We start from the raw sequence: 57047 nt of genomic DNA, 5'->3' as shown, positions 1-57047 counted from the left end.
GTCCTGCCGGTCCGGGGTCTGCCACACCTGCCAGACCCCGGCGCTTTCCGGCACTGTCCGGTACGGGCCGGAGCCGCTGGAGCCCGCCGCACCCGGCACGGTGCTCGTCTGCTGCGCACGGCCCGAGACGGATCTGGTGCTGGACCTCTGATCCTCGGTTCGAGCATCGCGGGCCGGTCACTCCAGCAGCGCCCGGACCTCGACGCCACCGCGCCAGGTGGCCGGGTTGCGCTTGGCGATCTCCAGCGCGTGCTCGGGATCCCGGGCCTGCAGGATGTAGAACCCGGCGATGACCTCCTTCGCCTCGGTGAACGGGCCGTCGATGACGCGGGTGCCGCGTACCGCCATCGCCCCCGTACTCGGCTGCAGTGCGAAGCCCTGCACGACCTTCCCGCCGAGGCGCTCGGCCTCCTCCGCGTGCCGCATGTGCGCCTCCTGTTCCTCCGGAGGCATGTCCGCCACGTCGCCCGGGGCCGGCGTGTAGATGAGAATCGCGTACTGGGGCATGGTTGTTCCCTTCGAGTTGTTCGGTTGGATCTGCGTGGTAGTCAGCCGGCCAGGACTGCCGGCTCGGGCTCCTCGATTCGCGCGGACTCCTCAGTCTGCGCGGGGGACTGGCCCATCGCCGGTACCCGCCGGAGTGTCGCGGCCAGCAGCACCGCGATGCCGGCCAGCAGCGCGGCGCTGATCAGGGCGATGGTGTGCAGTCCGTGGACGAACGCCTGCTGTGCCGCGGCGCGCACCGCCGCGCCGAGCTGGCCGGGCAGGCCGTCCGCCGCTCGCATCGCGTCGAGCAGGGTGTCCCGGGCCGAGGCGGGCGCTCCGGCGGGCAGGCCGGCGGCGGCATCGGAGCGGTACACCGCGGCCATCACGCTGCCGAGTGCCGCGATGCCCAGTGCGTACCCGAATTCATTGCCGGTCTGCGCGAGCGCCGCCGCCGAACCGGCCCGCTCCGGCGGAGCCGAGCCCACGATCAGGTTGGTACCCAGAGTCACCAGCGGCCCGGTTCCGAGGGAGTTCACCGCGAAGCCGACGATCAGCAGCGCGGCTCCCGACGTACCCACCTGGGTCATCAACAGCAGACCGGCGATCGAGAGAAGCAGGCTGGCCGGCAGCAGCACGCCCGGACGGATCCGGCGGCCGAGCACCGGCGCGACCTGGAAGCTGATCATCGCCCCACACATGCCCGGCACCAACGCCAGACCGGATCGCAGCGGCGACAGGCCATCGACGGACTGGAAGGTCTGCGCGATGAAGACCATGGTGCCGCCCCCGAGCATCGAGTAGCCGAGCATGCTGCCCAGCAGGCTGGCGAACGCCCGGTCGGCGAACAGCCGCAGGTCCAGAAGTGGATCGGCCAGCCGGCGCTGGCGGCGCACGAACACCGCGCCGACCGCCAGCCCGACCACGACCAGGCCGACCGGCCTGGCGTGCCAGCCGTTCTGGGCCAACTCCTTCAGGCCGCCGATCACCGGCAGGATCGCGGCCAGCGACAGCGCGACGCTTGGCACGTCCAGCCGGCCGGCCGTGGCGTTGCGGTACTCCGGCAGCAGTACCGGACCGAGCACCAGGAGCAGGATCATCGCCGGTACCCCCAGCAGGAACACCGAGCCCCACCAGAAGCGGTCCAGCAACGCGCCGCCGACCACCGGGCCGATCACCGCGCCGACGGTGAAGCAGCCGGCCCAGATGCCGATCGCCCTGGCCCGCTGTCCGGGGTCACGGAACATGTTGGTGATCAGCGCCAGGATGGACGGTGTCAGCGCGGCGCCGGCCACGCCCAGGACGGCCCGGATGCCGATCAGCATCGTCGGGCTGTTCGCGTACGCGGCCAGGATCGACGCCGTACCGAACACGGCCGCACCGGCGAGCACCAGCCGCCGCCGGCCGATCCGGTCGCCGACGGTACCCATTGTGATCATGAAACCGGCCACCATGAACCCGTAGATGTCCATGATCCACAGTTGCTGGGTGTTGTCGGCGTGGAGACCCGCGGCGAGCCGGGGCAGGGCCAGCACCATCACGAACGTGTCCAGCGACACGAGCAGGGTGGGCAGCGCCAGTACGGCCAGCCCGATCCACTCCCGCTTCCCGGCCCGCGGCGGCGCGCCTGTACTGCTGCTCATGATCTCCGTACCTCCGTACCGTCAAGAACGCTCCTCACCGGTACGTCGTGCGGCGGCCCCCGGAATCGACACGGTGCCCAAGATTCTTTTCGGCGCCCTCAGAGCCTGCTGGCAGGCTCTTACCGGAGCCAGCGCTCAGTAGCGCACGCCGCTCTGCAACAACGGCGGGTAGACGGCCGACGCCTCGCCGTCGACCGTGGCGCCGCCGAACTGCAGCATCGCCCGCAGCGCACCGTGCATCGGTGCCGGATAGTTCAAGATCGGCTCGGACACCTCGTCCAAACGGCGGACCTGTTCCGGGGTCAGCGCCACCTCCAGGCTGGCGAGATTGTTCTCCAGGTGCTCGACGCGCCTGGCGCCGAGGATCGGCACGACGGTGCCCTCGCGAGCGCGCAGCCAGGCCAACGACACCGCCGCTGGGGTCGTCCCGAGTTCATCGGCGACCGCGGTCACGGCGTCGATGACCACGAACTCGTCGCCGGTGGGGTGGCCCACAAACGACGTACGGGCGGAGTCCGTGACCTGCGTACCGCGCCGGTACTTGCCGGACAGGAACCCGTTCTTCAGCGGGCTCCACGGCACCAGCGCCATGCCCTGGTCGCGGGCGAGCGGCGCGAGCTCACCCTCGACGGTGCGCGCCAGAAGCGAGTACTCGACCTGCAGCGCGACCAGCGGGGTCCAACCCTTCAACAGCGCCATCGTCTGCGCCTGAGCGGTGACCCAGGCCGGCGTGTTGGAGAAGCCGAGGTAGCGGATCTTGCCGGCGCGTACCAGGTCATCGAGCGCGCGCATGGTCTCCTCGATCGGGGTGGACCGGTCCCAGTTGTGCAACCAGTACAGATCGAGGTAGTCGGTCCCCAGGCGGCGCAGCGTCTCGTCGAGCTGCGCGATGATCGACGTACGGCCCGCGCCGCCGCCGTTCGGATCGCCCGGAAACAGGTTGGTGAAGAACTTCGACGCGAGTACCACGTGCTCGCGCCGCCCCGGACGGGCGGCGAAGAAGTCACCGAGGATCTTCTCCGAGTGGCCGTTGGTGTAGAAGTTGGCGGTATCGACGAAGTTCCCGCCGAGGTCCAGGTAGGTCGCCAAGATCTTCTCGGACTCCTCCACGCTGCAGCCTGCGCCCCCGGGGTCTTCTCCGAAGGTCATCGCGCCGAGCGCGAACGGGCTGACCCGCAACCCCGATCGGCCGAGGGTGAGGTAGTGATCAAGTGGCATGAACGTGCTCCCATCACTGAGGATCCGGTCATACCCATCGAACGTCGATCCCCTGGTCAGCGGTAGACCGATCCTCGCTGACTCTTGCCCAATCCTCTCGACTTCGCCGCGATCGGGTTGCCGAGGCGCGCCCCGGGATGCTTCCGTGAGGTGTGCCCTTCAGCTCCGGCCTCCTGAGCGAGATCCGCGACCGCATCGCCGCCCATGCCCGACCCGACCTGCGGACCCCGATCGACGGGTTGCTGCTGTCGAAGGTGGAGACCGACGCACCGCACTACTCGCTGACCGAACCGCTGCTGGTCGTCATGGCGCAGGGCGGGAAGCGCCTGCTGCTCGGCGACCAGGTGCATGAGTACTGGGCGGGGCACTACCTCGCGGTCACCACCGACCTGCCCGTCACCGGCCACTTCGTCGACGCGCGCCCACACGCCCCGGCGTTGGGCATGGGACTGGTGCTGCGCCCGTCCGCCATTGCCGCGCTGGCGCTTCGGGCCCCGGCCCAGCCGTGGTCCCGCGGCACGACCGACCCGACCGCGATCGCCACCGGCGAGGCCGACCCCGACCTGCTCGACGCCGCGGCTCGCATGCTCCGGCTCCTCGACCGCCCCACGGACGCACCCGTGCTCGCGCCGCTGATCGAGCAGGAGATCCTCTGGCGGATGATCACCGGTCCGGATGGCGTGATGATCCGCCAGATCGGGCTGGCCGACAGCGGCCTGTCTCACGTGAGCCGGGCGATCCGGTGGATCCGCGACAACTACGCCGAGCCGATGCGGATCTCCGATCTCGCCCGGACGGCCGGGATGAGCCCGTCCGCGTTCCACCGGCACTTCCGCGCCGTGACGGCCATGAGCCCGCTGCAGTTCCAGAAGCGCATCCGCCTCCAAGAGGCTCGGTCGTTGCTGGTCGCCGCGCCCGGCGATGTCGCGAGGGTCGGGCACCTCGTCGGGTACGAGAGCCCGACGCAGTTCAACCGCGAGTACCGCCGCCTGTTCGGCGCCCCGCCCGGCCGGGACGCGGAACGGATGCGCGCCGGCGCCGACCCGGGCACCGTCCGGCAACTGCCCTGACCCGGATGCGGTCGGTCGGCTCGTCGACTCAGTGCCCCGTCAGGCGGTGAACCTCCTCAAGGACGTGGTCGACGTATGGGCGTACCCGCGCCCGCAGCTCGTCGCTCCAGTTCTCCTCCGCGTAGGAGCAGTTCAGGTACAGGTGCCTGGCGTACTCGAGAGCCGGACGGCACTCCGGCGGCAGCCGGGCCAGCGCCCAGTCCGCGGCGGCGTCCTTCGACCGGATGTCGCCGGTGGCGACCGTGACCCAGATCCGGGCGAAGGTCAGCAGGACATTGCGGGTGTCACTGTCGAGTTCGTTCAGCAGTTCGGCGATGCCCTCCACGCTCGCCCGAACCACATCGCTGTGCGGGACGGGATCGAGCACCCGAGCCGGTGGTGGCCCGCTGAGGGGGTGGTCGCCGGTGAGCGCCACCGCGATCAGGACGGCCAGATCCGGCATCGGTTGGGGTGGCGCGGCGCCGTGCGTCGCAAGCTCGTCGCGCAGCCACTCGCCGTACAGGTAATCCCCGGTCGGCGGAAACCGCCAAGGGCGAACCTCGGGCTGGACCACGACGGTGAGTTCGACGCCCCGGGCGCCGGCCGGATCACCGGAGACCTTGAGCAGTTCCCGGGTGAGCAACAGCCGCTGCCGGTCGTCCATGCGCCGGTGGGTGACGACGAGGAAGTCCAGGTCGCTGGCCGGCTTGAGGCCGCCGAGCACCGAGGATCCATGCAGGTACGTGCCGATGACCGCATCGCCGAGGACGTCGTCGACGAGCCGTACGACGGTCTGGGTCTGATCCATGGCCCCACGGTCGGCCATCGGCGAAGAAAGCGCAGCCGATATTCGGCGCGGCTAGTCCCCACCCGGCAGCGGCTGGATCGCGTGGCCCATCCGGGCGTGCAGCGTCCGGAACTGCTCGACGAGTTCGGCCGGCTCGTGCACGGTGAAGTCGAAGCCGAGCAGGGCCACGTGCAGGGCGAGTCCGTCCAGCGAGTTGGAGCCGGCGCGCAGCGTGCACTTGTCGTCATCGACGGCCTCGACCACCCCCGCCTCGGGCGTGACGCGTTGGGCGACCTGCGCCGCTGGGGCGTACACGGTGAACCGCGCCTGGTAGCGGTACCGGCCGACGCCGACCGACCAGGACGCGTATGCGCCGATGTCGTCCGACGGCGGTACCCGCGGCGTGAACCGCGGTCCGGCCGGAGTCCACGGCCGCAGCCGGTCCACCCGGAACGTACGCCAGTCCGCCCGGTCGAGGTCGTAGGCCACCAGGTACCAGCGGCGCCCGGCGTGTACCAGCCGGTGCGGCTCCACCGTCCGCATGCTGTCGGTACCGTCGTGGCTGCGATAGTCGATCCGCAACCGCTGATGATCGCGGCAGGCGGCGGCGATCGTGGTCAGCAGGTCCGCCGATACCTCCGCGCCGGGCTGGTGCTGCGCCACCGTGACAGCGCCCAGCGTCGCGACCCGGTGCCGCAGCCGCGAAGGCAGGATCTGCTCCAGTTTCGCCAGGGCACGCAGCGACGTGTCCTCGATGCCCGCCACCGTGCCGCTCGCCGCGGTGCGCAATCCCACCGCGACCGCGACCGCCTCGTCGTCATCGAGCAGCAGCGGCGGCATGACTGCGCCGGCACCCAGCCGGTACCGGCCGGTGTTACCCGTCGTCGCGTGCACGGGGTAGCCCAGCTCTCGCAGCCGTTCGACGTCCCGGCGCACGGTACGCACCGTGACGCCCAACTTGTCCGCCAGCCGCGGACCGGGCCACTCCCGGTGCTGCTGCAGCAACGACAGCAGCCGGAGCAATCGAGCGGACGTTTCCAGCATGCTCCCATTGTGCCCGGCAACCAGGACCGAACCTGACCTCGTTGGCTGACAGGCTTGCTCCCGAAGGCAGTCAGACGAAGGAGTTCTTCCATGGGCACCGAAATGGACAACCAGATGGGCAAAGAGATAGGCACCGAGATCAGGCCGTTCCGCGTCGACATCCCGCAGGAGGCTCTGGACGACCTGCGGCGGCGGCTGGCCGATGTGCGCTGGCCCAGCCAGGTCCCGGATGTCGGTTGGAGCCGCGGCGTGCCCGTGCCGCACCTGAAGGACCTGGTCGAGTACTGGACGACGAAGTACGACTGGCGCGGGTTCGAGGAGCGGATCAACCAGTACCCGCAGTTCACCACGCGGATCGACGGGCAGGACATCCACTTCCTGCACGTCCGTTCGCCTCACGAAGGCGCGTTCCCGCTGCTCCTCGCGCACGGCTGGCCGGGGTCGGTCGCCGAGTTCCTGGAGGTGATCGAGCCGCTGACCCACCCAGATGACCCCGCCGACGCCTATCACCTGGTGATCCCGTCGCACCCCAACTTCGGGTTCACCGGTCCGGCCGCGGCCGGCTGGGACGCCCGCCGCATCGCCACCGCGTATGCGGAGCTGATGGCCCGGCTCGGCTACCAGCGGTACGGGGCGCAGGGCGGCGACTTCGGCGCGTTCGTGGCCCCCGACCTCGGCCGGGTCGACCCGGAACACGTCGCCGGCGTACACGTCAACGCGGCGACCGTCGGTTTCATCCCGCTCGGCGGAGTGCCGGAGGACGCGGTACTCACCGACGCCGAGAAAGTCCGGCTGGAGCGGATGAACCGGTTCCTGGGCGACGGTGACGGCTACTTCAAGATCCAGGCGACGCGTCCGCACACGCTCGGATTCGGCCTCGCCGACTCCCCGGTCGCGCAACTCGCCTGGATCGGCGAGAAGTTCCACGACTGGGCCTACCCGGCCGGCTCGGTCGGACCCGACCAGGTCCTCACCCACGCGATGATCTACTGGCTGACCAACACCGGCGCGTCGTCAGCCCAGATGTACTACGAGTCCATGCACACCACGAACTGGCCGACCCCGTCGCGCGTACCCACCGGGGTGGCGAACTTCGCCGAGGACATCGCCATCCGCCAGTTCGCCGAACCGCTCAACAACATCACCCACTGGGCGGAGTACGAGCAAGGCGGCCACTTCGCCGCGCTCGAAGTCCCCGACCTGTTCGTGGCCGAACTCAAGACGTTCTTCCGTACCGTTCGCTGACCGTTGACCGACCGCCCGGTTTCCGACCGGGCGGTCGGTCTTCCCCGTTCGGGTCGGGTCAGCCCTCCGCATCCCCGAAACGTCAGCCGAGCTCACGAAATTCGGCCATGCTCGGACTCGTCAGCCACCCCTCACGCTGTCCAAGCCCGTGGAGGGGACATGGCATCGACCCGAGCACGTCGGACCTGGGTCTCGGTAGCGGTCGGCGGCCTGATCGCCATGGCCGCGATCGCACCGGACGTGGCCGCCGCTCCGTCGCTTCCCCGTACGACCCTGGCGCTTCCCCGTACGACCCTGGCCAGCGGCACCGTTCCGGTCAAGCCTGAAGAGCCGCGTCCTCCGCTGCTTCCGGCCGACTTCCAGGCGACGGGCCGGTACATCGTCCGCGACCTCGGCATCGACGTCCCGTTCACCTGGCAGGGGCGGAACGGCGACAGTCAGATGACCGCCGGAGGACCGGAGTACCCGATCTGGTTCACCAACCTGATCTTCCACAACACGCTCTACACGCTGACCTACAAGTGGCCGAACATCCCGCTTTTCCCGCCGCGCCGGTGCGACTCGCTGGGTTTCTTCAACCGCCAGATATTGAACGACAAGCTGAAGACCTCACGGTTCGTCGGACCGGAGATCCTGCAGGGAAACAAGGACCGGTACGTCAATCACTGGCGGGTCGGAGTCGTGGTGGGCTCCACCCGGCCGGGCGAGTTCCCCCGGCTCCCGATCGGCCAGGCCGACGTGTACGTCGACCAGCGGGATCCGAGCCAGTGGGTACAGGTGCTGCACTTCGGTCTCCAGAACCTGTTCGATCCGGAGCTGGACGAGTGGTTCACGCTGGCCACGTTCGACCGCCGCCCCGGCCAGGTCACGCTTCCCGACAGGTGTCCGCCTCCCACGTCCTGAGCCGCGTGCCGTCGCAGGCCCGGGCTCCCGGACGATCCCCGGTGATCCTCCCGGCTATCCGCCGTCTCCACCGGCCGGCGTGTCGCGCCGGCCCCGGGCGCGGCTACCTTCCGCCGCCGGCATCGCAATCGAACGAGAGGTGCGCCGACAGGCAGCGCAGGAAGTCCGGTGCGTCGAAGGCCGCGCCGGCGGAGACCACACCGATCCCCTTGCTCTGCCCCGTGAGTAGGCGGTGCACCGCCTCCACGGCGAGCGGAGCGCTGATGGCGTAGATGTCCTGACCGCCCGCCGTGGCACGCCTTCGCACGCCATCGGCTGTCACGACGACATCGACGAGGAACGTCTGCGACGACCGCCCGCGAGCGTCGACCGCCGTGGGTGCGGGTGTGTCCGGAGCCGACAGGTCCCTGGTCGCCTCGACCGTCAGCTGAGTCCGCACCTCGGGGATCGACAGGTGACTGGGGATGGTCACGACATCCGCCATCGAGAACTCTCCGACAACGGTCCGCGCGCCCACCGGCGCGGGGAAGTGCCACTGAAAAGTCGGCAGCTCCTCGTCGTGGTACTCCAGGCGCCCGCCGGTGTAGCGAACCCGCCGCCCGTTGCGGCGTTGCCGGGAGACCGTGCCCGCGGCGCGGGTACTGGCCGTGGGGTGCCAGCTGCTCAGCGCGTACGCGACGTGTGCCTCATCGGCCGCCACCCAGTCCCCCATCGCCGCCGTGGCGAGCAGGTCTCCGAGACCACCGAAGAAGGCCATCGCCGGGACGACAACCGTACGCGCGGCACGGGCGCGGTCGGCAAAACCCGCGAACGTGTCCACATTGGCCTCGATCTCCGCCGCCACGTCCACGTACGGAATCCCCGCGCGCAGCGCCGCCTCCACCACCGGGGCGGCTGTGGCGGCGAACGGCCCGGCGCAGTTGATGACGGCCGCCGCGCCGGCCACTGCCCGGTCGAGCGAAGCCGGATCGTCGACCGACGCCGGCCGGACGCCAAGCCCCGTGCCGGCCGCCATCTCCCACAGCTTCTCCGGGTCGCGGCCTGAGAGAATCGGGACGTACCCGCGATCCCGGAGTTCCGCCACTACAAACCGTCCGGTGTGCCCGTACGCGCCGAACACAGCCACCGTGTCACCCATTTCAGCTCTCCCACCCGTGCGACTGGTCTGGCTCGGCGCCTGGCGCCACGACCCGGACCAGTCGTCGAACCATTCACAGCTGACATCGTCGCGACCCCGGCCGCCCCCCGCGAGTGTCTGGAACGCCACGGTGCATACAATTTCGGACATGGGTACCGTCGCGCTCGCCGTCACCGACGGCATGCTGCACTTCGAACTGGCCGTGGCGTGCGAGGTCTTCGGCAACCCGCCACCCGGCCTGGCCGACAGGTGGTACGACGTCTCGCTCTGCGGCTCGGACGCGGTCGCTGTCGGCCGGTTCCGGCTGGAACCCGACACCGGCCTGGACCGGCTCGCCCGCGCCGACACAGTGATCGTGCCCGCGTGCGCGGACGTCGACGAAGACCCGCCCACCGACCTCGTCGACGCGGTACGGGCGGCCCACGACGCCGGCGCCCGGGTGGCCTCGCTCTGCACGGGAGCGTTCGTGCTGGCCGCCGCCGGACTGCTGGACGGGCTGCGTGCCACCACACACTGGGCGCACACCGACGTCCTGGCCGCTCAGTACCCGCGGGTCAAGGTCGACCCGGACGTGCTGTACGTCGACAACGGCCGGGTGCTCACCTCCGCCGGCAAGGCCGCCGCGATGGACCTTTGCCTGCATCTGGTACGCCTCGACCACGGCTCAGCCATCGCCAACGCGGTCGCACGCCGCCTGGTCGTGCCGCCGCACCGATCGGGCGGCCAGGCCCAGTTCGTCACCACCCCGATGCCCGCCCCTCACAACCACCCGCTCGCCGAGCTGATCCCTTGGGCGATCGACCGGCTGGACCAGCCCCTGACCGTCGAAGAACTGGCCCGCCAGGCCAAAATGAGCTCCCGCAACCTCGGCCGTCACTTCAGATCGGTGACCGGTACGACCCCGCTGCAGTGGCTGCTGACCCAACGAATCCGCCGCGCTCAGGAACTCTTGGAGACCACCGACGACAACGTCGACACCATCGCTTCGGCCACCGGCATGGGCACCGCCACAACGCTGCGCCGGCACTTCCACCGCACCGTGGGCGTACCCCCGGACACCTACCGCCGCACCTTCCGCAGCACGCGCGGCAACTAGCCTCCGTCTTTCGTCAGGGACTCGAAACCCACCCAAAACTTGTCGTGGCGTTCAGCTTGTCGCGATGCCCAGCGAATCGTGGGCCAGGGCCAGTAGCGTGAGCCGCTCGGTGGTAGGGGTTCCAGGCCGCGGCGAGAAGACGGCAAGGATGTGCGAGCGTTCCTCGCCGACGAGGTACTGGCAGTCGAATTCCAGCAGTCCTACTTCGGGATGCCGGACCCGTTTGAGGCGCCGGCGCAGCACGGCGACGTCGTGCAGCTTCCAGAGCGCGGCGAATTCGGGACTCTCGGCCAGTAGGCGTGAGACCAGCGACTGCGCGGGAGCATCACCGCGGCGTGTCACTGCGGCACGCAGATCGGCGACCAGCGCACGGGACTCTGCGGCGTAGTCCTCGACAGGGTAGCCGCCCCGTGCGGAGGGCTCGCGGAACCAGCGGTAGATGAAACTTGCCTCCGGCCCGGTGCCACCGGCGTGAGGACCGAAGACGGCGCGCGCCAAGTTGTTCTGTACGAGGATCTCGCCGAGATCGGTCATGACCTGAGCCGGGATGTCGGTCAGCGCGTCGAGGACACTGAGCAATGCCGCGTCGACATGCCGATCGTCTGTGTGGCGTTCGGGAATACGGTGACCAGTGAGCCGGTAGAGGTGGTCACGTTCGTCTCGGCTCAGCCGTAACGCCCGAGTCAGCGAACGGAGAACGGGCTCGGATGGCACGGCGGTCGCCCTCTGCTGCTCGAGCCGGGTGTAGTAGTCGGTCGAGATTCCGGCCAGAGCGGCGACTTCTTCGCGTCGTAGGCCGGGGGTCCGTCGCCGGCCGGCCGCCGGGAGGCCGACCTCGCCGGGGCTCAACGCGTGCCGGCGAATCTTCAGGAACTCTGCCAGCAGGGGGGCATTCACATCTGCAGTGTGCGCGCCCGCATGCCCGTTTGGCAGAGTTAAGCTCACTCTGCCAAGGCCGTCGGGAAGACCGCAGGCTGGATCACGACCGATCCGACTGATCTTGGGAGCACCACCATGTCCACCTGGTTCCTCACCGGCGCGTCCCGCGGGCTCGGCGCCTACTGGGCCGAAGCCATCCTGGAACGCGGCGACAACCTCGCCGCCACGGCGCGCGACGCCGCGACGCTGAACCCGCTGACCGACCGCTATGGCGAACGGGTGCTCGCGCTCGAACTGGACGTCACCGACCGGGCTGCCGTCGATGCCGCGGTCAATCGGGTCGAGCAGCGCTTCGGCGGCATTGACCTGCTGGTCAACAACGCCGGGCACATGCTTGTCGGGGCGGTGGAGGAAGTCAGCGCCGATCAGGCCCGTGCGCAAATGGACGTCAACTACTTCGGCGCGCTGTGGACCACCCGAGCCGTGCTGCCCGGCATGCGTCGGCGTCGCCGTGGCCGGATCATGCAGGTTTCCTCGCTTGGGGGCCTGGTTGCCTATCCGGCGTTGGGCATCTACCAGGCGTCGAAATGGGCACTCGAAGCGATGAGCCAGGCGCTGGCCGCTGAGGTCGCCGCCTATGACATCCACGTCACCCTGATCGAACCGATCATCTTCCCTACCGGCCTGGCCGCCGCCTCACCACAGGCCACGCCAAACCCCGCATACGCACATGCCCGTGAAGCCCTCTACGCAGGCTCGGCCAGCTCCGGGTTCACCCCCGGAGACCCCGCCGCCACCGCGCAAGCGATCCTCGCACTCGCCGATACCCCGAATCCGCCCCTGCGAGTGCTGTTCGGCACCAACGGACTCGACGCGCTGCGAACCGAGTACGCCGGCCGCCTCGCCGGACTTGAGAAGTGGGACCACCTCTCCCGCCTCGCCCAAGGCGACCCAGCTAAGAAGTGACCTGACCGGCGGGACGCCGCCGCTGACCCGCCAACTCCGGCGGGTCAGCGAGGCTAGGTTCAGGAACTGCGTTCGAGTTCGGCCGGAACGTCGTCCGCCGGTTGTTCATTCATCAATCCGGGCGAAGGCGAGCCCTCGATCGCGTTTCCCTTGGTGTCGCGGGGGACCTTTCGCAGGTACATCGGAAGGATGGCGAGCCCGGCCACCAACAACACGATTGCCGGTATCAAGAAGAGGCGCCACAAGCCGTCGTTGAATATTCCGAGGGCACCGAACCCGGCACCAACGCCGATGAAGACCGCCGAGCCGACGAGGCCGTCTCTGTCCCGCCTGCCAACGATCTCCGATCGGACCAGGCTGGCGAGACGCCGCTCGATGTCGTCGGCGAACAGTTGCCGGCTGGGGCTGGTCTCCGGTATGAGCCGCAGGAGTTCGAGGTCTCGTCGAAGCTGTTCCGCCCGCTGGGACCGCCTCCGGCCGATCCGGACGGCCGGGACGGTAGCGGCAACAAGTCCGAGGATGGCAATGACGAGCTGGCTCGTCGTCTCGGTGGTCATGGCGTTGAACTTAAGCGATGAGTGCCTGCGTCGAAGCCCCTCGGCGGACGACTCAGAGTCATCGCCGAGTTCGAGCAGCCGATCACTCCTGTGCGACCGCTTGCCGGCCGTGCAGCGAAGCCCGGTCGGCCGCTGCCCGGCCGGACGCCCAGCCCTCCCGGTTGTTGATCGCGGCGGCCTGGTGCGTCAGTTCGGGGAACTGCTTCTCAAAGGCATCGCGTACCGCGTCGTCGCGCGCGGCGAGCACAGGCAGCAGTTGGGCGGCCCCCACCGACGCGGTCATCTCCCGGTCGACCTCCTCGGTCGCGGTATCCAGCCGTTCCCCGATCCGCGAGGCGTACGCGGTCAGGAATGACTGCCGGAACGAGCGGGTGGTGTTGCGCCCATACCTGTCCGCGCTCGGCTTGGCCTGCGTCATCGCCCTCGTCGCCTGCACGAGCAACGAGGTGAACAGCAATTCGGTCGAATCCAGATCGGCCGGGAAGCCGACGATGGTGGTGAAGCCGAACCGCTTCGTCCACACCGCCCGGCAGCTGTTGGCCTCCGCGACGACCTGCAGCAGCAGCGACTTCGGCGCCTCGTACGGATTGTCGACGCCCACCCTGCGGGTACGCGGCTGGTCGCGTTCGCCCGTCGTAGCGGCGAGCAGGGCGTGATCGATGCGATGACGGGCCATCAACTCCTGCGCCTTCGCCGTGAACGCGTCGGCCTCCTCCGGAAACTCGGTGGACTCCGCCTTGGCCAGCAACGCCCGGACCCGATGGAGCATCCGCTGATCGAGGTCGGCGGGCGGCGTCGCCCCAGCCGGTACGGCAGCGCCCGGCATCGGGCCGACCTTCTCGATCGGCGGCAACGTCGCGAGACGGTGAAGCACCTCGATCACGGTGGCGATCGCCCCGGCGCGGTCGAGCCCCTGCCGATCGCCCCAGACACTCACGTAGTGGTCGTCGTGCTCCCACCACACCTGCGCGTCGAGGGCAGCCAACTGCGACTGCCACCGCTGATCGACGGTCGCACTGGAATAGCTGCGCATCTGCGCCGCGATGGCATCGACCAAGAGCCGACCGTGACGCGTTGCGTACTCGCGGCGAGCCACCCGTACCAGTTCAGCCGGCTGCCAACCGTCCCGCCAAGCGTGCTCGACCTCGCGGAGCAGGCGAGTCAACAAGGTCCGGTTGACGACTTGGATGCCGGTAGCACCGCCGGGACCGGCGGCCAGCAGGGCACAGCACTGGTCGAGCTCGGCCAGATCTGCGCGGTGCTGGGCGCGGACCGCCTGGTCGATGATCTGTTCCGCGAGCTGACGCTGCGACGGAATGTTGGGTGCCTCGAACAGGCCCAACGGGTCCTCGGGACTGTGTGTCCCGGCAGCCCTTCGACGCTGACTCGCCGCGGCGGCCTTCCGCTTGACCTTGTGCCGTTCACGGCTGTTCTTGCCCATGCGTTCCCCCGCCCGACCCGACGCCACCGGAGCACAGACGTTACCAACCGGACCGCCGGGCAGCAGCCCACAACGACGGTGGCCGGCCTTCGGTTGCTGTACCTCGCTGCTGCGCTGTTCCGGCCTAGCCACTCGCGGACCGTTTGGTCTGCCTCCTATGCTGACCTTGTGTTCGAGCGCATAGGTCGTTTCGCGGTCGCTGTGTTGATTCTGCAGGCATTGGTTGCGCTGGCCTTGCTCATCGTGCCGCTGTTCCTTCACGACAGTTGGAGCGTCCGCGTGCCGATGGAACTCGTTGGGGTTCTCGCGGCCGGCGTCTGGTGGCGGAATGTGCAAACTTTCAGACGCGCCAACCACCGTTAGCCAGCCGGCCGGCTACTGGCAATCATCAGAGCCCGGCAATGTCGGCGCAACTTGGTGCCTCTCTGGCAGCAGTACGACGGTGTCACCCACGTCCCGAGACTGACTGGAGACGAGATGACCGATGCGAGACAGTGGATCCACGGGCTTGGTCCCGAACTGGCCGTGCAGGCACGACTCCTCGATCGGCTGCTTACCGCCGTAGAAGCCGATGCCCGATGGGAGTGGCTGGAGTTGGGTTGCTCTGTTGCCGAGGGGCGCGGAGACGAACTCTCCGACCTCGACGTCGGGCTGGGCCACATCGGTGACGATTCGCCACCCATCGATGACGTCACCAACATGCTTCGCGGGTTCGGCGACGTCGTCGACCTGTCGGCCCAACCCTGGGACGGCGTCCACCGTTGGTGGGTCCAGTACGCCGACGGTGGACAGATCGACCTCGTCGTCTTGCCTGCGGCCATTCGGTCCGGAAAGGCACCACGCAGTGTCGCTCTCCTTGACCGGCGCGGTCGGCTGGCGACGACTTTCACCCCGAGAAAATGGGCCGCCGCACCAGATGATCCTCATCGCTGGCTATTGGACGGCTGGGAGGCACTGAGCAACGTAGCCAAGTATCTGCGACGCGCCTCCCTACTTGAGGGGATCGAGCAGATACACCGAGGCCGCACACGCGTGCTACAGCTATGGGCCGTCGGCGAGGGAGTCCCCTATCCTGAGTTCGGGCTCACCAGCCTGCTCGATGATGCTGACGCGCAGCTGCCGCCCGATATCGAGGCGACCTACCCGTCCCCGGATCCCGCTGGAGTGCTGAGCGCCGCGCTGGCGACGGCGACGCTGCTGTACCGGGCCGGTCATCACGCTCAGCCGGAACTCGACACCCCGCTGCGCCACTTCGTCACCACACGACTGCAAACCCTCAACGCCTAGCCCGGCTGACCGGCTCGGCGGACTGGCGCGGATTCGCCTTGGGTCGTCGGCGTCCCGAAATAGGGCATTGGTGGGGCGGACGGGACTCGAACCCGTGACCGATGGATTATGAGTCCACTGCTCTAACCTGCTGAGCTACCGCCCCGGCACCGCCAGCTTACCCAGCGGCCTCGAAAGATCCTTGAACCACCGGCGCGTGCCACGCGGAACAGCGGCTCACGCCGGCCCCTTACCCACCGGCCGCACGCCGCCGACCGGTTGCCGGCCAGAACGACGGCCGGGCGACCCGAAAACGGCGAAGCCCACCACTGTGGGCGGGCGACGACCTGGCTCCCCCGTTTGGACTCGAACCAAAAACCTACCGGTTAACAGCCGGTTGCTCTGCCAATTGAGCTACGGGGGACCGCATGCGTCGCTCCGGTGATCACAGCCTCCCGGGGCGACGCCGACTAGAGTACAGGATCCTCGGCCCTTTCACGCCACCGGGTTTTCCCGCCAGGTCGGGCCGCCTGGACTCCGCCGGGCCCGGCGCCGCCGCCCCAGCTCACAAGGGCTGCCGGCGACCACCGAAGATCCGCCACGCCGGCACGAGGCGACCACCGAAGACCCGCCATGCCGGCGAGAGATGATCTGTAGGCAGGGGAAATCGACATACTCCCACCGGTTTCGCCAGTGAGGCGGCAGGATACATAGAGGTAGAGGACAACACGGCATCGACAGGACGTACGGGCATGATCACGTCGTACGTTGAGTCCGATTGGAGGGATCCGCCATGCGCGGAAAGGTGATGTTCCTCGGCGGTCTCGCCGCGGGCTTCGTCCTTGGCAGCCGGGCCGGCCGCCAGGCATATGACGAGCTGGTCCGCACTGCCCGCAAGGTGAAGGACAGCCCCAGCGTTCAAGAGGCCGCGGGTGTGGTCCAGGCGCAGGCGAGCAAGCTGTACGAGCAGGGCAAAGGCACGGTAACCGACAAGATCAGCAGTACTCGTTTTGGCGACAAGCTCCTGCACCCCAACGGCCACACGATGACCGTCAACGGCGCGCACGCGTCGAGTTCGACCGGCGCCAACCCGACCGGCCCGCTGACCTGATCAGCGGCGCGGCGAGCTGACGCGTTTGATCCCGGGTCGGCCCCAGTGGGGACCGGCCCGGCAAACGCGTCCGCACCGGACGACCCCGCCAAGGCCACGCCCGCGGCGCGACGAGGGCGAGCCGAGCCACCCGGACGAGGCCCTCCCGGGACGGACCGGCCCAATAGAGGCGCGCTACGCCGCTCCTCGGATCCGGATGTCGCGGAAGCCGTCCTCGCCGGACGCTGCCCCGCTCCCCCGCCACTCCCCCGCCGGCCCGAGCCAGACCCGGCCCGCCGGGACACCGCCGTCGACCCGGTGGGTCGGCACGCCGTTCAGGTACACGTCGACCCGGTCCTCGGTGATCGCGATCTCGGTGGTGTTCCACTCGCCGGCGGCGTTGAGCGGTCCGGCCTCGTCCAACCTGATCTCGTGCCCGCCGGATCGCGCCGCGTCCACCGGGTCCACGCTGCCCGGTACGCCGATGCGCGCCGTGAGGCCGGCTCCGGCGTCCCGCCAGCCGAACTTGACCGAGCAGCGCTGGTACGCGTCGGGGCTGTACCAGTCGGCCACGTCCCCGGCCGACAGCGTCAGGTACCCGTGCTCCGGCCGGTCGTCGGCGTACGCCGTGCCGGCCGCGTACCGCAGCCCGCCGAGCAGCACGGCACGGAACGCCGGTTCGACATAGGACTCGACGGTGTGCCCGGCGCCGGTGTAGAAGGCTCGACCGCCCTCGTACCGGTGGCACCAGGTGATCGGGTGATCCTCCCCCATCGTGCCGCCCGAGTATGACGACTCGTCGAGCGTGATCAGCACGTGCGCATCGGAGCGCGGATTGCTGCGGTAGTTGTACAGCTCGTCGACGCGCTCCCAGCGGCGGGGCAGGTGGGCCGTCGCCGGGTGGGACCGGTTTTCCACGTCGAAGCCGGCGGGCTGCACCTCCGGGTGCTTGTCGAAGTATGCGCCGACCAGGCCGCCGTAGTAGGGCCAGTCGTACTCGGTGCCGGCCGCGAGGTGTACGCCGAGGTACCCGCCGCCGTCCGCGACATATCCGCGCAGCGCCGACCTGCCGGCGTCGTCGAACAGCGTGCCGCTGCTGTTCATGAAGACCATGGCTGCATACCGCGCGAGGTTGTCCGGGGTGAACACGGCGGCGTCCTCGGTCGCGTCGACGGCGAACCCGTCGGCCTCCCCCAGTTCGCGCATGGCGACGACGCCGGCCGGGATGCTCTCGTGCCGGTACCCGGTGGTGGCGGAGAAGATCAGCAGTCGACTCATTTGAGCAGCAACCGTCCCATCCGGCGGCCGGCGACGGCCAGCCCGAGGATGCCCATCACCACCAGGTAGGCGGCGTGACCGATGAGGACCGGATGCGGCGAGCCGGTGGTCAGCCCGCGGATCAACTCGACCGCGTGATAGAGCGGGGTCGCTTCGATGAGCAGCCGCACCGCCTCGGGGTATGAACTCACCGGAGCGAAGGTACCGGAGAACAGGAACAGCGCGAACTGCAGCGTGCCCAGCACGTCGAAGTCCTGCCAACTGGTCAGGAACGTGCTCAGCGCCATGCCCAACCCGCCGAACGAGAGGCCGACCAGCAGGCTGGCCGGGAACGCGAGGAGCGCCCAGCCGGCCGAGGTCAGCCCCATCACCACCATGATCACGAGGAACGCGGCGGAGTACAGGGAACCGCGAATCATGGCCCACGTCAGCTCGCCGAGCGCCACCTCCATCGGCCGTACCGGGGTGGCCAGCACCCCGTCGTACAGCTTCATGAACTTCATCTTCCCGAAGAAGTTGAAGGTGGTCTCGGCCAGTGCGCCGCTCATGGCGGACGAGGCGAGCATGGACGGTGCGACGAATACGGCGTAGTCGACCAGCCGGCCGTCGGGCAGGGCCATCTTGTTGACCAGGCCGCCGACGCCGACACCGATGGACAGCAGGTACAGCAGCGGCTCGAAGAAGCCGGAGATGACCACCAGCCAGTACGCCGAGCGCAGCGCGCTGATGTTGCGGCGGGTGACCGCACCGGATCGCTTGACCGAACCGTCGAGCCGGCCGAGAACGCCCGGGCCGAACGAGGTCGCGAGAGCCATGACGGACCTCCTTCAGATCACGAGCCGGCGCCGGAAGGCGCGCAGCGCCAGCCAGAACCCGGCCCCGGCCCAGGCGGCGAGGTAGGCCAGGTGCCCGACGGCGGTGAGGACGGAGACCCCGAAGCCGGGCAGGGTGGCGGCCCGGCACAGCACGACCGCGTGCCACAGCGGCGAGATGTACGCCAACCAGCGCAGCACCTCGGGCAGCCGATCGATCGGGAAGAACACCCCGGCGAACAACGACATCGGGATGACCACGAACCGCATCAGCATCGGGAAGTAGCCGTCCTGGTCGACCCGCGCGGCGAACGCGAAGATCGGGGCGGCGACGGCGATGCCGAGCAGCCCCGCCACCGGTAGCACGGCGATCGCCCACCACGAGTGCACCGCGTGGAACGCCGAGGTCACGGCGAGGAACACCACCGTCGTCGTGAGCAGCCGCAGGAGCAGGAACAGCAGGTCGCCGCCGAGGATGTCGACCACGCGCAGCGGCGTGGCCACCATCGCGTGGTAGGTGCGGATCCACTCGAACTTGCTGAACACCGGGAACGACGACTCGCCGAAGGCCACCTGCAGCGCGGTGGAGGCGAGCATGCCCGGGACGATGAAGTCCAGGTAGTGCACCGGTCCCAGCTGTCCGCCTCGGTCGACGAACGAGCCGACGGACAGCCCGAAGCCGAGGACGAACAGCGTCGGCAGCACGAACGAGGAGAGCACCGAGGCCCGCCAGGTGCGCCGGTATGCCATGAGGTCGGTTTCCAGCACCGACAGGACGGCAGCCATCTAGTCCACCAGGGTCCGGCCGGTCAGGTGCAGGAACACGTCTTCCAGGGTGCTGCGCCGCACCAGCGTGCCGGAAGGGGTCAGTCCGCGCCCGGTGACCGCCTCGGCGGCCTCGTCGCCATCGAACGCGTAGAGCAGGATGCGATCGGGCAGCACCTCGATCCGCTCACCGAGCCCGGCGAGCTTGCCGGCCATGTCCTCCAGGGACGCCGCGCCGAACCGCAGCTCGACGACCTCCCGGGTGGAGTATCGCTCGATCAGCGCCCGCGGCGAGTCCTCCGCGACGATCTTCCCGCCGTCCATCACCACGAGCCGGTCGCACAGCTGCTCGGCCTCGTCCATGTAGTGGGTGGTGAGCACGAGCGTCACGCCCTGCTGCTTGAGCCGGAACAGCCGCTCCCAGACCAGGTGTCGGGCCTGCGGGTCGAGGCCGGTCGTCGGCTCGTCGAGCAGCACGATGTCCGGGTCGTTGACCAGCGCGCGGGCGATGGTCAGCCGTCGCTTCATCCCGCCGGACAGCGGTTCGACCTTGCTGTCGGCGCGCTCAGTGAGCTGGACGAACTCCAGCAGCTCGTCGGCCTTGGCCTTGGCGACGCGCCGCGGGATCCCGAAGAACCGGGCATAGCTGACCAGGTTTTCCTTCACAGACAGCTCGGGATCGAGCGAGTCCTGCTGCGGGCACACGCCCAGCCGTGCCCGGATCCCGGTGCCCTGCCGGCGCGGGTCCATGCCGAGGATGCGCAGCACGCCCCCGGTCGGCTGGGACACGCAGCCGATCATGCGCATGGTCGAACTCTTGCCGGCGCCGTTGGGCCCCAGGAAGCCGAACGACTCCCCGCGCGCGACATCGACGTCGATGCCGTTGACGGCGGTGAAGTCGCCGAAGCGCTTCACCAGCCCGCGGGCGTGGATCATCGGTGCGTCGGGCGCCTGGGCGCCGCCGGTCGCGCCGACGGGGCCTGTCACCTGGTCGGGAGCCGGTCGGGGACGTCTGAAGGGACTCACGTCGCGACCCTAGCCGGCGGGTACGACACTCCCCCATCGGTTTATGGACCTACCGCGTGTTTCATTAGTCCCTGTGGGATTCATGATCCACCGCCCTCCTCGGGCGTCCCTCCCACCGACATCCGGGCTGGGTGTGATGGTCGGGTTCTTCCGTCACGGGGGCTGGTTTCACTCACACGTAGGTGTGGGCCAGAGCCGTCCCCTCGGAAAGCGTTGATAACCGGGCCCCGTGCGTCGAGGTCCCGGGTCCGAGCGTGGTGCTGCTCGGCCCAGACAGCGAGGTTAACTGCCGCGTTGCGATCCCGGTCGGCCCGATACCCGCAGGCCCCGCACTCAAAGACACGCGCGGACAACGGCACCACTGCCGCGACCGTGTGGCACCGGGAGCAGGTCTTCGTGGACGGAAACCACCGATCCACCGCAATCTGTTGCCCGCCTCGCCACGACTGCTTGTAGGCGATGATCCGGCCCAGTTCACCCCAGGCGGCATCACCGATCGCTCCAGCAAGACGGTGATTGGCCATCATCCCGGTGATGTTCAAGGTCTCCAACGCCAGCCGATCGTGAGTCTGGACCAACTCGTTGGCAACCTCATGCAGCAACGCCTGCCGGACGTTCCGGATCCGGGCGTGGACCCGGCCGAGCCGGGCCACCGCTGTGGCCCGGTTCGCCGAGCCCTTCTTCTTGCGGCTGACCTGTCGGGACAGTCGCCGTAGCCGACCTTGGGCGGCCCGCAACGGCCTGGGCGGGTCGTCCTGACGGAACACCTGCTGTCCGGTGGCCCTCGCGGCGACCACGTACGCGGCAAGACCCCGGTCCACCCCCACCCAACCGGTCGGATCTCCGTCCGGGCGTGGCGGGTGCTGCCGGGCCGGGTGCAGGTCAGCCGCTTTCACCGTGACCGCGACCGTCCACCGCCCGGCCCGCCACGACACCGTTGCGGAGGCGATAGTGGCCCGCCCGGTGCGCAGCATCCGCCGCAGTTTGCGGGTGTCTTCCCGCACCTTCAACGTGCCGATGCGGGGCAGGGTCACCGACCGGGCAGCATCCTCACCGACCCGGATGCAGCCACGGCCACCGCTGGTCTTCTGCCGGATACGAAACGACCGCCGATCCCGACTCTTGTGCTTGAAACGGGGAAACCCCACCCGCCGCCCGGCACGCTGACCCCGACGGGAGGCACTGTACGCGTCCAGAGCCCGATCCAGGTCGACCGCGGCCTCCTCGAACACCTGAGCGCTGACCTCGGTCCGCCAGGCCAGACCGGTGGCCACCACCGCCACCTCACCAGATGCATCAGCGATCAGCAGCCGCCCGGCCGCCGCGGACACCTTCCACGCGTTGAACGTGTTAATCAGGTCGAACCGGGACCACGGCACCTCGACCGAAGAATCCACCGCCCGGGCCGTCAGAGCATCCTTCACCAGGCGAAGACACTGATTGTAGGCAAACCGTGACGCACCCGCATGCCGCGCCAACACCACCACCTGACTCGGCAACGGATCAACCGTGAACCGAAACGCGGTATGCCTGCCCACAGCCGCGCAGTATCCACGCAGCCACCGACAATTTCGAAAACACGGCCTAGCTAGGTCCTCCGACCGATGACTATGGAGTCACCTCGACGCTCGCCCGGGCCTGCGCCACCAGCTGCGCGGTGACCTCCCGGACGACCGGGTCGTCGTGGTCGACGCCGGGGTCGTAGCGGACCGTCCAGCGCAGCCCGTTCACCCCCGGTACCCGGCGGGCCGCCACCCGTACCCCGCCGCCGCCCGGCAGCGGATGGTGGGTGCTCGGGCCGACCGAGCGGGTGACCCGGGCCCGGACCTCCCCGGGCAGCTCACGCGGCTCGGCCAGCGGAAACCCGATGGTCGGCAGGTCCTCGACCACGTCGTACCCGTCGCCGTGATCGGCGACCCGGGCCGCGATGATCTCCAGCTTCTCGCCGGTCCAGGTGGCCTTGTGGATCTCGTTCCAGCCCAGCCTCGCGGGCGGCTCCGTGTCGGCTCCCGCCGTGCCGTTTCCCCTGGGCGGCCACAACCCACGGTTGGTGGCCACCAGGGCCCCATCGCCGCCGACCTCGGCCCAGGCCAGTATCCGCTCGTCCCGTTCCAGCGACGGACGGTACCGGTCGGGTAGCCGCTTCCGGCGCCCGAACAATGCCATGATCTTTTACCCCCCGGCGGCCTGCTCGCGCAGGGCCCGCGCATGCTGCTCCAGCGGTACCAGCTCCCCGAACAGCCGTAGGTGCTCATCGACGTGGGTCACCGGGTTGAGCCGCTGGAGCTTGGACTTCAACTCCATGATCCGCCTGGTCACGGCGGGCAGTTGCAGCCGGGCCAGGGTCACCGCCACATACCGCGGATCCGGCTCGCCGGACAGGTGCAGCGGAGTCACCGCCAGCTCGCCGACCAGCGCCTTGGCGGCGAGGTCGAGGCAGGTGTCGCGGACCTGCTCGACCCAGCCGGCGCCGCCGACCGCGGCCGACGCGCCGCCCGCCTCGGCGATCGCGTCCCGCACCGCGGCGTGCACCGGATGCTGATATGCCTCGGTCGGGATCGAGTCGAACATCGGGCCGGCGAGCACCGGCGCCTGGAGCGCCAGCTTGAGCGCCTCCCGCTCGACCGTGCCTTGTGGACTGTCCGCGGTGGCCTCGACGGCGGCCCTGGTCGGGGCCGTGGCGGTGCCGGCCCGGCCGGCGGCCGTGTTCACCGCCCGGAGCACCGGCTCCACGTCCATGCCCAGGTCGCCGGCGAGCTTGCGGGCGTACTCCGGCCGCTTCTCCCGGTCCTTGATCTTCGCGACCAGTGGCGCGGCCCGGCGCATGGCGTCGACCCGGCCCTCGACCGTGTCGAGGTCGAAGCGCGACAGCATGGAGCGCAGCGCGAAGTCCACCAGCGGCTCGCGGCGGGCCACCAGGTCGCGGACCGCCACGTCCCCCTTGGCCAGCCGCAGCTCGCAGGGGTCCATGTTGTCCGGGCCGACCGCGATGAACGTGCGCCCGACGAACCGCTGGTCGTCCTCGAACGCGCGCAGCGCCGCCTTCTGGCCGGCGGCGTCGCCGTCGAACGTGAAGATGATCTCACCGGCCACGCCGTCGGTGTCCATCAGCAACCGCCGCAGCACGCCGATGTGGTCGCTGCCGAACGCGGTGCCGCAGGTGGCCACGGCGGTCGGCACCTGCGCGAGGTGGCAGGCCATCACGTCGGTGTACCCCTCGACGACCACCACCCGGCCCTGCTTGGCGATCTCCCGCTTGGCGCGGTCGATGCCGTAGAGCACGTGGGACTTCTTGTAGAGCGGCGACTCCGGGGTGTTCAGGTATTTGGGCCCGTCGTCGTCATCGAACAGCTTGCGGGCCCCGAAGCCGATCACGTCGCCGGCCAGGTCGCGGATCGGCCACATCAGCCGGCGGCGGAACCGGTCGATCAGCGAGCCGGACCGGGCCGGCTTGGCCAGCCCGCCGGTGGTCAGCTCGGCCGTGCTGAACCCCCGCGCGCGCAGGTGCTTGACCAGGGCGTCCCAGGCGTCCGGGGCGAAGCCGCAGCCGTATGTCTGCGCGGTGTCCCGGTCGAACCCCCGCTGGGCCAGGAACTCCCGGGCCGCTCGCGCGCCGGGGGTGGCCAACTGCTCCGCGTAGAACTCGGCCGCGGCCCGGTGCGCCTCGACCAGGCGCTGGCGCTGACCCTGCTGGCGTACCGGGGCGGGGCCGGCCTCGACGTAGCGCAGCTGGATGCCGGCCCGGTTGGCCAGCCGCTCGATCGCCTCGACGAACGCCAGGTGCTCGGTCTCCATGACGAAGCGGATCGCGTCCCCGCCGGCGCCGCAGCCGTGGCAGAAGTAGACGTTGCGCGCCGAGGACACGGTGAACGACGGCGTCTTCTCGTCGTGGAACGGGCACAGGCCCTTGAGGTTGCCACCGCCCGCCGGCTTCAGCGTGACCTGCTCGGAGATCACGTCCACGATCGACGTGCGGTCACGGACCAGCGCGATATCCTCGTCGCGGATCTTGCCTGCCATCCGGTCGGGTCACCTCCGGCATATATCCTGCCCTGCCGCGGCTGGCTCCGACGAGCGGGCCGGCTGACGCGCCGGGCCGGGGCGCCGACGGACACGCCGGGGATGCCGGCCGGATCGCGTGCCGGGCGTGCGGGGTAAGCGGGAGGATCGAGGCATGGCGAAGGTACGCGACGAGCGGCTGGCCTGGCTCGCGGTACGCGACCGGCTCAACCGGCGCAGCCGCCGCCGGTCGGTGCTCGGCCGGCTCTTCGGCAACCTGACGCCCACCGGCACCGGGTTCGGCACCGACCTGTCCCGCGGCTCGGTGAAGTCGCGGATGATGCGGTACTCGTTCGCGGTCGACGACGTCGCCCAGCGGCTGACGCCCGAGGAGCGGCAGGCGCTGCGGGCGACCGGCCAGGTGCCGGACTGGTTCCTCGGTGCCGTGGAGAAGCGCTTCCGCGAGCTGCGCTGGCGCCGCAGGGGCGGCATCTTCGGCTGACGGCTCAGGTCAGCGCCTCGACCACGCGTTCGGCGAGTGCCTGGTGCCTGCGGTACGCGCTCGGGTACGCCGACCGCTGTACCGCCTGGGCCGCGGCCGCGACGCTGATGGACTGCCAGTTCCGTACCCGTACCAGTCGGTCGAAGAACAGCCCGGCCGACGCGGCCGGATCCATCAGCCGGGCCACCTGGCCCCACCCCTGGCTGGTCCGCTGCTGGAACAAGCCCACCGAATCATGGTCGGATCCGACAGCCTGATGGGGCAGGGCGAGCGACGCCGGCAGCCGACGGTTCGCCAGGTTGCGCAGGCTGCTCTCCTGCAGAGCGGTCGCGATGCCGATCACCATGGCGCGGTGCGGCAGCCCGCGCCGCTGGGCGACGGCCACGATGACGACGGCGTTGCCGGTCTGCACCTGGCTCAGGCCGGGAACCGACGGAGGCCGGGCCGGAGCCGACGGGGCGGGCGTGGGCGACGGGGTGGGGGTCTGGACCGGCGGGGTGTCGCGCGCCAGGTCCCGGGAGACCTCGTTGCCGGGGGCGCGCCACAGGTCGGCCGTACCGAGGGTTGCCGCGCCCGCCGGTGCCGCGCCGGCCTCGGAGGGCAGGCCCGGGTCGTACAGCACGATCCCGGAGGCCGCGATGGCCAGCACGCAGGCCGCCGAGGTCAGGAGGCTCCGGTATCGGCGGCGCCGTACCGGCCGACCGGAGACTGGTTCGAGGGGTAAGTGGGGGTCCGAACTGGATTGTTCGGACTCGTCGTCTTCGCTCCATATAGTCACGGTTCGTTAAACGCCTGAGATTGCCGTGCCGCCGCGACACGCCTCGCAAATCGCGCGACACGCCGGACGTACCGGCCCGATCTCACTCTCCCGGGGGAACCCTTGACGCAGGGTGCGGCCCGTCGACAGGCGCTACCCATGCGGGTGACCGGCGCTTAGAGTCGACCGGTGCGCCTGCCTCGCGTGACCGCCGTGCTCGCCGCCGGGCTCCTGCTCGGCACCGCCCTGACCGGCTGCGGCTCGGCCTCCGGCACCGCCGACTGGCGCGCCGCCGCGGCCATGCCGTCGGCTACCGCCAGCCCAGCCGCCAGCCCGACGCCCAGCCGGTCGGCCTCGCCCAGCCCGTCCGTTACCAAGCCCAGCACCGTCGCGCTGTTGAAGGCCGGCAACCCGAACGGCCACGCGGCGGTACCGGCGGAGGCGAAGGCGGTCGACACCACCCACCCGACCCGGGTGGTCGGCAACGGCACCCCGGCGAGCTGCACCTCAGCCGCCGTCGTCGCGGCGGTCGCGGCCGGCGGGATCATCACCTTCTCCTGCGGGCAGGCGCCGGTGACCATCACGATGAAGGCCACCGCGAAGGTGCGCAACACCACCTCCCGGGTGGTACTCGACGGCGGCGGGCTGGTGACCCTCAGCGGTGGAGGGGCACGCCGCATCCTCTACATGGACACCTGCGACGAGGCTCAGGTCTGGACCACCAGCCACTGCCAGAACCAGTCCAGCCCGCAGCTGACCGTGCAGAACCTGACGTTCGCCGACGGGAACTCCACCGGCGACCGGGCCGAAGGCGGTGGCGGCGGCGCCATCCTGGTGCGCGGCGGCCGGTTCAAGGTGGTCAACTCCAAGTTCGTCCGCAACCGGTGTGACCGCACCGGCCCCGACCTCGGCGGCGCCGCGATCCGGGTGCTCGACCAGTACCAGGGCCTGCCGGTGTACGTGGTCAACAGCACCTTCGGGGGTGCCTCCGGGCAAGGCGGCACGTGCTCCAACGGCGGCGCGCTGAGCAGCATCGGGGTGTCCTGGACGGTGCTCAACAGCCTCATGACCTACAACACCGCGGTCGGCAACGGCGCGAACCCGGCGAAGAGCGGCACCCCGGGCGGCGGCAGCGGCGGTGCCATCTACAACGACGGCAACACGTACACGCTGAAGATCGCTGGCTCGATCATCGAGAACAACCACGCGAACGAGGGTGGCGGCGCGGTCTTCTACGTCAGCAACGACCGCACCGGGACGATGAGCATCGACTCCTCGACACTGCGCGGCAACCGCAGTGACGGATTCGAGACCAGCGGCCTGCCTGGCATCTTCTTTCTTGGCGCGCACAAGCCAACGGTCACCGGTTCCACGCTCAGCCACTGATTCGGAGATGCAGAATGCACATCGAGATCACGGTCGACATCGAGGCCGATCCGGCGACGGTGTGGGAGGAGCTGATCGACGTCGAGCGCTGGCCGGAGTGGACCGCGTCGATGCGCGAGGTGAAGCGGCTGGACACCGGCCCGATGGCGCTGGGCAGCCGCGCCCGGATCCGGCAGCCGAAGATGCCGGTACTCGTCTGGGAGGTCACCGGATTCGAGGAGGGCCGCGAGTTCACCTGGTCCTCGCACTCGGCCGGGGTGAGCACGGCCGGCATCCACCGGGTGTCGGCCAACCCGGACGGGACCTCGACGGTGTTCCTCGCCGTCGACCAGACGGGTGTCCTCGCACCGCTGGTCGGCCTGTTCACCGGTGCGCAGACCCGCCGGTACCTCGGGCTGGAGGCACACGGGCTCAAGCACCGCAGCGAGGGCGCCTGACCGCGCCGCGTCGTCAAGCGTGCTTGAGGGTCGCGCGACGCTGCGCCGCACGCGCCTCCTGCAGCGACCACGACAGGGCGTAGTCGGCCACCTCTTCCCAGCCCTCCTGGCCGAGCGTGTAGTGGCAGCGGTACGGGTACTGCTTGACGTCCGTGATCGCGGTGCCCTTGCGGTAGTGGTTGGCGTTGTCCAGGACCAGCGACGGCGGGCTGACCCGGTCCTGCCCGCCGACGATGAACAGCAGCGGCGCGCGGTTGTTGTTGCCGAAGTCCACCTTCGTGGCCGCGTGCGGCGCGAAGTTGGCCAGCCCGGCCTCGAACACGACGTGGCCCGCGGCCGGTATGTAGTACCGGTCGTAAACCGCCCTCGATTCCTCTTCCGTCAGGCAGTTCGTGAACGACTCGTGGAACTGCTCGTGAGTCAGCGGCACCGCCTTGCGGGAGTTGGCCGGGTTCTTCAGGACCGGCAGCACTGACTTGATCGTCGAGCTCGACATGCGCGCGATGCCCTTGACCGCGGCGGAGCCAATGGTGACCCCGGCGGCGCCCAGGCCACAGTCGAGGAGTACCTGGACGAAGGCTCCGCCGAACGAGTGACCCATGATGATCGGCGGGCTGGGCATCTGCCGGATGATGGCCCGGTAGTACTCGATGATCTGGTCGATCTCCAGGCGTTCGAGCGGCGTCGAGTCCTGGCGCAGGGACTCGACCTCACCCTCCAGCCCGGGCCAGGCCGGCGCCAGTACCTCGAACCCGGCGGCCCGGTACCGATCGATCCAGTGCTCCCAGGAACGCGGGGTCATCCACAGTCCGTGAATCAGCACGATCGTGCCGGGATCCGCCCCGGTGTCCTGGTTGCCGGCCATCGCGCCTCCCGGTCGGACCGCTCGTTGCGTACCCGATCAGTCTGACGGTTTCCGCGCGGCGCTTCGCCCGATTGGCGGTGTTCAGCCGGCCCGGGCCGCCGAGATGCGCCGGGCGTGTCCGTCTCCGCGAGAATCCGGCTCCGGCTGCGCTCCCCCGGCTCGGGGTCGCTGGAGGGCGTCCGCCACCTGGCCGAACGCCTCGGCGAGGTGATCGACCTGCGCCGGGGTGAGCTGATCGAACAGGTGCTCGCGCACCGCGGTGACATGGCCCGGAGCCGCCGCCGCGAGCTTGGCCAACCCGGCAGGTGTCAGCTCGGCGTGGGTACCGCGACGGTCGTCCTCGCACTCGACCCGGCGCACCCAGCCGAGCTGCTCCAGCCTGGTCACCGCCCGGGTCACGCCGCTGCGGGTGGACATCGTCGCGTCCGCCAGGTCCCGCATCCGCAGCCGTCGCCCGGGCGCCTCGGACAGCTTCACCAGCAGTTCGTAGTCGGTGAAGGAGACCTCCGCGTCGGTCTGGAGCTGCTGGTCGAAGGCGCGGATCATCAGCCTCGTCGCATCCAGGTAGGCCCGCCAGGCCCGCTGCTCCTCGGCGTCCAGCCAACGGGTGTCAGTCACGATGCCGAGCCTACCGGGCCGCCGGGAATAGTTGACTGAGCAACGACCTTTGGTAGAGTGACTTTAGTTGACGCCGCAAATATTGGGAGCTGAGACACGATGCCCGCCGTGACCGTCGAGAACCCGCTGGCCCTGCCGCTGGTCCGCCGCACCGACCCGACCACCGAGCACGATCGTCCGGTCGTCTCGGTCACCACCGCGCCCTCGGGTTACGAGGGCGAGGGCTTCCCGGTCCGCCGTGCCTTCGCCGGGGTGGACCTGCGCGCCCTGGACCCGTTCATCCACATGGACCAGATGGGTGAGGTGGAGTACGCCCCGGGTGAGCCCAAGGGCACCCCGTGGCACCCGCACCGCGGCTTCGAGACTGTGACCTACATGATCGATGGTGAGTTCCAGCACTCCGACTCCAACGGTGGCGGTGGTCTGATCACCAACGGCGACACCCAGTGGATGACCGCCGGCGGCGGAATCCTTCACATCGAGGTACCGCCGGAGCACCTGATCGCCTCGGGCGGCCTGTTCCACGGCTTCCAGCTCTGGGTCAACCTGCCCAAGGCGCAGAAGTTCGTCGCGCCGCGCTACCAGGACATCCGGGCGGGCAACGTTGCGCTGCTCGCGTCCCCGGACGGCGGCGCCCTGCTGCGGGTCATCGCCGGCGAGGTCGACGGGCACACCGGGCCGGGCTCGACGTACACGCCGATCACGCTGGTGCACGCGACGCTGAGCCCGGGTGCCTCGGTGACCCTGCCGTGGCGCAAGGACTTCAACGCCCTGGCGTACGTGATGAACGGCGACGGTACCGTCGGCGCCGAGCGCCGGCCGGTCCACCTCGGCCAGCTCGCGGTGTACGGCGCCGGTGACGCGATCACCATCACCGCCAACGCCGCGCAGGAGTCCCGCAGCCCGAACCTGGACGTGCTCATCCTCGGCGGCCGGCCGATCCGCGAGCCGGTGGCCGCCTACGGCCCGTTCGTGATGAACACCCGCGCCGAGCTGATGCAGGCGTTCGAGGACTACCAGGCCGGCCGGCTGGGCTCCATCCCGGCCGCGCACCTGGGCGTCGACGCCAGCACTCCCGACGCCGAGTAACCGCACACCGCTCCGGCCCCGTCCGCTGAACCCGGACCGGGCCGGAGCGCGTTCATACGGGGAAGAGGGCAGTCCGGACGGCGGCGAGGGGAGCCGGCGATGAATGAGCTGACCGTACGGGAGACGAACGGCATCCTGCGCCAGCCGTGGATCGACCCGCGGCGCACCAGTGCCGGACTCGGCTGGGACCAGCTCTACGTGTCGACTCAGCGGGAGCAGCCGTACCAGGCCGGGTTCGACGCCGCACCCACCCACCTGGTGATCCTGCATCTCAACGGGCCGGTTGCGGTGCGCCGCGGTCATCTCGGCCTGACCGAGTCCCGTACCGTGCCGCCCGGTGCGTTCTTCATGCACCCGGCGGGCAAGGATCTCGACGTCGAGCTGGGCGGCGAGCTGGACACCGTGCACGTCTACCTCACCGACGCGGCCCTGCAGGACGCACACGACGAGGACGCGCCGGTGCGGCTCGCCGAGGAGCTGGGCACCGTCGACCCGCTGCTGGAACAGATCGTGCTCTCGCTCGACGGGGTACTGAAGCACTGGGAGCCGTCCGCCCGCACGTACGTCGACCACCTCGGCGCGCTGCTGGCCGCGCAACTGGCCCGCCGTCACGCCGGGACGGGCCGGCCGGTGCCCGAGCCGAAGCGCCCGGGGCTCGGCAGCCGGCAGTACGCGGCGGTCTGCGAGCTGATGCGCGAGCGGCTGTCCGAACCCGTACCGCTGACCGACATGGCCGCCGTCGCGGGCCTGTCGGTCAGCCAGTTCTCCCGCCAGTTCAAGGCGAGGACCGGTCTGGCCCCGCACCGGTTCCTCATCCGGCTGCGGGTCGACGCCGCGCTGCGGCTGCTGCGCGAGGGCGCCATGCCGATCGCGGAGGTCGCCACGTGCTGCGGGTTCTCGCATCAGGAGCACCTGACCCGGGTGTTCTCGGCCCATCTGGAGACCACCCCGGCTGCGGTCCGGCGTTCCGGGCTGACCGCCGCTTAAGCTCACGCAACGCCGGTCGCGCGCACCGCCCGCGACACCCGCGGCGGACGCGCTTTTCATGCAGGCAGCACAGCAGATAAATGCAGGAAACGCCGGTTGGGCCCGGTGGAGACTGGGTACGGCAGCCACCCGGCCGGTACGAGAGGTGGTTCCTTATGCGGTCGTTCGTGTACTCCTCCCATCCGTCGAGGGTGCTGTTCGGCGCGGGTACCGTGCGTCAGCTGCCCTACGAGGTGGATCGGCTGGGCGGCAGCCGGGTACTTGTGCTGGGCCGGGGCGATACCGGCGAGGCGGTCTGGAAGCGCCTGGGCGCGTTGGGTGTCGCACAGTTCCCGGACGCCGCCATGCACACCCCGGTCGAGGTGACCGAGCGGGCCCTGGCCATGCTGGCCGAGTACGGCATCGACTGCCTGGTGTCCGTCGGCGGCGGCACGAGCACCGGACTGGGCAAGGCGATCGCGATCCGGACCGGGCTGCCGCACCTCGCGGTACCCACGACGTACGCGGGCTCGGAGGTCACGCCGGTACTCGGCGAGACCATAGGCGGCGAGAAGACCACCCGGACGGCGCCCGGCATCCTGCCGGAGACCGTCGTCTACGACGTCGAGCTGACCCTCGGGCTCCCGGTGCCGGTATCGGTGGCCAGCGGCGTCAACGCGATGGCTCACGCGGTCGAGGCGCTCTACTCCCCCGACGCGAACCCGGTCATCGACGGCTTCGCGCTCCAGGCCATCGCCGCGATGGCCGGCGCGCTCCCGCGCATCGCCGAGGATCCGTCCGATGTGGACGCACGGGAGGAGGCGCTGCGAGCCGGCTGGCTCGCCGGCACCTGCCTGGCCGGCGTCGGCATGGGCCTGCATCACAAGCTGTGCCACGTCCTGGGCGGTACGTTCAACCTCCCGCACGCGCAGACGCACACCGCCATACTTCCGCACGCCATGGCGTACAACGCCCCGGCCGCCCCGGACGCGATGCGGTCCATCGCCGAGGCGTTGGGGACCGGCGACGCGCCGACCGGCGTGTACGACCTCATCGCCGCCCTGGACGGGCCGACGTCACTCGGCGCGCTGGGCATGCCCGAGGCCGAACTGCCCCGCGCCGCCCTGCTCGCCCTCACCAGCGCCACCAGGTCCCCGTACCCGAACCCGCGGGAGATCACCCTCTCCGGGGTGGAGGGACTGCTGCGCGACGCGTGGTCGGGCCGGCGCCCGGAGCGGCCCGCGGACGCGGGGCCCGACCTCGGCCGGCTCACCCGGCAGGTGGTCGACAGCTTCGCCGGCTCTCCGAACCCGCGGGTCGGCGCGCTGCTCGCCGACCTGGTGCGGCACCTGCACGACTTCGTCCGGAGCAACGACGTCACCGAGGAAGAATGGCTCTATGCCATCGATTTCCTGACCCGTACCGGCCAGATCTCGAGCCCCAAGCGGCAGGAGTTCGTGCTGCTGTCCGACACCCTCGGGGTGTCCAGCGTGGTGGACGCGCTGACCAACTCGCGCACCCCGCAGACAACGCCGTCGGCGGTGCTCGGCCCGTTCTACGTGTCCGGCCCGCCGAAAGCCGAACCCGGCGCGGACATCTCCGCCGGGCTGCCCGGTACTCCGCTGTGGGTCGACGTGCGGGTGGAGGATCCCAGCGGCAAGCCGGTGGCCGGCGCGGTCGTGGACGTCTGGCAGTCCAATGAGGACGGTTTCTACGACGTGCAGCTGCCCGAGTTGACCGGGCCGGCGCTGCGCGCCCGGTTCGAGGCCGACGCCGAGGGCCGGATCCGGTTCTGGTCGATCCTTCCCTCGGAGTACCCGATCCCCGGCGACGGGCCGGTCGGCCAGCTGCTGGACGCGGTGGGCCGCCACCCGTACCGTGCCCCGCACCTGCACTTCATGATCATGGCCTACGGTTACCGCCGCCTGGTCACCCAGCTGTTCGTGTCCGGCGGCGCGTACCTGGACTCGGACACCGTCTTCGGGGTCAAGGACGACCTGATCGTCGACTTCGCACCGGGCCGGGGGCCCGCGCCCGCGGGTCGCGAGGTGGACGGACCGTGGCACCGGCTGGAGTACACGTTCCGCATCGCACCCGCCTGAGAGGTTGGAGGAGCACGGATGTCCGACGTCGTCGAGACCGACGTTCTCGTGGTCGGCAGCGGACCGGCGGGTGGAGCCGCCGCGCTGCTGCTGAGCACGTACGGGGTCGCCAACATCCTGGTGACCAAGTACGGCCGGCTCGCCGACACGCCCCGGGCACACATCACCAACCAGCGCACCATGGAGGTGCTGCGCGACGCGGGCGTCGAGGACCAGGTCGTCGCGCAGGCCACCCCGCAGCACCTGATGGGCGACACGGTGTTCTGCACCAGCCTGGCCGGCGAGGAACTGGGTCGGTTGCACACCTGGTACACGCATCCGGCCCGGCTGGCCGACCACACGCTGGCGTCCCCGTCGCGCATCTGCGACATGCCGCAGCATCTGATGGAACCGGTACTGGTGAACAACGCCGTGGCCCGGGGCACCACGCTGCGGTTCGACACCGAGTACCTGTCGCTGGAGCAGGACGCCGACGGAGTGACCGCGACCGTCCTGGACCGGGTGCGCGGCGACCGATACGAGATCCGGGCCAAATACCTGATCGGCGCAGACGGTGGGCGCAGCAAGGTGGCGGCCGACATCGGACTGCCGATGGTCGGCCAGATGGGTGTCGCCGGCAGCGTCAACATCCTGTTCGACGCGGACCTGGACGACCTGGTGGCGCACCGGCCGAGCATCCTGTACTGGGTGCTGCAGACCGGATCGGACGTCGGCGGCATCGGCATGGGCCTGGTGCGCTGCGTGCGGCCGTGGCACGAGTGGCTGATCGTCTGGGGGTACGACATCACCGGCGAGCCGCCGGAGCTGACCGAACAGTACGCGCGCGAGGTCGTGTACCGGCTGCTCGGCGACGACTCGATCCCGGTGAAGATCCGGTCGTCCTCGCTCTGGACGGTCAACCACCTGTATGCCGAGCGCTACCACCGGGGTCGGGTGTTCTGCGCGGGCGACGCGGTCCACCGCCACCCGCCGTCGAACGGGCTCGGCTCGAACACGTCCATCCAGGACGCGTACAACCTGGCCTGGAAGCTGAAGCTGGTGCTCGACGGCGCAGCCGACCCGTCGCTGCTGGACACGTACTCGGCCGAGCGGGCGCCGGTCGGCAGGCAGATCGTGGATCGGGCCAACCAGAGCATCGGTGAGACCGGCCGCATCTTCGACGCGCTGGGCCTATTGTCCACAGAGGACCCGGACGAGATGCTGAAGAACATCGAGTCACGCAAGTCGGCCACACCGGAGGGGGAACGCCGGCGGCAGTTGCTGCGGGAGGCGATCGCCTTCAAGGACTACGAGTTCAACACGCACGGCGTGGAGCTGAACCAGCGGTACCGGTCGGCGGCCATGGTGCCGGACGGCAGCGAACCGGCGTTCCCGCGCGACGAGCAGCTGTACCATCACGCGACCACCTGGCCCGGCGCGAAGCTCCCGCACGCGTGGCTCGGCCGGGACCGGCAGCGTCTGTCCACTTTGGACCTCGGCGGCCACGGCCGGTTCACGGTGCTGACCGGCGTCGGCGGCGAGGCGTGGATCGACGCCGCCGCCGAGGCCGCGGCGGCGCTCGGCGTCACCGTCCGGGGATGTGTCATCGGCCCCGGGGCGCAGTACGAGGACCTGTACGGCGACTGGGCCCGGCTGCGTGAGGTGGGCGACACCGGGTGCGTCCTGGTCCGGCCGGACAACCACGTCTGTTTCCGGCACCCGGCGGCCGGCCCGGACGCCGCCGGCCTGCTGACCGGCGCCCTGAGGCAGGTACTCGGCCGGGTTATCTAGCCCACATTGTCACCGCGGTCACTTCGCCCGCCGGCAGGGGCGGGTCAGTCTCGGACCGGGCAGGTCGAGACGGAAGGGGCGCGTGGGCATGGCGACGACGCGGGAAGCGGCCGCGACGGCGGTACGCCCGGCCGGGACGCCGGGGCGGTCCCGCTGGCTCGCCGCGGGCGTGGCGGTCTGCACCGTCGGCTGGGGCGCCAACCAGTTCGCGCCGATGGTCCTGCTCTACCGGGCGAGGCTGGGCCTGTCCGCCGCGGTCGTCGAGGGCACCTTCGGCATGTACGCGATCGGCCTGATGCCCGGGCTGCTGGTTGCCGGTCGGGTCTCGGACCGGGTCGGCCGGCGGCCGGTCGTCATGTTCTCCGTCGCGCTGTCGATGGTCGCCGGGATCGTGCTGGCGTTCGGCGCGCACGGGGTCGGTTGGCTGTTCGCCGGCCGGGTGGTCATGGGGGTGGCCAGCGGCTGCGCGTTCAGCGCGGGCAGTGCGTGGATCAAGGAGCTGTCCGCGCCGCCGTACGAGGCCGCGGTCGCCGGCGCGGGTGCCCGGCGGGCCAGCGTCGCGATGACCGTCGGCTTCGGCGCCGGGCCGCTGGTCGCCGGGGCCCTCGCCCAGTGGGCGCCGTGGCCGACCACGCTGCCGTACGCGCCGCAGTTGGCGTTGGCCGCCTACGCGGTCGTCCTGGTGGCCCGGCTGCCGGAGACCGTGACGCGGAGCCCTTCCGCGAGCCGTGTCGGGTTGGGCGTCCACGGGCTCGGTGAGCGCCGGTTCCGCTGGGTGGTTCTTCCGCTGGCGCCGTGGGTGTTCGGCGCGGCGGCCATCTCGATGGTGTTCGTACCCGGCCTGGTCATCGACCGGGTGCACGGGATCGCGGTCTTCTTCGGCGCGCTGGCCGCCGTGTGCACCGCCATGGCCGGGGTACTGGTTCAGCCGCTAGCCCGGCGCCTCGACCGGCGGGACGGGCCGCACCTGCTGGTGGCCGGCATGTCCCTGGTGACCGTGGGGCTGGTCATCGAGGCCGGCGTGGCGGCCGCCGGCCAGCCGATCCTGGCGCTGCCGGCCGCCGCGGTGCTCGGCTGCGGGTACGGGTGTTGCATGGTGTACGGCCTGGCCGAGGTGCAGCGGATGTCCCGGCCCGAGGAGTTGGCCACGCTGACCGCGGTGTTCCAGGCCGCCACCTACATCGGCTTCGGCGCACCGACTCTGCTGTCGGTCCTGGAGTCCTACTCCTCCCCCACCGTGCTTCTGCTGGCGGTCGCCGGACTCGCCGCCCTGACCCTCGCGGTCACGAGCCGGCAGGCCCGGCGCTGACCGACCGCCTTTTCCCGCTAGGTTGCGGCGCCATCTAGATAGCTGTGCTAGCGTCCGGTGTCGTGGATCAGGAGCGGCGCAGCCAGTGGCTACGGGGCGTGCTGGACATGTGCGTGCTGGCCATGGTGTCCGGCGGCGAGTCGTACGGGTACCACCTCGTCCAGGCGGTGGAGGCGGCCGGACTCGGGCCGATCAAGGGCGGGACGTTGTACCCGGTGCTGCTGCGCCTGGAGAGCACCGGCCTGGTCGCGACCGACTGGCGGCAGGGCCCGTCGGGTCCGGCCCGCAAGTACTACCGGATCACCGCAGCGGGGCAGGCGACGCTGCGCCAGGCGGTGCTCGACTGGCAGTCGTTCAGCTCGGACGTGAACGCGATCCTGCAGAGGGGCAACGCGATCCTCCAAGAAGGGCAGAGCACGTGACGATCAATGACGGATGGCTGCGCGACCTCGGCATGGAACTGCGCCGCCGGGGTGTGCCCGGCGGAACCGCGGACCATGTCGTCGCCGAGGCGGCGACCCACCTGCGCGACAGCGGCGAGCCACCGATGGCCGCCTTCGGCCCGGCCGGCGCGTACGCCGCGGTCGTCTCGGACAGCGTCGGCGCCGCGTGGCGGCGGGCGCGCAGACCGGCACCCGGACCGATGCGGCTGCGGGCACGCGGGATCGTCAAGCGGTATCGGCGCCGGGACGTGCTCTCCGGGGTGGACCTGACCGTACACGCGGGCGAGGTGGCCGCCGTGATCGGCGCGAACGGCTGCGGGAAGAGCACGTTCCTGCGCATCTGCGCCGGCCTGATCAGCCCGGACAAGGGCACCGTGCAGGTCGACGGCAGCATCGGGTACTGCCCGCAGGACGGCGGCACCATCGACTTCCTGCGCCCCGAGGAGCACTTCGTCCTCGTCGGCGGAGGGCGGAACTGGTCGCGGGAACGGTCCCGGGCCAAGGGCCGCGCGGCGGCGGCGACGCTGGACTGGGACGCCTCGACGCCGATGTTGAGCCGGCACCTGTCCGGGGGCACCCGGCAGAAGCTCAACCTGGTGATGGCCGGGCTGAGCGAGCCTGACGTGCTGCTGCTCGACGAGCCCTATCAGGGCTTCGACCGCGGCACGTACCTGGACTTCTGGGAGCAGGTCTGGCGCTGGCGGGACAGCGGCCGGGCCGTGGTCGTGGTCACCCACATGCTCAACCAACTCGACCTCGTGGACACGGTGCTCGATCTGAGCGGGGCGAACCGGGAGAGGTGGTCGTGATGAGGAAGCTGGGCGTCGTCGCCGACATGACGCTGCGCGAGATGCTGCGCCGGCGCGGTGTGCTGATCCTGCTGCTCGCGCTGCCGCTGGCGTTCTACGTGGTGCGCCGCAACGGGTACACCGGCGAGTCGATCCGGGCGCTGTTCCTCGGGCTGTCCTGGGCGATCAGCACGGCCGCGCTGTTCTCCGCGTCGGCGGGGCGGGCGGTCGAGCCGCGGCTGCGGTTGTCCGGGTACCGCAGCCACCACCTGTACCTGGGACGGCTGGCCGCCCTGCTGGTACTCGGCACCGGCATCGCGGTACCGCTGCTGGCGCTGGTGGCCCTCGATCCGGCGCAGGACAAGGTGCGCACCGGCGGGGTGGCGCTGGCCATGCTGCTGTGCGTGACCGTCGCCGCCCCGTTCGGGCTGCTGGTCGCCGCGCTCGTGCCGCGTGAGCTGGAGGGCACCCTGGTGCTGCTGGTCGTCGTCGGCATGCAGATGGTCGTCGACCCGGCGGGCGCCGGGGCCAAGGTGATGCCGTTCTGGTCCAGCCGGGAGATCGGCACGTACGCGGTCGACCACACCGGCTCCGGGTACCTCGACCGGGGGCTGGTGCACGGCGTCGCGTTCACCCTCGCGCTGGCGCTGCTGGTCGCGGTGCTGTCCAGCTACCGGCTGCGTACCCGCTCGCACATGCGATTCGCCTCCGGCCGCTGACAGGAGCGGTCAGCGGGCGGTGAACCGCAGCGTGTAGGTCCGCTGGGTGAGCCCGTCCTCCGCCGTCACGATGACCGCGCCGGTGCCGGGTACCGCCGGCGGCGGCACGACCAGCAGCCGGCCGTTGTCCGCGACCTGCGCGCCGATCTGCGGGGTACCCGGCCCCGCGGTCACCGTGTACGACGTGGTGGACGGGTCGAACCCGGACACCGGCCGGCCGTCCACGGTCAGCTTCACCAGTGCCGCCGAGGACTGGTAGCTGACCGCGTCCCCGATGACCGCCAGCTCGGTGACCTGGAAGAAGCCGTTGGTGGCGTCCGGGGCCGCGCTGGTCAGCTCCAGCCGCACCTCGGTCGTGCCGACCGGGTCGAACGTCAGGGTGGCGACCGTGCCGGTCCAGGCGACCGACAGCCCGCGCACCGACACCAGGTCGGCTCCGCGCCGGTAGCTGACCGAAATCGCGGCGGGCAGCGTGTGCCTGGTGTCGACCACGAAGTTCGCCGTCACCGAGCCGAACCGCTGCGCGTTGGGCCAGCTGACCGACACCCAGTCCGAGCGCCGGGCGGTGTTGAACGCGGGCAGCAGCGCGGTGGCGGCCTTGCTGTACGCGTTGGACCACCCGCCGGAGCCGGTCGTCCCGTCCAGCATCGCGGCCGGCAGCGTGTTCGGGGCACCCGAGTAGCTGGCATCCGCCTCGGGGTGCGCCGGGCCGCCCGGGCTGGCCAGGTTCGCGCCGGCCAGCACGTCGCCGGTGACGCGTACGGTGGCCCGAGCCGACAGGCCGCCGGAGACGGTACCCGTGACGGTGAACTGGCCGGGCACCGCGTACCGGGCCGGCGGCACGTGCGCCCACGCGACCGGTACGGCGAGGTCGACTCCGTCGCTGTAGACCAGCCGCAGGGTGGCCGGCAGGACCGGTGGCGTACCGGCACCCACCACGGTCGAGTACGTCTCCACCGAGGCCGGCGCGTACACGGTGAGGCTCGCCCGCGCCCGCAGCGGAGTACCCGCCACCGACCCGGAGACCTGATACACGCCGGTGTGGTGCCGCGAGGACTCGGGCGGCGCCGACCAGTGGACCGGCAGCGCGCGCTGGCTGCCGTCGCCGTACACCCCGGTGACGGTGCCGGGCAGCCGGGGCGAGGAGCCCAGCGGGGTACGCAGGACGACCGGATCCAGCGCGACCAGCCGGGTACCGGAGGAGTCCGCCGCGTACAGCGAGTCGAGGGCGTACACCGACGCGACGGCCGGCAGCAGGTCGGCCGCGGTCGCGGTCACGGTGATCCGTCCGGCCTGCCCGGCGCACCGCACGATCGCCAGCGCCTTGCCGGCCCAGGTCTCCCGGGTGTCGGTGTTCTGGTACCGCTCCGCGCTCTCCTGCCGCCCGTTGTCCAGTCCGGCCAGCACCGCGCCGTCGACCTGGAAGCTGACCGGGTGCGCCCCGCCCGGTACGACCACGCCGTGCGCGTCAACGATCTCGGCGGTCAGGTATACCAGCGAACGGCCGTCCGCCTCCACCACCCTGCGGTCCGGGGTGAGCCGCACCGCGTGCGCCGACCCGGCGGTGCGCAGTTCGTCCCTGGCGACCTCGGCACCGTGGCGGCGCGCCACCGCGGTCAGGGTGCCCGGCGCGAACGGCACGGTCCAGGTCAGGTGCAGCTTCCCCGCGCTGCCGTTCGGGCTGGTGTAGCTGCCCGGATAGGGGCCGGCCGTAACTGTCTTGTCGTCGTGGGTCGCTTCGGTGGTCTCCAGGTACTCCGCACCGTACGTGGTGGTCTTCCGGTCGAAGGTGCGGACGCCGAGGCTGTGCCCGTCGAGGAACAGCTCCACAGTGTCCACATTGGAGTATGCCCACACCTCGACCGGCTCGCCCGGCTCGTGGTCGGTCCAGTTCATCGGCAGCAGGTGCACCATCGGCTCGGTGGTCCACTGGCTGCGGAACAGGTAGTACATGTCCTTCGGGAAGCCGGCGGTGTCCACCGCGCCGAAGAACGACGCCTTGACGGGAAAGACGGAGTAGGGCGTGGGTTCGCCGATGTAGTCCATACCGGACCAGAGGAACTGGCCGGCGAAGAACTCCCGGTCGCGGTCCTTCTTCAGGCCGTACTCGCCGCTCATCGTCCAGGACGCGAGATTGTTGTCGTACGAGGAGGTGCCGCGCCGGTTCGGCGTGTAGTTTTCGCCGGTGTTGAGGTGCTCCGGCTCCTGGTACACGCCGCGGGTCGAGGTCTCCGAGGACGACTCCGACTCGAACAGGAACAGGTGCGGGTAACGGGCGTGCAGCGCGTCCACCGACGCGGCGGTGTTGTAGTTCAGGCCCAACCCGTCGAGTTTGGCCAGCATCAGGTCGGCGGGCGAGCCGACGGCCGGCAGGCCCCGGTACTTGTCCGACCCGATGACCACCGGCCGCGTGCTGTCGATCGCCCGGATGTCGTCGATCAGCCGCTGGCCCATCGCCAGCCCGGCCGCCGAGGTCGAGTCCGGGATCTCGTTGCCGATCGACCACATGATGACCGCGGGCGAGTTCTTCGCCGCGTCGACCATCTCGGTGATGTCGGCGTCGCTGTTGGCGTCGAAGAAGCGGCCGTAGTCGTACCGGTTCTTGCCGGTGTGCCAGCAGTCGAACGCCTCGACCATCATGACGATCCCGAGCTGTTCGCAGACCTGGACCATCTCCGGCGACGGCGGGTTGTGCGAGGTGCGGAACGCGTTGACACCCATGCTCTTCATGAGCTTCATCTGGCGCACCAGCGCGTCGGTGTGCACCGCCGAGCCGAGCGCGCCCTGGTCGTGGTGCAGGTCGACGCCGCGGAGCTTCAGGTGGGTACCGTTCAGGGAAACGCCGTGGTCGGGGTCGATCCGCACGTACCGGATGCCGAACGTGGTCAGGTACGTGTCCACCACCCGTCCCGCCACCGACAGCTCGGTACGCAGGGTATACAGCGCAGGGTGGTCGACCGACCACAGTTGCGGATGGGTCACCTGGATCGTGGTGGTGTCGGTGTATCCGTCCGGTGTCACGGTCGCGTCAGCGGTCGCCCGGCCCACCTGCCGGCCGGCCGGGTCCAGGACGGTCGAGGTGATCCGCACCGCGGTCGCGGTCCCGGACTCGTTCGCGACCCGGGTGCTGATCCGCACGCCGGCCCGGCCCGACCCGATCGTGTCGGCCAGGTCGGGGGTGGTGACGAAGGTGCCCCAGCGGGCCACGTGCACCGGGTCGGTGACGACCAGCCGGACGTTGCGGTACAGCCCGCTTCCCGAATACCACCGGCTGCTCGGCAGCTGGTTGCGCACCTGGACCGCGACCACGTTCGCGGTGACCCCGTCGGTGTGTACCCGGCCGGTCAGGTCGAGGCTGAACCCGGTGTACCCGTACGGGTGGCCGCCCACCAGGGTGCCGTTGACATACACGGACGAGTCCATGTAGACCCCGTCGAACTCGATCGACACCCGCTTGCCGGCCAGCGAGGCAGGCAGCGTGAACGACTTGCGGTACCAGCCCAGGCCGCCGTGGAAGTAGCCGGTGCCGCCACCGGTGTCCGACGCCTGCTCCGGAGCGAGTTCGATGCTCCAGTCGTGCGGCACGTCCACGGTGCGCCACCCGGGATCGTCGAAGCCCGGCGCCGCCGCGTCCGCGTACTGGCCCGTCGGGTCGGTCGCCGCGTACGGGTTGACCAGCGCGAACCGCCACGACCGGCCGAAGTCGATGGTGCGGTCGGTGGTCCCGGGCACGTGCTGCGGCCCCGACGAGGGCGTGCCTCTGGCGGCCAGCGCGACGGACGGCTCCAGGACGCCGGCCGCTGCGACGAGCGGCCCGACCGCGCCGGCGATGAGGACGGATCTGCGCTTGAGAGTCACGGGCGGGCTCCTCGGGGTGCGCGGGCTGGGCCATCTAGCGCCGTCGATAGTCGACAAATTCAATCACGAATCGACACGGGTTGTCATCGGTCGGTCCTCCGCAGGGCGGGCGACTGAGCGTCGGTGAGCGAGAATCGGTGTGTGGACTTCCGGCTGCTCGGCCGCCTTGAGGCGACGCGCGATGGCCGGCCCGTGGAACTGGGCCGGCGCAGGGAGCGGTGTCTGCTCGGTGTGCTGCTGCTGGAGGCGAACAGCCCGATCACCATCGACCGGCTGGTCGACCTGCTGTGGGAGGGGCAGCCGCCCTCGACCGCCCGGTCCAGCCTGCACACCCACGTCTCCCGGCTGCGCGCCCAGCTCGACCCGGACGGCACCGGCCGCTACGGCGTCCGGCTGGTCAGCCGGGGCGGCGGGTACGCCGTGGAGGTGGCACCGGACAGCGTGGACGCGCACCGCTTCCAGGCCATGGTCGAGCGGGCCCGCATCGTGAGCCCGGCCGACCGTACCGGCCTGTTGCGGCAGGCCCTGGCGCTGTGGCGCGGACCGGTGCTCGCCGACGTGGCGTCCGACCGGCTGCGGGAACGGATCGCGGCCGAGCTGACCGAACTGCGGATGTCGGCCACGGAGCTGATGATCGAGACCGAGCTGGCCGCCGACCGGCCCCGCGACCTGGTCGGTGAACTCGCCGGGTTGCACGCCGAGCACCCGTACCGGGAGCGGCTGGCCGGCCAGCTGATGCTCGCCCTGTACCGGGCCGGTCGGCACGCCGACGCGCTGATCGTGTACCAGCAGCTCGCCGATCGGCTCGCCGAGGACCTCGGCGTGGACCCCGGCCCCGAGCTGAGCGAGCTGCACACCGCGATCCTGCGCCGGGACCCGGGGCTGATCCGGTCCCGTCCCGCGGCCCAGACGCCACGACAGCTGCCGGCGGCAAGCAGGCTGTTCACCGGCCGGGCCGACGAGCTGGGGGCGCTGACCAAGACGCTGACCGGCGTGACCGACCGGGACACGACCGTGGTCGTCTCGGCCATCGGCGGCGCCGGCAAGACCTGGCTGGCGTTGCACTGGGCGCACCAGAACCTCGACCGGTTCCCGGACGGGCAGCTGTTCGTCAACCTGCGCGGGTTCGATCCGTCCGGGCAGCCGATGGCCCCGGCGACCGCGCTGCACGGATTGCTGGACGCGCTCGGCGTCGCGCCCTCCGCGGTACCCACCGATCTGGACGCGCAGATCGGCCTGTACCGCAGCCTGCTCGCCACCCGGCGGATGCTCATCGTGCTGGACAACGCGCGCGACGCCAGTCAGGTGGCACCGCTGCTGCCCGGCTCCCCGACCTGCACGGTGATCGTGACCAGCCGAGACCGGCTCACCGGCCTGATCAACGGTTACGGCGCGTTGCCGCTGCAGCTGGACATACTCGACGAGGCGCAGGCCCGCGACCTGCTGGCCCGGCGGCTGGGCGAGGAACGGCTGGCCGGCGAGCCCGAGGCGGTCACCGCGCTGGTCAACGGTTGTGGCGGCCTGCCGCTGGCGCTGGGCGTCGTGGCGTCCCGGGCGGCCCTGGCACCGCACCTTCCGCTGGCGGCCATCACCGCGGAGTTGCACGACGCGACCACCCGGCTCGGCGCGTTCGACGAGGACGACCCGCAGGCGAGCCTGCGCGCGGTCCTCTCCTGGTCGTACGCGGCGCTCACCGGCGCCCAGGCCCGGCTGTTCGGGTTGCTGGGCTCGGCGGCCGGCCCGGACATCGGCCTGCCCGCCGCCACCGCGCTGGCCGGACTGCCCACCGACGAAGTCACCGCGATCCTGCGCGCGCTGCAACGCCAGTCGCTCATCCAGCAGCACTCCCCCGGCCGCTGGCGGATGCACGACCTGATCCGCCTGTATGCCGCCGAGCGCGCCGAGCGCGACCAGCCCGAGGACCACGTCGCCGGGCTGCGCCGCCTGGTCGGCTTCTATCTGAACACCGCGCACGCGGCCGACCGGCTGCTGGACCCGACCCGGCCGGGGCACGGCTGGGCCGTCGTCGACCCGGCGCCGGGCATCCCCGCTCATCCGTTGCCCGACCGGGCCGCCGCCCAGGCGTGGCTGGACGACGAGCACCTGTGCGTCCAGGCCGCCCAGCAACTGGCCGCCCGGCAGGGCTGGCACGCCGAGACGTGGCAGCTGGCCTGGTCCCTGAACACGTTCTACGGCTGGCGGGGTCACCTGCACGACCTGGTCACCGTGTGGCGGTGCGGGTTGGCCGCCGCGCAACTGCTCGGCGATCCGGCGGTCGAGGCGCTGGCCCACCGGTACCTGGGGCGGGCCTGCATCCTGGTCGGGCAGCACGTAGAGGCCGCCGATCAGCTGCACCGCTCCCTGTCGCTCGCGGAGCAGGCGGCCGACCTGCCCGGACAGGCCCGGGCGCACTGGACACTCGCCTGGGCCTCGGAGTGGCGGGGTGACAACGAGCGTGCGCTGGAGCACGCCACCCGCGCCCTGGAGCTGTATCGGGCGTGTGGCGACCCGGTCGGCGAGGGCGGTGCGCTCAACGTGGTGGGCTGGTACGCGACCCGGCTGGGCCACTACGACCAGGCCCGTACCCACCTGGAGTCCGCGCTGATCGTGTCCCGCGACACCGGCAACCGCGTCGGTGAGGCGGACACGCTGGACAGCCTCGGCCTGGTGGCGCACCACACCGGCCAGTACGCCGAGGCGATCGACCACTACCAGAAGGCCCTGGCGGTGTACCGCGACCTCGGCAACGAGTACGAGGAGGCCGACACGCTGGAGCGGCTGGGCGAGACGTACGCCGCGACCGGCGAGCGCGGCCCGGCCCGACGTGCCTGGCGCGAGGCGCTACGGCTGTTGCGGGCGCAGCGACGCAGCCCGGACGCCGAGCGGGTCGAGCGGCGGCTGCGCCACGTCGGCGGGTCAGGCGGGTCGGGCGGGTCGCCGACCGTCCCCGGCCGACGGGCGGGCCCGAGCCGGCAGCGGCCGGACTGACGCGGCGCGCGACGGAGCCGACCCGGCTGCGCAGGCAGGCGGCTGACCGGTGCGCGGCCAACCGCCTGCCACGACGCCGGTCAGCTCAGCGCCCACGGGCGGGCGGTGGCACCGAGCCGGTTCCACGCGTTGATGACCGTGATGGTCCAGATCAGCTCGGCCAACTCCACGTCGGTGAATTCGCTCGCGGCCGCCTGGTAGACCGCGTCGCCGACCGGGCCGTCGGTCAGCCGCGTGGCCGCCTCGGTCAGGTCCAGGGCCGCCCGCTCGCGGGCGGTGAAGAACGGCGTCTCCCGCCAGACCGGCAGGGCGAACAGGCGCCGTTCGCTCTCCCCTGCCTTCCGGGCGTCCCGGTTGTGCATGTCCACGCAGTACGCACAGCCGTTGAGTTGCGAGGCGCGGGCGCGCACCAGTTCCAGCAGCGACGGCTCCAGGCTGACCTGGCGGGACGCCGCGTCCAACGCGTTCATCGCCCGGTTGATCTGCGGGGCGAGTTCGTCGACGGCGAGCCGGGCAGCCGGGACGACGAATGAGCGACCGCCATCGGCGGTGAGGGTTTCGGTTGTCATGAGGTCGACCCTAGAGGCGAAATTGGCACCCCGTTAGGTCCATTTCTTGCTCAGTTGACTGAGCCAATGCCTACCCGCTCCGCCGCTCCCGGTCGCCGCGACGGCACCGGACATCGGGCCGGCGTTTCACGGGGCCGCTGCAAAAACGTTGCAACTGAGCCAAGTGCCGATTCGACCAGCACCGGGAGAGATTGACACTCACCCATGTGAACGCTAACGTCACAGCGGCCGGGAGCCTCCGCCTTCTCGATGACCTCGGGAAGCATCGCCAATCGCCCCGGGTGCCAGTCACCCGGTGGCGGCATCCACCGCGAGGGCGGCTCTCCGTGCAGTCCCGCCGTCCCGTGATCAGATTGGACGGGCGAAATTGAAACGAATTAGTCAACGGCGCATCCGGTACCGGCTGCTCGCCGCCGGTACCGCCGCCGCACTGGCGACCACCGCACTCGTCACCGCCGGCACGCTCGGCGCTCACGCGGCCGCCACCGGCTGCCGGGTCGACTACAGCATCGGTTCGCAATGGGCTGGCGGGTTCGGCGCCAACGTCACCATCACCAACCTCGGCGACCCGATCAACGGCTGGCGCCTGACCTGGTCGTTCACCGCTGGCCAGACCGTCACCCAGGCGTGGAACGCGACCGTCACCCAGTCCGGCGCGGCGGTCACCGCGACCGACGCGGGATACAACGCGGCGCTGGCCACCGGGGCGAACACCGCGTTCGGCTTCAACGGGTCCTGGAACAACTCCAGCAACCCGGTACCCACGTCCTTCGCGCTCAACGGGGTCACCTGCACCGGCTCGGTGGGAACCAGCCCGACCACCACACCGACCCGCACCACCAGCCCGACGGCGAGCCCGACCCCGACCCGTACCGCGAGCCCGACACCCACCCCCACGGGCGGCTCGACCCCGCCCGCGGCCGGTGCACGCCAAATGGAGAAGCTGAACCGCGGCCTGATCTCGGTACGCTCGGGCAGCGGCAACCTGGTCAGCTGGCGGCTGCTGGGCACCGACCCGCAGAACGTCGCGTTCAACGTGTACCGGGGATCCACCAAGCTGAACTCGACCCCCATCACGGCAAGCACCAACTACCTCGACTCCGGTGCCGCGGCCGGCTCGGCCTACACCGTGCGCGCCGTGGTGAACGGCGTCGAGCAGGGCGCGTCCGAGTCCGCGTTGCAGTTCACCAACGGGTACCTGGACGTGCCGATCCAGCCGCCGTCCGGCGGTACCACGCCGGACGGGGTCGCGTACACCTACACCGCGAATGACGCCAGCGTCGGTGACCTGGACGGGGACGGCCAGTACGAGTTCGTGCTGAAGTGGGATCCGACCAACTCGAAGGACAACTCGCAGTCCGGCTACACCGGCGACGTCTACGTCGACGCGTACCGGCTGAACGGCACCCGGCTGTGGCGCATCGACCTGGGCCGCAACATCCGGGCCGGCGCGCACTATACGCAGTTCCAGGTGTACGACTACGACGGCGACGGCCGGGCCGAGGTCGCGATGAAGACCGCCGACGGCACCGTGGACGGTACCGGACGAGTCATCGGCAGTTCCAGCGCCGACTACCGAAACTCCTCCGGGTACATCCTGTCCGGGCCGGAATACCTGACCATGTTCAACGGGCTCACCGGTGCCGCTATGTCCACAGTGAACTACGACCCTCCACGTGGGACGGTGTCGGACTGGGGCGACTCGTACGGCAACCGGGTCGACCGGTTCCTGGCCGGCACCGCGTACCTGGACGGCACCCGGCCCTCACTCATCGAGTCGCGCGGTTACTACACCCGTACCGTCATCACCGCCTGGGACTTCCGCAACGGGCAACTCACCGAACGCTGGAAGTTCGACTCCAACTCCGCCGGCAGCCAGTACACCGACCAGGGCGACCACCAGTTGTCCATCGCGGACGTCGACGGAGACGGCAAGGACGAGGTGGTCTTCGGTGCCATGGCCATCAACGACAACGGGTCTCCCCTGTGGAATACCCGGCTAGGGCACGGCGACGCCGAGGACGTGGGCGACCTGGACCCGAGCCGGCCCGGCCTGGAGGTCTACAAGGTCGACGAGAACACCTCGTCCCCGGCCGGCTGGATGGCCGACGCGAAGACCGGTGCCGTCATCTGGCAGTACCCCAGTTGCAACTGTGACAACGGCCGTGGCCGCTCCGACGACATCTACGCCGGCAGCGCCGGTGCGGAGTCGTGGAGCGCGGCGACGACCGGCATCTACAACACACATGGGCAGCAGATCAGCAGCCACAACCCGTCGTCGGACAACTTCACCGTGTGGTGGGACGGCGACCCGGTACGGGAACTGCTCGACAGCACGCACATCGACAAGTACGGGACCGGTGGCGACACCCGACTGCTCACCGGCAGCGGGGTGCACTCCAACAACAGCACCAAGTCCACGCCCAGCCTGTCCGGCGACCTGTTCGGCGACTGGCGCGAGGAGGTCGTGCTGCCCACCAGCGACGACCGGGCGCTGCGCATCTACGCCACCACGTACACGACCGATCTGCGGATCCCGACGCTGATGCACAACAGCCAGTACCGGACCGCGATCGCGTGGCAGAACACGGCGTACAACCAGCCGCCGCACCCGAGCTTCTTCATCGGCAACGGGATGGCGACCCCACCCTGGCCGAACATCTACACGCCGTAACGGTTTGACCTGACGACCCTCGGGGCAGGCCGGTTGAGAAAGCCATCTCAGCCGGCCCGCCCCGAGCTGGACGGTCCCTGGGCCGTCGTTGCCGACCACCCCAGCGTCGTTCACGGAGTCGCCGACGCTATCGCCGCCAGGGTCGGCGCGGCGCCCGTGTAGGTGATGTACAGCTGTGGGCACTCCCACGCCGGGTACGGCGGGTACGAGCCGCCGATGGGCACGTAGAACCCGTCGAGCAGTGGGGCTGTTTCCACCGACTCCGTGTCTGCCTTGAGCAGGAGCCCGTGCTCGGAACTCGGGTTGCTGATCCAGCCGCGCACGGCTCCCGTCGCGTCGAAGTCGCTGCGCTGGATGCTCGGATCGATCGCCTGCAGCACGCGTCCGGTGGGGGCCGTGTAGTCGCCTCCCGGGTGGGTCCATGCGGTGCCGGTCGACGCCCTGTTCCAGGTCACTTGGGAGCCGGTGAACGAACGTTTCAGTGTGTACAACGTGTACTGATCTGGATAGTTCCCGCCGGTGGTGCGCCACAGGCTCAGGTGCGCCTCGACCAGGGCCGCGTCACTGGGCAGCGCGGCGAGCGGGCCGAAGTCGAACACCAGGCGGGTATTGCCGAGACCGAGGTCCTCGTCGGGGCCGATTTCGAGGAGTTTCGAGGAGCCTTGAGACAGGACCGTGTTCGCGATGGCGTTCGGCTGGCCGGAGGCAATCGTATCGGCCGCGGTTGCCGGGACCGCGAGCTCCGTTTCGCCCGGCATGGGCAACTGCACCAGCAGGGGCGTGCCCTGGATGAATCTTCCCGCTCTGGTGCGCACACCGATCAGGTAGTTGTAGATGCCGTCGTGTGGGCCGGTCCGGGCGGGTGCGCTGGTGTCGACGAAGCTGGTCTGTTCGCCGCGAACGGAGCCGACCAGGGTGCCCGGCGACTGCGAAAGGTTGTGGTCGAGCGTGTTGCGATACACCTCGTACGTGGCCACATCGTATTGGGCGTCGCCGGTGGTGTTGACGTACGCGGGCCAGGTCAGTGCCGCTCCGGTGGCGCTGATGACGCTCGGCTGGTTCGCGATGACGCCTGCCGGTACGGGTTTGAACGGCTGGATGAGTTGCGGCGTTCGGTAGGGCGTGGGGGCACTGGCCGTGGCAATCGGGCCGCCGAGAGGTGCCGAAGGCTGCTGAGACGAGGTGATCGCCGACTGGATCGCGCCGGCGACAAGGAAGTACACGCCGTACGCGAAGAGGCTGACGGTGCTCATCGCCAGCGCGGTGATCCCCGCACCGAATTGTTTGCGCCGGGCCAACGTCGCGTTCGCCGCCGCCGCCGTGCCACCGAGGAAGCCGCCGACCGCGCCGCCGATGCCGAGCAGCGGCAGCGGCGCCACGACCAGCACGGCCTGCCACCACGAAAGCCCCGCCACGAGCGCGCCGAACCCTTTGCGCCGCCGCGCACCGCTGTTGGCCTCGTTGCCTCTGCCAGACGCCCGCATGCGCACCCCAAGGCCGGATCTCTCGCGCACACAGACCGCTCCGCATGCGTACGGCGCGTCGGAACCTACCAAGCCGCCCGCAACCGCCCACCGTCGGCCCGCGCCGCCGTGACGAGGCGCTGTGTACGACCGCGACATAGCACCCCGGCACGGGCAAACGGCGCGGATCAAATCTGGTAGAACTTGCCGGTGCAGCCATCGTCTCGGCCGCCCGCTGTCAACAGCGCCGCCGCCATCGCCATCATCCTGGCGGCCCTCACCATCGCCAGTTGGTTGCTGCATTGGGAGTTCTCGAGGCGTTTCGGCCAGCCCGGACCCGGCGCGCACAGCCGGATCGAGGGCGTGTCCGTGGAGACCCTGAGCCGTATCGGGGAGTCGGGCAAGGCGTTGGCGCTTCTCGGGGCCGGTGCCATGCTCATCCTCCGCGTCCGCCGGTGCCGCCACGCAGCACGTGTCGCGGTCGTGATCGGGATGGCCGGGGCCGCGGCGGCGCACGGATTGGCGGCCCTGTACGACGGTGCCTCCGTGGTGGTCGGGTTCCTCTTCGCCGCCTTCGCGTCCGCTGCCAACGCGCTGTCCGGCCAACGCGGACTGCAGGGGGCCGGCACACTGGACATCGGCGTGGCCTCGGTCGCGGTCGACGTCGCGTCACTCGCCCTCGCGGTGACCTGTGTCACGCTGCTCCTCGGGCGGTCCACCCGCGCGTACCTCGCGTCGTAAGCCCGGCGCTCGAATCACCCACGAGTACGACGGCGCCCCGCCGCCATGGCTCGGGGCGCCGCCGCCGACTCGTCAGGGCTCGAGGTCGGCTACTCCCTTGCCGGTTGTGATATCGAACGGCACGGAAGCCTGATCGTGCGCGATCAACCAGTTGCCGTCGAGCTTGCGGAAGCAGAAGGTGCCCCGGACCCACATCCCGTTCGTCGCCGTCCCGTTGTTCAGCGTGCCGCTGAGCCGGCCGAAGCCGTGCGCGAATGCCACGTCATCGCCCACGGTGAGGGTCAGGTCCCGAAGCTCGTACTTCACATCCTGGAAGAACTCGAACACCTTCGCCCAGTTCTTCAACTTCGCCTCTACCCCTACGTGCTGCAGCGGCGGCTCGACATCGAAAGACACGACGTCCGTCGCGTATATCCGCTTCAGGCATTCGAGATCCTTGGCCCCGATTCCTTCGACAATCTCGTCGATCTGGCGCCTGATCGTCGCTGCGTCTTCCTCGCGTTGCGTGGGCATCGCTACCCATCCTTCCAAACGGTGTGGCTTCTCCTAGTACGACGGCGCGGCCACCGCAGATGTGAGGCCGGCCGCCGCTACGTCAGCTGAGTTCTTGCCGGCGCGCCGGGCCGGTCACCGTCGCCGGTGGTCGCGCGGGTGGACATTCAGGGGGTACTCCCAGTGGAACCGTCATCGCCCGGCGGCGGCTCGGTGGTGACCGGTTCGAGAAGCTCGACCATGGCCTGCCGCTCGAAGTGCCGCGCCCAGCCCAACGGGGTTCCCGCGAAGCGGGCGTCCGTGATGTCCGGGTCGGCGCCGAGGGCCAGCAGCGCCCGGGCCAGGTCGAGGTCTCCCGACGCGGCGGCCTCGTGCAGGGCGGTGTTCCACGGCGTCTCCCCCGGGGTGTCGCCGCGACCGAGCGCGTTGACGTCGAAGCCCAGCTCGGCGATCAGCGCGACGGCCTCCCGGCGACCGTCCGCCGCGGCCCAGACCAGCAGTCCCGGACGCCGCTGCCGGGCCTGCTCGGCCACCTCGGGGTACGCGTCGACCAACCTGCGTACCGCCGGGCGGTCGGCCGCCATCGCGGCGCCGATGAGGTCGTCGACCGGATCCGGATCGGGCGCCGGGGCGCCGTGCGCGACCAGGAACTCGACGATGGCCCGGCGCGCGCTCCACGCGGCGCGTGCGGCCGGGGTCCGCCCGTCGTCAAGCGGCGAGACGATGTCGACGCCGTGCCGGACGAGCAGCCGTACCCGGTCGAGAAAGTCGTGATCGATGGCCCAGGCGAGCTGGCCGCGCATCATGTCGGCAGGCGACTCCAGCGCCTCGCCCAGCCGGCGCTTCCACACCCCGCCGTCGCCGACGCCCAGTCCGTACTCGAACAGCAGCGCCAGATGGTCGTCGTCCGGGCGGAACATCCGGTTGTAGAGCGTCTGCCCGTCGCTCGGGTTCGCGCCCGCGTCGAGCAGCAGCCGTGCCAGCGCGAGGCTGTGCGGGTGGCGGGGCTGGCGTTCGGGTCCCTGCTCACCCTCGCCGAAGGCACCGGTCAGCAGCGTGAACGGGGTGGGCAGCCCGTTCCACAGGTACCCCTCGTCCGGGTCGGCGCCGTTGTCCAGCAGCAGCCGCGCGATCTCCAGGACGGCGCCCACCGGTACGGCCGGGTCGAGGCGCGAGTACGCCAGGTAGAACAGCGGCCGCCACTGGTACGGGCCGCCCCGCCGCCGGGCCAGCGCCGGTTCGGCTGCCAGCTGAGCCCGTACGGCGGCGACGTCCACCGCCGCGGCGGCGGCCCAGACGCTGTCCCGGGTCACGGTCGGGTGCTCGGCGAGCAGGTCGCGTGCCCGCTGCCAGCGCACCGGACCGTCGTTCGCGTATGTCAGGCACGCCAGCCGGCAGAATTCGCCGGCCACGTCGCCGGCACCGGCGGGCTCCGGCGCCGCGTCCCACCGGTACTGCGCCACGACGTCGAGGTACCGCCGCAGCCTCGGCCAGCTGGCGAAGCCGCACTCGCGGGCGACGGTCAGCTGCGCGCCGGACAGCGGGAAGGCGGTCGGCTCGCCCGGAACGTCGACGCGCTGGTCGGCGAGCCGGCGCAGGGCGTCGGGATCGCCCCGGCGCACCCCGCGCTGGAGTTCCCGGGCCCGGTTGCGCAGGTACCCGAGGTGGGGATTGTCGGACAGTGACACGGCCGGCATGGCGGCCTCCTCTCGTGCTGCCTGATGTCCGCGTTGTCAGGCCGAAAGGAGGACATGGCCGGGCAAAGGTGGTGCGGCCGGGTGGGCTGTGCCCTTCCCGCGGACCGGGGGCGTCCCGAACGCCGAGCCGACCATAACCCGGCCTGCGCGACCGGCCAAGGACTGGTATTCAAGTAGTCATGGCTGTCACCGACCGCCGGCCGACCGGCCCGCTGCGGATCGCGCTGCGGGCGCCGATCCTGCTGTACCGCACCGGGCTGGGCATCCTGGCCGGGCACCGGCTTCTGTACATCGCGCATCAGGGCCGCCGCACCGGGCTCCGGCGCGAGACCGTGGCCGAGGTCGTCGGGTACGACCCGGGCCGCCGCGAGGTGGTGGTGGTCGCCGCGTGGGGCCGCAACCCCGACTGGTACCAGAACCTGCGCGCCGCCCCGGCCCTGGAGGTGCGCCTCGGCGCACACCGCTGGGTACGGCCCGAACAGCGGTTCCCCGGCGGCGCGGAGACCAGCCGCATCCTGCTGGCCTACCGCGACCGGCACCCGCGCGCCTGGAAGCACATCGCGCCGATCCTGGGATTCCCCACCGAACCCACCGACCCGCGCTGGCCGGCCGTCGCCGAATCGGTTCACGCGGTGGCGTTCCGGCCGCGGGATGACGCCGGAGCCGATCCCGCCGATTGATCATGAACCCCGGGGTGAGCTGCGACGACGGCGCGGCAATCGAACGCCTGTCCGAACGATGAGCTAGGCTGTCGGCATGACGGCCGCATTCCAAGCCTCACTGCTCGACCTGGCCGAAGACGTCCGACCGGACGCGTTGGGCGGCACCGTGAGGCGCACCACGCTGTGCCACGGCGCCTGGATCGACGTGCGGCCCGGCTGGATGCTCGGCGCCGACGCCCTGTTCGAGGAGTTGGTGACCGGGGTGCCCTGGCACGCCGAGCGGCGGCAGATGTATGAGCGGGTTGTCGACGTCCCCCGCCTGCTCAGCTTCTACGGCGAGGACCAGCCGCTGCCGCACCCCGCGCTCGACGCGGCCCGCGACGCGCTCGACGAGCACTACGGCGCCGAGTTGGGCGAGCGGTTCCGCACCGCCGGGCTGTGCCTGTACCGCGACGGTCGCGACAGCGTCGCCTGGCACGGCGACACGATCGGTCGGGGCTCGTTCCAGGACACCATGGTCGCGATCGTGTCGATCGGCGCTCCCCGGGCGCTGCTGCTGCGACCCCGGTGCGGCGGCGGGCCGACGCTGCGGCACGATCTCGGCCACGGCGACCTGATCGTGATGGGCGGCAGTTGCCAGCGCACCTGGGAGCACGCGGTCCCGAAGACCGCCCGGCCGGCCGGCGCCCGGATCAGCATCCAGTTCAGGCCGCGCGGCGTGCGCTGAGGCGCCAGCCGCGGGGCGCGGCCGAGCTGCGGGGCGCGGCCGAGCTGCGGGGCGCGGCCGAGCTGCGGGGCGCGGCCGAGACTCGGGGCGCGCCGCGACTTGGGGCGCGGGGTGCCGCCGAGGGCGCGAGGACCCGCCGGGCTCACCTGCCGTTCGTGCTGAAGTGCTGGTAGTTCGGCCCGGACGCGGACGGTCCGCTCCAGACCCAGCCGGCCGCCGTGAACGCCTTGACCAGCACTCCGTTTGGCACCGCCATCCCCGGGCGCAGGTCGGAGCGGTTCAGGAAGTCCTTCCCGGCCGGAGGCATGGGGTTCTTTCCCGACGCGTCCGGGTTCTCCACCGGGTTGACGTCGATGGCCTTCCCCAGGGCGTGCTCTGACGAGTGCCCCGCCCCGCTCGAGCCCGCCGGGCAGTTGAAGCCCGACGTGTTGTCCGCCGCCATCGAGTCCGCGTCGCTGCCGTTGAAGGCGTCCTCCGGCTGCATCCGTCGGATCGGGAACTGCTGCTGGTACAGGACGCTGAAGATCTTCATGACGTCGCCGGTCACCGAGGCGTTGACGACCATGGTGCCGATGTGCGGCCGCTTGTCGAAGCCCCAGAAGCTCAGGTGCATCAGCCGCAGGTCGGCCGGGGCCACCGGGCAGCCGCTGTGCCAGGTGTGCGGAACATCGGCGGCGGTGAGCGTGGCCACCGTGGCGATGAAGGAGGGTGTCGCGCCGGGAGCCGACGAGGGAAGCGGGCCGGTCGGTACCGCGGTCGAGGTCGGGGTACCGGACGCACCCGGGCTCGCGCCGATGGCCACGGACGGCCGGACCGGCGGTTGGGCATCGCCGGAGCACCCGACCACGGCCACGGCGGCGAGCGCCACGACGGCCGGCAGGATCCGGCGGATACGCCACGCTGCCACCACCCATTAAGGATAAATCGGGCGGAGCCTCGAGTCGACGCGATCGCCGGCTCGCGGTCGGGGCCGGCTCGGTCAGCGGCCACCTCGCGGCGATGGCCGGTGGCTCCCCCGGCCCCGCGATCAGGGAGCGCCGAATCCGTTGATCGCGAGGAACCGGTCGATCATGGCGTTGACCTGCTCCGGCACCTCCAGCTGAGGGAAGTGTCCGGCGCCGACGGTGCGGCCGACTGTCACCGCCCGATGCTCGCGCAGCTCGCGCTCGCCCGACCCGGCGGTGATCGCCAGCAGCGGCACCTCGGCGCGCTCCAGCGGGCCGCCGCCGTCGAAGCGGGCGAAGCTGTGCAGCACCGCCGAGGCGATCGGCGGCGGTACCGCGGCCATGGTGGCCATGGTCTCCGCCCGGCGCACCGTGTCGGTCGACTTCAGGAGGCCGGCGGCGAAGTCCCGGCGCCACGAACCGTCGTGGTCCTCGGCGACGTCCGGCACGGAACGCTGCAGGTGCTCCTTGTGCCGCCCGGGAAACATCGGCGCCGGTTCGATCATCACGGCCGCGCGTACCGCCCCCGGCCGGGCCGCGCACGCGAGCGCGACCAGCGCGCCCAGGCTGTGCCCGACGATCAACGGGCGCTCCAGGCCAGCCTCCTCGGCGACCACGAGCACGTCGTCGGCCAGCGTCTCGATGTCGTAGGTGCCCAGCCGCGGCTCGGGACGATCGCTGTCGCCGTGGCCCCGCAGGTCGGGCGCCACCACCGCGTACCGCGGGGCGAAGTGGGTCAGTTGCGGTGCGAGGTACGTGTGGTCGCAGCACCAGCCGTGCACCAGCAGCATGCCAGGCCGCCCGGTACCGGCGGACTCGTAGGCCAGCCGCACGCCGTCGCTCGTCTCGGCGAACCGCACCATTCACTCCCCCATGCCATCGGACTGTGCGACTTATAAGGCTAAGCCCGTGGCGATCTTCGCGCTTCGCGGCCGGCGCTTCGGTGATCCCTCCCGGTCTTGCTCTCCGATCCGGTCGTGACCGGACCCTCCGGCCCGGACCGGTCCCGCTCGAACGAGCCGGACGGTCCGGGCCGGAGGGTCCCCCCCCGTGCTCGTCGAGTCAGGTCACAGGTCGATCTCGTCGGTGTGGGCGCGTTCGATCGGGCCACCGGTGCCGTCCTGGATCCACACCTTGTAGTTGATGGTGTCGCCGGTTTGGAAGAGCCGTTCCCTCCGAACCACATCGCAGTCGGCATCGGCCTGCCCGTTGGCGCCGTTGGCGTCTACAAGCTCGTAGTAGTCAAGCAACTGCCCGTTGGAGCCCCAGATGCTCACATCCGCCATCGCACGCTTACCGTCCGCCACGGTGTCACAGAGCTTCAGGTTGGACGAGTAGGTGAAGATCGACAGGACCGCTCCGGCACCCGTCGTCGAGACCCTGTACGTATCGGCCAGCGCCGGGCTAGCCACGCCGAGCGAGATCGCGGCCACGACCGCGCTGACGAGTGCCGCCGCTCGCCCGACCCTCCGTCCCTTGCCGGGTTGTCCTTGTTGAGAGCGCATGACGTCCTCCTCGAACTTCGAAACCGTGCGACTCGGTTGAGCGCCCGGTGCCTGTCGCGCTGACAAGGCCACGATGCCGGGGTGGTGCTGCGCACATGTGGGCGGTGATGTTGCGATCACTGAGAGCCTGTTGGCAGACCTCTGGCCGAGCGAGCCGTGTGCCAGGCTGCGTCCGGCAAGGCGGAGGTTTGCCCGGATACCGGTGTTGTATCCGGGCGAGCCGACAACGCCGCCGGTCGCCGTCCGGGCGCGGCGCAGCCGGTCAGCTGGGTCTGTCAACAGGCTCTAACC

Annotated in this window: 52 protein-coding genes and 2 tRNA genes (1 of these 54 running past the window's edge); 25 read left to right on the top strand and 29 right to left on the bottom strand. The window is 70.6% G+C overall.

Features of this window, described 5'->3' with window-relative positions; all coding sequences use genetic code 11:
• Positions 1–151, top strand: the final stretch of a protein-coding gene (locus tag Raf01_RS25525) for an MOSC and FAD-binding oxidoreductase domain-containing protein (protein ID WP_203920533.1). It extends 1619 nt beyond the left edge of the window; only the last 151 of its 1770 coding nucleotides appear in the window; its start codon lies beyond the left edge, outside the window; it ends in the stop codon at positions 149–151.
• Between the two features lie 26 nt (positions 152–177).
• Here Raf01_RS25525 and Raf01_RS25520 read toward each other — a convergent pair whose 3' ends face one another.
• The 3 genes from Raf01_RS25520 to Raf01_RS25510 all read right to left on the bottom strand — a co-directional run bounded on the left by Raf01_RS25520 (position 178) and on the right by Raf01_RS25510 (position 3344).
• A complete protein-coding gene (locus Raf01_RS25520) occupies positions 178–507 on the bottom strand; it encodes a YciI family protein (protein WP_203920532.1) in 330 nt (109 codons plus the stop codon).
• A gap of 41 nt (positions 508–548) precedes the next feature.
• On the bottom strand, positions 549–2126 hold the full coding sequence (locus Raf01_RS25515) for an MFS transporter (RefSeq protein ID WP_203920531.1): 1578 nt from the start codon (positions 2124–2126) through the stop codon (positions 549–551).
• Positions 2127–2261: 135 nt separating this feature from the next.
• A complete protein-coding gene (locus Raf01_RS25510; protein ID WP_203920530.1) occupies positions 2262–3344 on the bottom strand; it encodes an aldo/keto reductase in 1083 nt (360 codons plus the stop codon).
• A gap of 152 nt (positions 3345–3496) precedes the next feature.
• Between Raf01_RS25510 and Raf01_RS25505 the strand changes: the two genes are divergently transcribed.
• On the top strand, positions 3497–4414 hold the full coding sequence (locus tag Raf01_RS25505; protein ID WP_239133894.1) for an AraC family transcriptional regulator: 918 nt from the start codon (positions 3497–3499) through the stop codon (positions 4412–4414).
• A 28-nt stretch (positions 4415–4442) separates the two neighbouring features.
• On the opposite strand, the gene Raf01_RS25500 is transcribed toward Raf01_RS25505, so the two are convergent.
• Together Raf01_RS25500 and Raf01_RS25495 are read right to left on the bottom strand one after the other, a co-directional pair.
• Entirely contained in the window at positions 4443–5201 is a 759-nt protein-coding gene (locus tag Raf01_RS25500; protein ID WP_203920529.1) for an aminoglycoside adenylyltransferase family protein, read from the bottom strand.
• A gap of 51 nt (positions 5202–5252) precedes the next feature.
• On the bottom strand, positions 5253–6224 hold the full coding sequence (locus tag Raf01_RS25495; RefSeq protein WP_203920528.1) for a helix-turn-helix transcriptional regulator: 972 nt from the start codon (positions 6222–6224) through the stop codon (positions 5253–5255).
• 138 nt (positions 6225–6362) lie between these two features.
• Between Raf01_RS25495 and Raf01_RS25490 the strand changes: the two genes are divergently transcribed.
• Entirely contained in the window at positions 6363–7469 is a 1107-nt protein-coding gene (locus tag Raf01_RS25490) for an epoxide hydrolase family protein (RefSeq protein ID WP_203920655.1), read from the top strand.
• A gap of 159 nt (positions 7470–7628) precedes the next feature.
• Positions 7629–8372: a hypothetical protein gene (locus tag Raf01_RS25485; RefSeq protein WP_203920527.1), complete on the top strand. Its 744-nt coding sequence runs from the start codon at positions 7629–7631 to the stop codon at positions 8370–8372.
• A 103-nt stretch (positions 8373–8475) separates the two neighbouring features.
• On the opposite strand, the gene Raf01_RS25480 is transcribed toward Raf01_RS25485, so the two are convergent.
• Positions 8476–9510, bottom strand: coding sequence for a saccharopine dehydrogenase family protein (locus tag Raf01_RS25480; RefSeq protein WP_203920526.1), 1035 nt, complete (start codon positions 9508–9510; stop codon positions 8476–8478).
• A gap of 148 nt (positions 9511–9658) precedes the next feature.
• Between Raf01_RS25480 and Raf01_RS25475 the strand changes: the two genes are divergently transcribed.
• Positions 9659–10606, top strand: a complete 948-nt coding sequence (locus tag Raf01_RS25475) for a helix-turn-helix domain-containing protein (protein WP_203920525.1) — start codon at positions 9659–9661, stop codon at positions 10604–10606.
• 51 nt (positions 10607–10657) lie between these two features.
• On the opposite strand, the gene Raf01_RS25470 is transcribed toward Raf01_RS25475, so the two are convergent.
• Positions 10658–11503 carry a helix-turn-helix transcriptional regulator gene (locus Raf01_RS25470; RefSeq protein ID WP_203920524.1) on the bottom strand — a complete coding sequence of 282 codons (846 nt, stop codon included), beginning with the start codon at positions 11501–11503 and terminating at the stop codon, positions 10658–10660.
• A 117-nt stretch (positions 11504–11620) separates the two neighbouring features.
• Here Raf01_RS25470 and Raf01_RS25465 point away from each other — a divergent pair, with 117 nt between their 5' ends.
• Entirely contained in the window at positions 11621–12451 is an 831-nt protein-coding gene (locus tag Raf01_RS25465) for an SDR family NAD(P)-dependent oxidoreductase (RefSeq protein ID WP_203920523.1), read from the top strand.
• A 59-nt stretch (positions 12452–12510) separates the two neighbouring features.
• Here Raf01_RS25465 and Raf01_RS25460 read toward each other — a convergent pair whose 3' ends face one another.
• Together Raf01_RS25460 and Raf01_RS25455 are read right to left on the bottom strand one after the other, a co-directional pair.
• Complete coding sequence (locus Raf01_RS25460) at positions 12511–13008, bottom strand: hypothetical protein (RefSeq protein ID WP_203920522.1); 498 nt, start codon at positions 13006–13008, stop codon at positions 12511–12513.
• An 82-nt stretch (positions 13009–13090) separates the two neighbouring features.
• Positions 13091–14326 carry a DUF2786 domain-containing protein gene (locus Raf01_RS25455; protein WP_308442667.1) on the bottom strand — a complete coding sequence of 412 codons (1236 nt, stop codon included), beginning with the start codon at positions 14324–14326 and terminating at the stop codon, positions 13091–13093.
• Between the two features lie 291 nt (positions 14327–14617).
• Here Raf01_RS25455 and Raf01_RS25450 point away from each other — a divergent pair, with 291 nt between their 5' ends.
• Both Raf01_RS25450 and Raf01_RS25445 read left to right on the top strand, forming a co-directional pair.
• Positions 14618–14812, top strand: coding sequence for a hypothetical protein (locus Raf01_RS25450; protein WP_203920520.1), 195 nt, complete (start codon positions 14618–14620; stop codon positions 14810–14812).
• A gap of 114 nt (positions 14813–14926) precedes the next feature.
• Complete coding sequence (locus Raf01_RS25445) at positions 14927–15736, top strand: hypothetical protein (protein WP_203920519.1); 810 nt, start codon at positions 14927–14929, stop codon at positions 15734–15736.
• Between the two features lie 68 nt (positions 15737–15804).
• On the opposite strand, the gene Raf01_RS25440 is transcribed toward Raf01_RS25445, so the two are convergent.
• Positions 15805–15881 (bottom strand) — tRNA-Ile (locus Raf01_RS25440).
• A gap of 182 nt (positions 15882–16063) precedes the next feature.
• Positions 16064–16139 (bottom strand) — tRNA-Asn (locus tag Raf01_RS25435).
• A gap of 369 nt (positions 16140–16508) precedes the next feature.
• Between Raf01_RS25435 and Raf01_RS25430 the strand changes: the two genes are divergently transcribed.
• Positions 16509–16826, top strand: coding sequence for a hypothetical protein (locus Raf01_RS25430; RefSeq protein WP_203920518.1), 318 nt, complete (start codon positions 16509–16511; stop codon positions 16824–16826).
• Positions 16827–17000: 174 nt separating this feature from the next.
• On the opposite strand, the gene Raf01_RS25425 is transcribed toward Raf01_RS25430, so the two are convergent.
• From Raf01_RS25425 to dnaG, 7 genes are all read right to left on the bottom strand, one after another.
• On the bottom strand, positions 17001–18083 hold the full coding sequence (locus Raf01_RS25425; RefSeq protein WP_203920517.1) for a ThuA domain-containing protein: 1083 nt from the start codon (positions 18081–18083) through the stop codon (positions 17001–17003).
• The gene (locus Raf01_RS25420) at positions 18080–18898 is read right to left on the bottom strand and encodes an ABC transporter permease (RefSeq protein WP_203920516.1); all 819 of its coding nucleotides are present in this window, start codon (positions 18896–18898) and stop codon (positions 18080–18082) included. Before Raf01_RS25420 ends, Raf01_RS25425 begins: the two co-directional genes overlap by 4 nt.
• 12 nt (positions 18899–18910) lie before the next feature.
• Positions 18911–19681, bottom strand: a complete 771-nt coding sequence (locus Raf01_RS25415) for an ABC transporter permease (protein ID WP_203920515.1) — start codon at positions 19679–19681, stop codon at positions 18911–18913.
• On the bottom strand, positions 19682–20596 hold the full coding sequence (locus tag Raf01_RS25410) for an ABC transporter ATP-binding protein (RefSeq protein ID WP_203920654.1): 915 nt from the start codon (positions 20594–20596) through the stop codon (positions 19682–19684).
• A gap of 170 nt (positions 20597–20766) precedes the next feature.
• A complete protein-coding gene (locus Raf01_RS25405) occupies positions 20767–22224 on the bottom strand; it encodes an RNA-guided endonuclease InsQ/TnpB family protein (protein WP_275413047.1) in 1458 nt (485 codons plus the stop codon).
• A 70-nt stretch (positions 22225–22294) separates the two neighbouring features.
• Complete coding sequence (locus tag Raf01_RS25400; protein WP_203920513.1) at positions 22295–22852, bottom strand: hypothetical protein; 558 nt, start codon at positions 22850–22852, stop codon at positions 22295–22297.
• A gap of 6 nt (positions 22853–22858) precedes the next feature.
• Positions 22859–24706 (bottom strand): DNA primase, encoded by a 1848-nt coding sequence (dnaG, locus tag Raf01_RS25395; RefSeq protein WP_203920512.1) that lies wholly within the window; start codon positions 24704–24706, stop codon positions 22859–22861.
• A 154-nt stretch (positions 24707–24860) separates the two neighbouring features.
• Between dnaG and Raf01_RS25390 the strand changes: the two genes are divergently transcribed.
• A complete protein-coding gene (locus Raf01_RS25390) occupies positions 24861–25187 on the top strand; it encodes a hypothetical protein (RefSeq protein ID WP_203920511.1) in 327 nt (108 codons plus the stop codon).
• A gap of 4 nt (positions 25188–25191) precedes the next feature.
• On the opposite strand, the gene Raf01_RS25385 is transcribed toward Raf01_RS25390, so the two are convergent.
• On the bottom strand, positions 25192–25836 hold the full coding sequence (locus Raf01_RS25385; RefSeq protein WP_203920510.1) for a hypothetical protein: 645 nt from the start codon (positions 25834–25836) through the stop codon (positions 25192–25194).
• 408 nt (positions 25837–26244) lie between these two features.
• On the opposite strand from Raf01_RS25385, the gene Raf01_RS25380 reads away from it, so the two are divergent.
• Positions 26245–27330 carry a hypothetical protein gene (locus Raf01_RS25380; RefSeq protein ID WP_239133917.1) on the top strand — a complete coding sequence of 362 codons (1086 nt, stop codon included), beginning with the start codon at positions 26245–26247 and terminating at the stop codon, positions 27328–27330.
• A gap of 14 nt (positions 27331–27344) precedes the next feature.
• The gene (locus Raf01_RS25375) at positions 27345–27767 is read left to right on the top strand and encodes an SRPBCC family protein (RefSeq protein ID WP_203920509.1); all 423 of its coding nucleotides are present in this window, start codon (positions 27345–27347) and stop codon (positions 27765–27767) included.
• A gap of 13 nt (positions 27768–27780) precedes the next feature.
• Here the strand turns inward: Raf01_RS25375 and Raf01_RS25370 are convergent, their stop codons facing one another.
• Together Raf01_RS25370 and Raf01_RS25365 are read right to left on the bottom strand one after the other, a co-directional pair.
• Positions 27781–28632: an alpha/beta hydrolase gene (locus Raf01_RS25370; RefSeq protein ID WP_203920508.1), complete on the bottom strand. Its 852-nt coding sequence runs from the start codon at positions 28630–28632 to the stop codon at positions 27781–27783.
• An 81-nt stretch (positions 28633–28713) separates the two neighbouring features.
• Positions 28714–29250 (bottom strand): MarR family winged helix-turn-helix transcriptional regulator, encoded by a 537-nt coding sequence (locus Raf01_RS25365; protein WP_239133893.1) that lies wholly within the window; start codon positions 29248–29250, stop codon positions 28714–28716.
• A gap of 99 nt (positions 29251–29349) precedes the next feature.
• Here Raf01_RS25365 and Raf01_RS25360 point away from each other — a divergent pair, with 99 nt between their 5' ends.
• The 8 genes from Raf01_RS25360 (at position 29350) to Raf01_RS25325 (ending at position 38436) form a co-directional block, all read left to right on the top strand.
• Positions 29350–30339, top strand: coding sequence for a pirin family protein (locus Raf01_RS25360; protein WP_203920507.1), 990 nt, complete (start codon positions 29350–29352; stop codon positions 30337–30339).
• 99 nt (positions 30340–30438) lie between these two features.
• Positions 30439–31326: a helix-turn-helix domain-containing protein gene (locus tag Raf01_RS25355; protein ID WP_203920506.1), complete on the top strand. Its 888-nt coding sequence runs from the start codon at positions 30439–30441 to the stop codon at positions 31324–31326.
• A gap of 155 nt (positions 31327–31481) precedes the next feature.
• A complete protein-coding gene (locus Raf01_RS25350; protein ID WP_203920505.1) occupies positions 31482–33407 on the top strand; it encodes a maleylacetate reductase and hydroxyquinol 1,2-dioxygenase domain-containing protein in 1926 nt (641 codons plus the stop codon).
• A gap of 18 nt (positions 33408–33425) precedes the next feature.
• Positions 33426–35177 (top strand): FAD-dependent oxidoreductase, encoded by a 1752-nt coding sequence (locus Raf01_RS25345; RefSeq protein WP_203920504.1) that lies wholly within the window; start codon positions 33426–33428, stop codon positions 35175–35177.
• An 88-nt stretch (positions 35178–35265) separates the two neighbouring features.
• Positions 35266–36486 (top strand): MFS transporter, encoded by a 1221-nt coding sequence (locus Raf01_RS25340; protein WP_203920503.1) that lies wholly within the window; start codon positions 35266–35268, stop codon positions 36484–36486.
• Between the two features lie 62 nt (positions 36487–36548).
• Entirely contained in the window at positions 36549–36908 is a 360-nt protein-coding gene (locus Raf01_RS25335) for a PadR family transcriptional regulator (protein ID WP_203920502.1), read from the top strand.
• Positions 36905–37738 carry an ATP-binding cassette domain-containing protein gene (locus tag Raf01_RS25330; protein WP_239133892.1) on the top strand — a complete coding sequence of 278 codons (834 nt, stop codon included), beginning with the start codon at positions 36905–36907 and terminating at the stop codon, positions 37736–37738. The genes Raf01_RS25335 and Raf01_RS25330 overlap by 4 nt, the downstream gene beginning before the upstream one ends.
• Entirely contained in the window at positions 37738–38436 is a 699-nt protein-coding gene (locus tag Raf01_RS25325) for a hypothetical protein (protein ID WP_203920501.1), read from the top strand. The genes Raf01_RS25330 and Raf01_RS25325 overlap by 1 nt, the downstream gene beginning before the upstream one ends.
• Positions 38437–38445: 9 nt before the next feature.
• On the opposite strand, the gene Raf01_RS25320 is transcribed toward Raf01_RS25325, so the two are convergent.
• Positions 38446–42294 carry a glycoside hydrolase family 2 TIM barrel-domain containing protein gene (locus Raf01_RS25320; protein WP_203920500.1) on the bottom strand — a complete coding sequence of 1283 codons (3849 nt, stop codon included), beginning with the start codon at positions 42292–42294 and terminating at the stop codon, positions 38446–38448.
• A 123-nt stretch (positions 42295–42417) separates the two neighbouring features.
• Here Raf01_RS25320 and Raf01_RS25315 point away from each other — a divergent pair, with 123 nt between their 5' ends.
• Positions 42418–45282: an AfsR/SARP family transcriptional regulator gene (locus Raf01_RS25315; RefSeq protein ID WP_203920499.1), complete on the top strand. Its 2865-nt coding sequence runs from the start codon at positions 42418–42420 to the stop codon at positions 45280–45282.
• Between the two features lie 80 nt (positions 45283–45362).
• Here Raf01_RS25315 and Raf01_RS25310 read toward each other — a convergent pair whose 3' ends face one another.
• Positions 45363–45851, bottom strand: coding sequence for a carboxymuconolactone decarboxylase family protein (locus tag Raf01_RS25310; protein WP_203920498.1), 489 nt, complete (start codon positions 45849–45851; stop codon positions 45363–45365).
• A 376-nt stretch (positions 45852–46227) separates the two neighbouring features.
• On the opposite strand from Raf01_RS25310, the gene Raf01_RS25305 reads away from it, so the two are divergent.
• Positions 46228–48525: a rhamnogalacturonan lyase family protein gene (locus tag Raf01_RS25305; RefSeq protein WP_373319570.1), complete on the top strand. Its 2298-nt coding sequence runs from the start codon at positions 46228–46230 to the stop codon at positions 48523–48525.
• A 110-nt stretch (positions 48526–48635) separates the two neighbouring features.
• Here Raf01_RS25305 and Raf01_RS25300 read toward each other — a convergent pair whose 3' ends face one another.
• Positions 48636–50009: a DNRLRE domain-containing protein gene (locus Raf01_RS25300; RefSeq protein WP_203920497.1), complete on the bottom strand. Its 1374-nt coding sequence runs from the start codon at positions 50007–50009 to the stop codon at positions 48636–48638.
• Between the two features lie 189 nt (positions 50010–50198).
• Here Raf01_RS25300 and Raf01_RS25295 point away from each other — a divergent pair, with 189 nt between their 5' ends.
• Positions 50199–50729: a hypothetical protein gene (locus tag Raf01_RS25295; RefSeq protein WP_203920496.1), complete on the top strand. Its 531-nt coding sequence runs from the start codon at positions 50199–50201 to the stop codon at positions 50727–50729.
• Between the two features lie 72 nt (positions 50730–50801).
• Here the strand turns inward: Raf01_RS25295 and Raf01_RS25290 are convergent, their stop codons facing one another.
• Together Raf01_RS25290 and Raf01_RS25285 are read right to left on the bottom strand one after the other, a co-directional pair.
• The gene (locus Raf01_RS25290; protein ID WP_203920495.1) at positions 50802–51242 is read right to left on the bottom strand and encodes a YybH family protein; all 441 of its coding nucleotides are present in this window, start codon (positions 51240–51242) and stop codon (positions 50802–50804) included.
• A gap of 146 nt (positions 51243–51388) precedes the next feature.
• The gene (locus tag Raf01_RS25285) at positions 51389–52918 is read right to left on the bottom strand and encodes an ankyrin repeat domain-containing protein (protein ID WP_203920494.1); all 1530 of its coding nucleotides are present in this window, start codon (positions 52916–52918) and stop codon (positions 51389–51391) included.
• Between the two features lie 179 nt (positions 52919–53097).
• Between Raf01_RS25285 and Raf01_RS25280 the strand changes: the two genes are divergently transcribed.
• Together Raf01_RS25280 and Raf01_RS25275 are read left to right on the top strand one after the other, a co-directional pair.
• Positions 53098–53598: a nitroreductase family deazaflavin-dependent oxidoreductase gene (locus Raf01_RS25280; protein ID WP_203920493.1), complete on the top strand. Its 501-nt coding sequence runs from the start codon at positions 53098–53100 to the stop codon at positions 53596–53598.
• 76 nt (positions 53599–53674) lie between these two features.
• Positions 53675–54307, top strand: coding sequence for an alpha-ketoglutarate-dependent dioxygenase AlkB (locus Raf01_RS25275; RefSeq protein ID WP_203920492.1), 633 nt, complete (start codon positions 53675–53677; stop codon positions 54305–54307).
• A 142-nt stretch (positions 54308–54449) separates the two neighbouring features.
• On the opposite strand, the gene Raf01_RS25270 is transcribed toward Raf01_RS25275, so the two are convergent.
• From Raf01_RS25270 to Raf01_RS25260, 3 genes are all read right to left on the bottom strand, one after another.
• A complete protein-coding gene (locus tag Raf01_RS25270) occupies positions 54450–55217 on the bottom strand; it encodes a M15 family metallopeptidase (RefSeq protein ID WP_203920491.1) in 768 nt (255 codons plus the stop codon).
• Positions 55218–55334: 117 nt separating this feature from the next.
• Entirely contained in the window at positions 55335–56111 is a 777-nt protein-coding gene (locus Raf01_RS25265; RefSeq protein WP_203920490.1) for an alpha/beta fold hydrolase, read from the bottom strand.
• A 207-nt stretch (positions 56112–56318) separates the two neighbouring features.
• Positions 56319–56756: a hypothetical protein gene (locus Raf01_RS25260; protein WP_203920489.1), complete on the bottom strand. Its 438-nt coding sequence runs from the start codon at positions 56754–56756 to the stop codon at positions 56319–56321.
• Positions 56757–57047: the final 291 nt, after the last annotated feature.

The sequence above is a fragment of the Rugosimonospora africana genome, from assembly GCF_016862975.1.
In the GTDB taxonomy this organism is placed as follows: domain Bacteria; phylum Actinomycetota; class Actinomycetes; order Mycobacteriales; family Micromonosporaceae; genus Rugosimonospora; species Rugosimonospora africana.
This window is presented reverse-complemented; position numbering and strand designations above follow the sequence as displayed.

Excerpts from the sequence above, each read along its gene's own strand:
- Raf01_RS25520 (WP_203920532.1), bottom strand. The coding sequence starts at position 507 with ATGCCCCAGTACGCGATTCTCATCTACACGCCGGCCCCGGGCGACGTG.
- Raf01_RS25515 (WP_203920531.1), bottom strand. The coding sequence starts at position 2,126 with ATGAGCAGCAGTACAGGCGCGCCGCCGCGGGCCGGGAAGCGGGAGTGG.
- Raf01_RS25510 (WP_203920530.1), bottom strand. The coding sequence starts at position 3,344 with ATGCCACTTGATCACTACCTCACCCTCGGCCGATCGGGGTTGCGGGTC.
- Raf01_RS25500 (WP_203920529.1), bottom strand. The coding sequence starts at position 5,201 with ATGGATCAGACCCAGACCGTCGTACGGCTCGTCGACGACGTCCTCGGC.
- Raf01_RS25495 (WP_203920528.1), bottom strand. The coding sequence starts at position 6,224 with ATGCTGGAAACGTCCGCTCGATTGCTCCGGCTGCTGTCGTTGCTGCAG.
- Raf01_RS25485 (WP_203920527.1), top strand. The coding sequence starts at position 7,629 with ATGGCATCGACCCGAGCACGTCGGACCTGGGTCTCGGTAGCGGTCGGC.
- Raf01_RS25480 (WP_203920526.1), bottom strand. The coding sequence starts at position 9,510 with ATGGGTGACACGGTGGCTGTGTTCGGCGCGTACGGGCACACCGGACGG.
- Raf01_RS25475 (WP_203920525.1), top strand. The coding sequence starts at position 9,659 with ATGGGTACCGTCGCGCTCGCCGTCACCGACGGCATGCTGCACTTCGAA.
- Raf01_RS25465 (WP_203920523.1), top strand. The coding sequence starts at position 11,621 with ATGTCCACCTGGTTCCTCACCGGCGCGTCCCGCGGGCTCGGCGCCTAC.
- Raf01_RS25460 (WP_203920522.1), bottom strand. The coding sequence starts at position 13,008 with ATGACCACCGAGACGACGAGCCAGCTCGTCATTGCCATCCTCGGACTT.
- Raf01_RS25445 (WP_203920519.1), top strand. The coding sequence starts at position 14,927 with ATGACCGATGCGAGACAGTGGATCCACGGGCTTGGTCCCGAACTGGCC.
- Raf01_RS25430 (WP_203920518.1), top strand. The coding sequence starts at position 16,509 with ATGCGCGGAAAGGTGATGTTCCTCGGCGGTCTCGCCGCGGGCTTCGTC.
- Raf01_RS25425 (WP_203920517.1), bottom strand. The coding sequence starts at position 18,083 with ATGAGTCGACTGCTGATCTTCTCCGCCACCACCGGGTACCGGCACGAG.
- Raf01_RS25420 (WP_203920516.1), bottom strand. The coding sequence starts at position 18,898 with ATGGCTCTCGCGACCTCGTTCGGCCCGGGCGTTCTCGGCCGGCTCGAC.
- Raf01_RS25415 (WP_203920515.1), bottom strand. The coding sequence starts at position 19,681 with ATGGCTGCCGTCCTGTCGGTGCTGGAAACCGACCTCATGGCATACCGG.
- Raf01_RS25410 (WP_203920654.1), bottom strand. The coding sequence starts at position 20,596 with ATGATCCACGCCCGCGGGCTGGTGAAGCGCTTCGGCGACTTCACCGCC.
- Raf01_RS25400 (WP_203920513.1), bottom strand. The coding sequence starts at position 22,852 with ATGGCATTGTTCGGGCGCCGGAAGCGGCTACCCGACCGGTACCGTCCG.
- dnaG (WP_203920512.1), bottom strand. The coding sequence starts at position 24,706 with ATGGCAGGCAAGATCCGCGACGAGGATATCGCGCTGGTCCGTGACCGC.
- Raf01_RS25390 (WP_203920511.1), top strand. The coding sequence starts at position 24,861 with ATGGCGAAGGTACGCGACGAGCGGCTGGCCTGGCTCGCGGTACGCGAC.
- Raf01_RS25380 (WP_239133917.1), top strand. The coding sequence starts at position 26,245 with ATGCCGTCGGCTACCGCCAGCCCAGCCGCCAGCCCGACGCCCAGCCGG.
- Raf01_RS25375 (WP_203920509.1), top strand. The coding sequence starts at position 27,345 with ATGCACATCGAGATCACGGTCGACATCGAGGCCGATCCGGCGACGGTG.
- Raf01_RS25370 (WP_203920508.1), bottom strand. The coding sequence starts at position 28,632 with ATGGCCGGCAACCAGGACACCGGGGCGGATCCCGGCACGATCGTGCTG.
- Raf01_RS25360 (WP_203920507.1), top strand. The coding sequence starts at position 29,350 with ATGCCCGCCGTGACCGTCGAGAACCCGCTGGCCCTGCCGCTGGTCCGC.
- Raf01_RS25355 (WP_203920506.1), top strand. The coding sequence starts at position 30,439 with ATGAATGAGCTGACCGTACGGGAGACGAACGGCATCCTGCGCCAGCCG.
- Raf01_RS25350 (WP_203920505.1), top strand. The coding sequence starts at position 31,482 with ATGCGGTCGTTCGTGTACTCCTCCCATCCGTCGAGGGTGCTGTTCGGC.
- Raf01_RS25345 (WP_203920504.1), top strand. The coding sequence starts at position 33,426 with ATGTCCGACGTCGTCGAGACCGACGTTCTCGTGGTCGGCAGCGGACCG.
- Raf01_RS25340 (WP_203920503.1), top strand. The coding sequence starts at position 35,266 with ATGGCGACGACGCGGGAAGCGGCCGCGACGGCGGTACGCCCGGCCGGG.
- Raf01_RS25325 (WP_203920501.1), top strand. The coding sequence starts at position 37,738 with ATGAGGAAGCTGGGCGTCGTCGCCGACATGACGCTGCGCGAGATGCTG.
- Raf01_RS25310 (WP_203920498.1), bottom strand. The coding sequence starts at position 45,851 with ATGACAACCGAAACCCTCACCGCCGATGGCGGTCGCTCATTCGTCGTC.
- Raf01_RS25300 (WP_203920497.1), bottom strand. The coding sequence starts at position 50,009 with ATGCGGGCGTCTGGCAGAGGCAACGAGGCCAACAGCGGTGCGCGGCGG.
- Raf01_RS25290 (WP_203920495.1), bottom strand. The coding sequence starts at position 51,242 with ATGCCCACGCAACGCGAGGAAGACGCAGCGACGATCAGGCGCCAGATC.
- Raf01_RS25285 (WP_203920494.1), bottom strand. The coding sequence starts at position 52,918 with ATGCCGGCCGTGTCACTGTCCGACAATCCCCACCTCGGGTACCTGCGC.
- Raf01_RS25280 (WP_203920493.1), top strand. The coding sequence starts at position 53,098 with ATGGCTGTCACCGACCGCCGGCCGACCGGCCCGCTGCGGATCGCGCTG.
- Raf01_RS25275 (WP_203920492.1), top strand. The coding sequence starts at position 53,675 with ATGACGGCCGCATTCCAAGCCTCACTGCTCGACCTGGCCGAAGACGTC.
- Raf01_RS25260 (WP_203920489.1), bottom strand. The coding sequence starts at position 56,756 with ATGCGCTCTCAACAAGGACAACCCGGCAAGGGACGGAGGGTCGGGCGA.